The sequence below is a fragment of the Aureivirga marina genome, assembly GCF_015767265.1.
GTDB classification, from domain to species: domain Bacteria; phylum Bacteroidota; class Bacteroidia; order Flavobacteriales; family Flavobacteriaceae; genus Aureivirga; species Aureivirga marina.
Map to the genome: position 1 here is coordinate 247786 of NZ_JADPIB010000002.1, position 57671 is coordinate 305456.

Annotated in this window: 51 protein-coding genes and 3 tRNA genes (1 of these 54 running past the window's edge); 22 read left to right on the forward strand and 32 right to left on the reverse strand. The window is 28.5% G+C overall.

Annotation, left to right across the window (positions count from 1 at the left end; genetic code table 11):
* Positions 1-73: 73 nt before the first annotated feature.
* From I1A51_RS05250 to I1A51_RS05270, 5 genes are all read right to left on the reverse strand, one after another.
* Positions 74-146: transfer RNA gene (locus I1A51_RS05250), tRNA-Lys, on the reverse strand.
* Between the two features lie 10 nt (positions 147-156).
* Positions 157-237 (reverse strand) — tRNA-Tyr (locus tag I1A51_RS05255).
* A 24-nt stretch (positions 238-261) separates the two neighbouring features.
* Positions 262-334, reverse strand: a tRNA-Lys gene (locus I1A51_RS05260).
* Positions 335-567: 233 nt separating this feature from the next.
* Positions 568-1332: an ABC transporter ATP-binding protein gene (locus I1A51_RS05265; RefSeq protein ID WP_196891780.1), complete on the reverse strand. Its 765-nt coding sequence runs from the start codon at positions 1330-1332 to the stop codon at positions 568-570.
* On the reverse strand, positions 1333-2073 hold the full coding sequence (locus I1A51_RS05270; protein ID WP_196891782.1) for an MlaE family ABC transporter permease: 741 nt from the start codon (positions 2071-2073) through the stop codon (positions 1333-1335). It lies immediately after the preceding gene.
* Between the two features lie 117 nt (positions 2074-2190).
* Here I1A51_RS05270 and pafA point away from each other — a divergent pair, with 117 nt between their 5' ends.
* Positions 2191-3852, forward strand: a complete 1662-nt coding sequence (gene pafA / locus I1A51_RS05275) for an alkaline phosphatase PafA (RefSeq protein WP_196891784.1) — start codon at positions 2191-2193, stop codon at positions 3850-3852.
* A 70-nt stretch (positions 3853-3922) separates the two neighbouring features.
* Here the strand turns inward: pafA and I1A51_RS05280 are convergent, their stop codons facing one another.
* The 6 genes from I1A51_RS05280 to I1A51_RS05305 all read right to left on the reverse strand — a co-directional run bounded on the left by I1A51_RS05280 (position 3923) and on the right by I1A51_RS05305 (position 7828).
* Positions 3923-4729, reverse strand: coding sequence for an HAD family hydrolase (locus I1A51_RS05280; RefSeq protein WP_196891786.1), 807 nt, complete (start codon positions 4727-4729; stop codon positions 3923-3925).
* Position 4730: 1 nt separating this feature from the next.
* Positions 4731-4913, reverse strand: coding sequence for an Arc family DNA binding domain-containing protein (locus I1A51_RS05285; RefSeq protein WP_196891787.1), 183 nt, complete (start codon positions 4911-4913; stop codon positions 4731-4733).
* Positions 4914-4974: 61 nt separating this feature from the next.
* Complete coding sequence (locus I1A51_RS05290; protein WP_196891789.1) at positions 4975-5931, reverse strand: alpha/beta hydrolase; 957 nt, start codon at positions 5929-5931, stop codon at positions 4975-4977.
* Position 5932: 1 nt separating this feature from the next.
* Positions 5933-6433 carry a DUF1648 domain-containing protein gene (locus I1A51_RS05295; RefSeq protein WP_196891791.1) on the reverse strand — a complete coding sequence of 167 codons (501 nt, stop codon included), beginning with the start codon at positions 6431-6433 and terminating at the stop codon, positions 5933-5935.
* A 159-nt stretch (positions 6434-6592) separates the two neighbouring features.
* Positions 6593-6760, reverse strand: a complete 168-nt coding sequence (locus I1A51_RS05300) for a DUF4177 domain-containing protein (protein ID WP_196891792.1) — start codon at positions 6758-6760, stop codon at positions 6593-6595.
* 210 nt (positions 6761-6970) lie between these two features.
* On the reverse strand, positions 6971-7828 hold the full coding sequence (locus tag I1A51_RS05305) for an SPFH domain-containing protein (protein ID WP_196891794.1): 858 nt from the start codon (positions 7826-7828) through the stop codon (positions 6971-6973).
* Positions 7829-7945: 117 nt separating this feature from the next.
* On the opposite strand from I1A51_RS05305, the gene I1A51_RS05310 reads away from it, so the two are divergent.
* The 5 genes from I1A51_RS05310 (at position 7946) to I1A51_RS05330 (ending at position 13000) form a co-directional block, all read left to right on the forward strand.
* Positions 7946-8728, forward strand: coding sequence for a S1/P1 nuclease (locus I1A51_RS05310; protein WP_196891796.1), 783 nt, complete (start codon positions 7946-7948; stop codon positions 8726-8728).
* A gap of 84 nt (positions 8729-8812) precedes the next feature.
* Positions 8813-9604 carry a DUF4328 domain-containing protein gene (locus tag I1A51_RS05315; protein WP_196891798.1) on the forward strand — a complete coding sequence of 264 codons (792 nt, stop codon included), beginning with the start codon at positions 8813-8815 and terminating at the stop codon, positions 9602-9604.
* A 142-nt stretch (positions 9605-9746) separates the two neighbouring features.
* On the forward strand, positions 9747-10793 hold the full coding sequence (locus tag I1A51_RS05320) for a DUF2911 domain-containing protein (RefSeq protein ID WP_196891799.1): 1047 nt from the start codon (positions 9747-9749) through the stop codon (positions 10791-10793).
* A gap of 154 nt (positions 10794-10947) precedes the next feature.
* Entirely contained in the window at positions 10948-11280 is a 333-nt protein-coding gene (locus tag I1A51_RS05325) for a hypothetical protein (RefSeq protein WP_196891801.1), read from the forward strand.
* A gap of 79 nt (positions 11281-11359) precedes the next feature.
* Positions 11360-13000 (forward strand): SulP family inorganic anion transporter, encoded by a 1641-nt coding sequence (locus I1A51_RS05330; protein ID WP_196891802.1) that lies wholly within the window; start codon positions 11360-11362, stop codon positions 12998-13000.
* A 103-nt stretch (positions 13001-13103) separates the two neighbouring features.
* Here the strand turns inward: I1A51_RS05330 and I1A51_RS05335 are convergent, their stop codons facing one another.
* Positions 13104-13481, reverse strand: coding sequence for a MotA/TolQ/ExbB proton channel family protein (locus tag I1A51_RS05335; protein ID WP_196891804.1), 378 nt, complete (start codon positions 13479-13481; stop codon positions 13104-13106).
* 209 nt (positions 13482-13690) lie between these two features.
* Here I1A51_RS05335 and I1A51_RS05340 point away from each other — a divergent pair, with 209 nt between their 5' ends.
* The 4 genes from I1A51_RS05340 (at position 13691) to I1A51_RS05355 (ending at position 16829) form a co-directional block, all read left to right on the forward strand.
* On the forward strand, positions 13691-14755 hold the full coding sequence (locus I1A51_RS05340) for a sensor histidine kinase (RefSeq protein WP_231373965.1): 1065 nt from the start codon (positions 13691-13693) through the stop codon (positions 14753-14755).
* Positions 14742-15458: a LytR/AlgR family response regulator transcription factor gene (locus I1A51_RS05345; RefSeq protein ID WP_196891806.1), complete on the forward strand. Its 717-nt coding sequence runs from the start codon at positions 14742-14744 to the stop codon at positions 15456-15458. The genes I1A51_RS05340 and I1A51_RS05345 overlap by 14 nt, the downstream gene beginning before the upstream one ends.
* Positions 15459-15536: 78 nt before the next feature.
* Positions 15537-16262 (forward strand): hypothetical protein, encoded by a 726-nt coding sequence (locus I1A51_RS05350; RefSeq protein ID WP_196891808.1) that lies wholly within the window; start codon positions 15537-15539, stop codon positions 16260-16262.
* Between the two features lie 138 nt (positions 16263-16400).
* The gene (locus I1A51_RS05355; protein WP_394369296.1) at positions 16401-16829 is read left to right on the forward strand and encodes a hypothetical protein; all 429 of its coding nucleotides are present in this window, start codon (positions 16401-16403) and stop codon (positions 16827-16829) included.
* 104 nt (positions 16830-16933) lie between these two features.
* Here the strand turns inward: I1A51_RS05355 and I1A51_RS05360 are convergent, their stop codons facing one another.
* The 5 genes from I1A51_RS05360 to I1A51_RS05380 all read right to left on the reverse strand — a co-directional run bounded on the left by I1A51_RS05360 (position 16934) and on the right by I1A51_RS05380 (position 22230).
* Positions 16934-17803 (reverse strand): universal stress protein, encoded by an 870-nt coding sequence (locus I1A51_RS05360; RefSeq protein WP_196891812.1) that lies wholly within the window; start codon positions 17801-17803, stop codon positions 16934-16936.
* 254 nt (positions 17804-18057) lie between these two features.
* On the reverse strand, positions 18058-19617 hold the full coding sequence (locus I1A51_RS05365; protein ID WP_196891813.1) for a DUF389 domain-containing protein: 1560 nt from the start codon (positions 19615-19617) through the stop codon (positions 18058-18060).
* Between the two features lie 215 nt (positions 19618-19832).
* On the reverse strand, positions 19833-20927 hold the full coding sequence (locus tag I1A51_RS05370) for a mannose-1-phosphate guanylyltransferase (RefSeq protein ID WP_394369292.1): 1095 nt from the start codon (positions 20925-20927) through the stop codon (positions 19833-19835).
* 19 nt (positions 20928-20946) lie between these two features.
* Positions 20947-21546, reverse strand: coding sequence for a SprT-like domain-containing protein (locus I1A51_RS05375; RefSeq protein ID WP_231373966.1), 600 nt, complete (start codon positions 21544-21546; stop codon positions 20947-20949).
* 3 nt (positions 21547-21549) lie between these two features.
* Positions 21550-22230, reverse strand: coding sequence for an SDR family NAD(P)-dependent oxidoreductase (locus I1A51_RS05380; RefSeq protein ID WP_196891815.1), 681 nt, complete (start codon positions 22228-22230; stop codon positions 21550-21552).
* Positions 22231-22395: 165 nt separating this feature from the next.
* On the opposite strand from I1A51_RS05380, the gene I1A51_RS05385 reads away from it, so the two are divergent.
* The 5 genes from I1A51_RS05385 (at position 22396) to I1A51_RS05405 (ending at position 26422) form a co-directional block, all read left to right on the forward strand.
* Entirely contained in the window at positions 22396-23130 is a 735-nt protein-coding gene (locus tag I1A51_RS05385; protein WP_196891817.1) for a tyrosine-protein phosphatase, read from the forward strand.
* A 121-nt stretch (positions 23131-23251) separates the two neighbouring features.
* Positions 23252-24346 carry a Nif3-like dinuclear metal center hexameric protein gene (locus I1A51_RS05390; protein ID WP_196891825.1) on the forward strand — a complete coding sequence of 365 codons (1095 nt, stop codon included), beginning with the start codon at positions 23252-23254 and terminating at the stop codon, positions 24344-24346.
* 2 nt (positions 24347-24348) lie between these two features.
* Entirely contained in the window at positions 24349-25125 is a 777-nt protein-coding gene (locus I1A51_RS05395) for a zinc ribbon domain-containing protein (RefSeq protein WP_196891827.1), read from the forward strand.
* 265 nt (positions 25126-25390) lie between these two features.
* Positions 25391-25906, forward strand: coding sequence for a hypothetical protein (locus tag I1A51_RS05400; protein ID WP_196891829.1), 516 nt, complete (start codon positions 25391-25393; stop codon positions 25904-25906).
* 3 nt (positions 25907-25909) lie between these two features.
* Positions 25910-26422 carry a cache domain-containing protein gene (locus I1A51_RS05405; protein WP_196891831.1) on the forward strand — a complete coding sequence of 171 codons (513 nt, stop codon included), beginning with the start codon at positions 25910-25912 and terminating at the stop codon, positions 26420-26422.
* Positions 26423-26493: 71 nt separating this feature from the next.
* On the opposite strand, the gene I1A51_RS05410 is transcribed toward I1A51_RS05405, so the two are convergent.
* From I1A51_RS05410 to I1A51_RS05420, 3 genes are all read right to left on the reverse strand, one after another.
* Positions 26494-27234 carry a class I SAM-dependent methyltransferase gene (locus tag I1A51_RS05410; protein WP_196891833.1) on the reverse strand — a complete coding sequence of 247 codons (741 nt, stop codon included), beginning with the start codon at positions 27232-27234 and terminating at the stop codon, positions 26494-26496.
* A gap of 208 nt (positions 27235-27442) precedes the next feature.
* Entirely contained in the window at positions 27443-28771 is a 1329-nt protein-coding gene (locus I1A51_RS05415; protein WP_196891835.1) for an ABC1 kinase family protein, read from the reverse strand.
* Entirely contained in the window at positions 28768-29427 is a 660-nt protein-coding gene (locus I1A51_RS05420; protein WP_196891837.1) for a TetR family transcriptional regulator C-terminal domain-containing protein, read from the reverse strand. The genes I1A51_RS05415 and I1A51_RS05420 overlap by 4 nt, the downstream gene beginning before the upstream one ends.
* A 288-nt stretch (positions 29428-29715) precedes the next feature.
* Between I1A51_RS05420 and I1A51_RS05425 the strand changes: the two genes are divergently transcribed.
* Positions 29716-32409 (forward strand): AsmA family protein, encoded by a 2694-nt coding sequence (locus tag I1A51_RS05425; RefSeq protein ID WP_196891839.1) that lies wholly within the window; start codon positions 29716-29718, stop codon positions 32407-32409.
* A gap of 47 nt (positions 32410-32456) precedes the next feature.
* Here I1A51_RS05425 and recR read toward each other — a convergent pair whose 3' ends face one another.
* Complete coding sequence (gene recR / locus I1A51_RS05430) at positions 32457-33068, reverse strand: recombination mediator RecR (RefSeq protein ID WP_196891841.1); 612 nt, start codon at positions 33066-33068, stop codon at positions 32457-32459.
* 204 nt (positions 33069-33272) lie between these two features.
* Here recR and I1A51_RS05435 point away from each other — a divergent pair, with 204 nt between their 5' ends.
* Positions 33273-34913 carry a T9SS type A sorting domain-containing protein gene (locus tag I1A51_RS05435; RefSeq protein ID WP_196891843.1) on the forward strand — a complete coding sequence of 547 codons (1641 nt, stop codon included), beginning with the start codon at positions 33273-33275 and terminating at the stop codon, positions 34911-34913.
* Positions 34914-35031: 118 nt separating this feature from the next.
* Positions 35032-36513 carry a sodium:solute symporter gene (locus I1A51_RS05440; protein WP_196891845.1) on the forward strand — a complete coding sequence of 494 codons (1482 nt, stop codon included), beginning with the start codon at positions 35032-35034 and terminating at the stop codon, positions 36511-36513.
* 80 nt (positions 36514-36593) lie between these two features.
* On the opposite strand, the gene I1A51_RS05445 is transcribed toward I1A51_RS05440, so the two are convergent.
* Positions 36594-37106, reverse strand: coding sequence for a hypothetical protein (locus tag I1A51_RS05445; RefSeq protein WP_196891847.1), 513 nt, complete (start codon positions 37104-37106; stop codon positions 36594-36596).
* 98 nt (positions 37107-37204) lie between these two features.
* On the opposite strand from I1A51_RS05445, the gene I1A51_RS05450 reads away from it, so the two are divergent.
* Positions 37205-38815 carry a mechanosensitive ion channel family protein gene (locus I1A51_RS05450; RefSeq protein WP_196891849.1) on the forward strand — a complete coding sequence of 537 codons (1611 nt, stop codon included), beginning with the start codon at positions 37205-37207 and terminating at the stop codon, positions 38813-38815.
* 133 nt (positions 38816-38948) lie between these two features.
* On the forward strand, positions 38949-40187 hold the full coding sequence (locus I1A51_RS05455; RefSeq protein ID WP_196891851.1) for a DEAD/DEAH box helicase: 1239 nt from the start codon (positions 38949-38951) through the stop codon (positions 40185-40187).
* 43 nt (positions 40188-40230) lie between these two features.
* Here the strand turns inward: I1A51_RS05455 and I1A51_RS05460 are convergent, their stop codons facing one another.
* From I1A51_RS05460 to I1A51_RS05485, 6 genes are all read right to left on the reverse strand, one after another.
* On the reverse strand, positions 40231-41517 hold the full coding sequence (locus I1A51_RS05460; protein WP_196891853.1) for a metal-dependent hydrolase family protein: 1287 nt from the start codon (positions 41515-41517) through the stop codon (positions 40231-40233).
* A 118-nt stretch (positions 41518-41635) separates the two neighbouring features.
* Entirely contained in the window at positions 41636-42544 is a 909-nt protein-coding gene (porN, locus tag I1A51_RS05465; protein ID WP_196891855.1) for a type IX secretion system ring subunit PorN/GldN, read from the reverse strand.
* A 23-nt stretch (positions 42545-42567) separates the two neighbouring features.
* Positions 42568-44097 (reverse strand): type IX secretion system motor protein PorM/GldM, encoded by a 1530-nt coding sequence (porM, locus tag I1A51_RS05470; RefSeq protein ID WP_196891857.1) that lies wholly within the window; start codon positions 44095-44097, stop codon positions 42568-42570.
* 63 nt (positions 44098-44160) lie between these two features.
* Positions 44161-44811, reverse strand: a complete 651-nt coding sequence (porL, locus tag I1A51_RS05475) for a type IX secretion system motor protein PorL/GldL (protein ID WP_196891859.1) — start codon at positions 44809-44811, stop codon at positions 44161-44163.
* Positions 44812-44873: 62 nt separating this feature from the next.
* Entirely contained in the window at positions 44874-46241 is a 1368-nt protein-coding gene (porK, locus tag I1A51_RS05480; RefSeq protein ID WP_196891860.1) for a T9SS ring complex lipoprotein PorK/GldK, read from the reverse strand.
* Positions 46242-46391: 150 nt separating this feature from the next.
* On the reverse strand, positions 46392-47552 hold the full coding sequence (locus I1A51_RS05485; protein WP_196891861.1) for a formimidoylglutamase: 1161 nt from the start codon (positions 47550-47552) through the stop codon (positions 46392-46394).
* A 231-nt stretch (positions 47553-47783) separates the two neighbouring features.
* On the opposite strand from I1A51_RS05485, the gene I1A51_RS05490 reads away from it, so the two are divergent.
* Positions 47784-48413 (forward strand): CatB-related O-acetyltransferase, encoded by a 630-nt coding sequence (locus I1A51_RS05490; protein ID WP_196891862.1) that lies wholly within the window; start codon positions 47784-47786, stop codon positions 48411-48413.
* A 54-nt stretch (positions 48414-48467) separates the two neighbouring features.
* Here I1A51_RS05490 and I1A51_RS05495 read toward each other — a convergent pair whose 3' ends face one another.
* The 4 genes from I1A51_RS05495 to I1A51_RS05510 all read right to left on the reverse strand — a co-directional run bounded on the left by I1A51_RS05495 (position 48468) and on the right by I1A51_RS05510 (position 54911).
* Complete coding sequence (locus tag I1A51_RS05495) at positions 48468-50336, reverse strand: OmpA family protein (RefSeq protein ID WP_196891863.1); 1869 nt, start codon at positions 50334-50336, stop codon at positions 48468-48470.
* 17 nt (positions 50337-50353) lie between these two features.
* Positions 50354-51274, reverse strand: coding sequence for a PorP/SprF family type IX secretion system membrane protein (locus tag I1A51_RS05500; RefSeq protein ID WP_196891864.1), 921 nt, complete (start codon positions 51272-51274; stop codon positions 50354-50356).
* A gap of 32 nt (positions 51275-51306) precedes the next feature.
* Positions 51307-53412 carry a choice-of-anchor L domain-containing protein gene (locus I1A51_RS05505; protein WP_196891865.1) on the reverse strand — a complete coding sequence of 702 codons (2106 nt, stop codon included), beginning with the start codon at positions 53410-53412 and terminating at the stop codon, positions 51307-51309.
* Between the two features lie 242 nt (positions 53413-53654).
* The gene (locus I1A51_RS05510) at positions 53655-54911 is read right to left on the reverse strand and encodes an alginate export family protein (protein ID WP_196891866.1); all 1257 of its coding nucleotides are present in this window, start codon (positions 54909-54911) and stop codon (positions 53655-53657) included.
* Between the two features lie 479 nt (positions 54912-55390).
* Here I1A51_RS05510 and ccsA point away from each other — a divergent pair, with 479 nt between their 5' ends.
* On the forward strand, positions 55391-57671 hold the 5' portion of the coding sequence (ccsA, locus tag I1A51_RS05515; protein WP_231373967.1) for a cytochrome c biogenesis protein. Its footprint extends 833 nt past the window's final position; the window shows 2281 of its 3114 coding nt (coding positions 1-2281); the start codon lies at positions 55391-55393; the stop codon falls past the right edge of the window.

Below are 57671 nucleotides of genomic sequence, written 5' to 3' on the forward strand. Positions count from 1 at the left end.
GCGCAGCAGATTTACAGTCTGCCCTCGTTGGCCACTTGAGTATCTCACCAAGATTTACGTTATAAACCTTAAGTGACCGGACTGGGGCTCGAACCCAGGACCCTCTCCTTAAAAGGGAGATGCTCTACCAACTGAGCTATCCGGTCATTAATTTTGTGGTGAGAGGAGGATTCGAACCTCCGAAGCTTGCGCAGCAGATTTACAGTCTGCCCTCGTTGGCCACTTGAGTATCTCACCTAGATCTATGTTATAAACCTTAAGTGACCGGACTGGGGCTCGAACCCAGGACCCTCTCCTTAAAAGGGAGATGCTCTACCAACTGAGCTATCCGGTCAATCGCTATCATTATTCCTTGTTAGCGGCTGCAAATATATGAGCTATTTTTTAAACTAACAAACCAAATTATGAAATTTCTTTAAACTTTTTTTTACAATCCTATATATCAAATAATTAAATTTTAAGATATTTTTTCTTTTTATTTAGAATAGAATTTTTCCTACAAAAAAATGTGTTTTTGCATTCTAATTTGATAAGAATAATGAGAGTCTTTTCTAGCTTCTTCTTAAATTATTTTTCATTTAAAAGCGCTTTTCTAACTTTTTTGAAAAGATTCGAAGAATATACAAAGTCTGTGATTACTTTATTATCTGTTTTAAAGATATCATTATGCGTCCCCTCCCATGCTTTTAATCCATCTTTAAGAAATATAATCTTTTCTCCTATTTCCATCACAGAATTCATATCATGTGTATTGATAATTGTAATCATTTGATATTCGTCTGTAATCTCTTGAATCAAATTATCAATCAAAATAGAAGTCGTTGGATCTAAACCTGAGTTTGGTTCATCACAAAAAAGATAACGTGGATTCATAACAATTGCTCTAGCAATTGCAACACGTTTTTGCATTCCTCCTGAAAGTTGGGCAGGATATTTTTGATTTACATTTTCAAGATTTACTCTTTTTAAAACAGTATTTACACGATCTCGCATTTCTTCCACTGTTTGATCTGTAAACATTTTTAAAGGAAACATTACATTTGCTTCAATTGTTTCTGAATCGAAAAGAGCACTTCCTTGGAAAACCATTCCCATTTCTTTTCGAATATTTCTTTTTTCTTTAATACTTAATTCAGAGTAAATTCTACCATCATAAGCAATTGTTCCTTTTTCTGGTTCATGTAATCCTAAAAGAGATTTTAAGAAAACTGTTTTCCCAGAACCACTTTGACCAATTATTAAACTTGTTTTTCCTTCTTCAAACGTCGCAGATATACCTTTAAGAACTGGAACGCCATTAAATTCCTTGCATAAATCTTTTACTTCTATCATTTATCCTAAAAGCATTTGCGTTAAAAAATAATTCATTAAAATAATTACAACACTTGTCCAAACTACAGCTCGTGTGCTTGCTCTACCAACTTCAAGAGAACCTCCTTTTACAAAATATCCGTGATATGAAGGAATTGTAGCAATTACAAAAGCAAAACAAGTAGATTTTATCATTGCATACGTAATCAAGAATGGATTAAAATCTTCCTGAATTCCAATGACATAATCTGTACTATAAAATAAATCTGTAACAAGTCCAGCAGCCCATCCTCCGAAAATCCCAAGTGTCATTGAGAATAAAACTAGAATTGGATAGAAAAATAATGCAGCGATAATTTTAGGAAGCACTAAATAATTTAGTGAATTAACTCCCATAACTTCTAATGCATCTATTTGCTCTGTTACACGCATAGTCCCAATACTAGAAGTAATATACGAACCAACTTTCCCTGCAAGAATAACAGAACTAAAAGTCGGAGCGAATTCTAGAATTACGGAACGCTTTGTTGCGAAACCAATTAAATATTTTGGAATAAATGGACTATCAACATTTAAAGCTGTTTGAATGGCAACTACACCTCCTACAAAAAAGGAGATAAACGTAATTATCCCAATAGATTTTAACCCCAAGTCCTCTATTTCCTTGAATAGAGTCTCTCTAAACACAGACCATTTTTGAGGCTTTCTAAAGGTCTGTTTCAACATCAAATAATATTTTCCTATATGCTCGATATAATTCATCTCAGCTATTTTTGGCTAAAATATTAATAAATCTTAAAATACGGCATTTTATCTTAAAAATTAAACTTTAAGAAACAAAAAGTAGTAATTTTGCCATTATAAATTTAAGATTTTATCATGAAAAAGCTTTTAACTTTATTTTTTGCAGGACTTTTTTTTATGTTTGGACAAGTAAATGCACAGTCTACAAAGGGAAATTCTTCTAAAAATAATCAAACAAAACCAAAATTAGTTATTGGAATTGTTGTAGATCAAATGCGTTATGACTATTTGACAAGATTCTACAGTAAATATGGAGAAGGTGGTTTTAAAAGAATCATGAACGATGGTTTCCATATGAAAAATGCACATTATAATTATATTCCAACTTTTACAGCTGTAGGACATACATCCATTTATACGGGAACAACTCCAACAAATCATGGAATTATTTCAAATTCTTGGTATGATAAATATGCTAAAGAATATATTTATTGTGTAGACGATTCTAATTATGAAACTGTTGGTTCGGATTCTAATGAAGGAAAAAAATCTCCACATAGAATGCAAACGACAACAATTACAGATCAAATTCATTTAGGGCAAAATGAAAATGGAAAAGTAATTAGTGTTGCAATTAAAGATCGTTCGGCTATTTTACCTGGAGGACATACAGCAAACGGTGCTTTTTGGTTTGATGGAGGCGATCAAGGAAAATGGGTTACAAGTACTTTTTACATGGACAAACTTCCAAAATGGGTAGAAAATTATAATAAATCAGGAAATGTTGATTATTTATTAAGTAAACCATGGACAACTTATTATCCAATTGATACTTATACTGAAAGTATTGCAGATGATAATCCTTATGAAAGAAAATTTAAAGGAGAAGAAAAACCAACTTTTCCTCATGATGTTCCTAATTTAAGAAAAGATAATAAAAATTATAGCTTGATTAAAGCAATTCCAGCGGGTAACACAATGACCAAAAATTTTGCTGAAGCTGCAATTATAGGAGAAAAATTAGGAAAAAGTGAATTTGTAGATTTCTTAGCAATTAGCTTTTCATCTACGGATTATGTTGGACATCAATTTGGAGTTGATTCAAAAGAAATTGAAGATACTTATATTCGATTAGATAAAGATTTAGAAAATTTCTTCCATTTCTTAGATGAACAAGTTGGAGAAGGAAATTATACATTATTCTTGACAGCTGATCATGCTGCTGTTCAAGTTCCAGCTTATTTAAATTCTTTAAAAATTCCTGGAGGATATTTTGATGATGAAGTTTTCGAGAATTATGTTAATGATATTACAGAATCATACTTTGGAACTAGAGAATTAGTAGAAAATATTTCGAATTATCAAATTTTCTTAAATCCTTTAAAAGTAAAAGAATTAAAATTAAACAGAGCTTATGTACAACAAGTGATTGCAGATGAAATAATTAATTTTAAAGGAGTTTATAAATCTGTTACAGCAAATGCACTTCAAAGTTCTAGTTTTGATTATGGAATTTTAGATTTATTACAAAAAGGATATAATCAAAAATTCTCTGGAGACATTTTATTTGTTCCTAATCCAGCAACAATTAGTTATCCAAAACACGGATCAACACATGGTTCTGGATATAGTTATGATACTCACGTTCCTTTAATTTTCTATGGAGCTGGAATCAAAAAAGGAACTTCTACTAAATACCATCCAATCATTGATATTGCACCTACAATTTCAACAATTATAGAAGTGGAATATCCTAATGGAAATACTGGACAACCAATTTCTGAAATTTTAGAATAAAAAATATATTATTTAAAATAAAAAAGCGATGATTTACCTCATCGCTTTTTTTATGTTTTTAATTAATTTTCTATAAATATTTTTCAATTGCTAAAGCCACTCCATGATTATGATTTGTTTCTGTAATTGCATTGGCAATTTTTAAAACTTCTGGTTTTGCATTTTGCACAGCAACTCCAAAACCAACAGCTTCTAACATTTCCATATCATTATAATTATCTCCAAAAGCAATACTTTCTTTTAAAGAAAAATTAGGAAAACTATTATTTAATAATGTTTCAATTGCAGTCAATTTTGAAATCTGTTTACTTGCAATTTCCAAATAAGTTGGTTTTGAACGATACAAGTGTAAAACATCTGAATGATTTAGTTTTAAATAATTAAAAATCATATCAATTGCTTGCTCTTCTCCCATACACATAATTTTATGCGCACCTTTTTGTAAATGTTTCCATTCTGAAATAACATTTTCAGTTGTTTCTATTTTTGGACTAACTTTCGTATTATTCTCTTCACGTTTTGCCCAAAAATCCATCGATGGAACATACCAATCATCATTATTATATAAACTTATATGAAAAGGATTTTCCTTTGCTACATCTGCAATCACAGAATGAACATCAATAGGAATTTCTGTGCTATGAATTGGTTTATTATCAACTAAAATTAAGCCTCCATTATAACAGATAATTGGTAAACCTTCAATATTTAAATCTCTTTGTAAATGAAACATTGCACTTGGCATTCTAGAAGAAATTAAAATAAAAGGAATTTCTGGAGAGATACGATTTACCTCTCTTCTAGTAATTTCATCTATTTCTCTTTCTTTGTTTAAAAGCGTTCCATCAATATCTGTAAAAGCGATTTTGAATTTCATTTTATTCATTATTTGTTGTGTTGTTGTCTTCTTTTGATTTCAAACGTTTCGCTTCTTTAAGACATTTATGGAGCATCCATTCAATCTGTCCGTTTGTAGAACGAAACTCATCCGCCGCCCATTTTTCTACTGCCTTCAACATCTCTTCATCTATTCGCAGCGCAAATGCTTTCTTCTTTGCCATAATGCGTAATTTTAGAATGCGAATATAATTACTATTAACTATATCTGCTATTAATTAATATTTATTCCTTTTCATGAATAAATTTTGAAATTTCTTTTGCTAATTGTTCTGCGTTTGGTTTAGGATTTTCTTGTTTATAAGATGCCATATTTTCTGTCAAATCTCCCTCAATTATTTTTAAAACATGATTCATATTTTCAATAATCACAATTTTTGAATCAGGAACTGCTTTATGTAATAATTCTGCTTCTGTTTCTGGAACTTGTATATCTTTTGTTCCATTTATAATTAATATTGGAATCTTTAATTTTTTAATTTCTTCAGTTGGTTGGTATTTGATATAACTCAACAAAAACTTTTGAATTGTCGGATTAAAAATAGATTGCAAAGCGGGTGGATAATCTTTTACTTCTCCTTCTTTTTTTAATGTTTTAAAAGAATTTATTAATCCTTCTTTAAAATATGGTGCTTGCTTTGAAACTTGATCAATAATCGCTTGATCTGCGGAATTTCCTAAACCTGCTAAAGAAATAAATCCATCAACATCTTTTTCTGAAGCCAACATTCCAACCAAACTTCCTTGACTATGACCAATAATATAAATCTTCGGAAATTTGTAGTTTTTCTTAAAATAAGCTATCACATTTTTTGCATCCACAATAAATTCATCAAAAATATACGTTGTATAATCTATTTTTTTTTCCGTTAAATCAGCAATTGCACTTTTGTCATATCGATAGGTTGCAATATTTTCTTTTGCCAAATCTTCAGCTAAATACTTAGATGCATTTGTTTTAATATTTGTCACAGAACTATTCGTATTTCTATCCGTTGGCCCTGAACCTTGAATAATAATTGCCAAAGGCATTTTTTCATTCTTTGGATTATATAACAGAGTTCCTTGAACATCTATAGTATTTGATGGAATTTTCACTTCTTTTTCTTCAAAATTCTCTTGTGCAAAAGCTGCTGTTCCAAAAGCTAACATAACTAATATTAATATAATTGACTTCTTCATTTTATTTATTTTTAAAAATTAAATAAGTTGTAACTGAAACATAAATAACAACAGAAATCAGAATAATTGGCAAAAATGCTTTCCCTATATTTCCTTGATTTGCATTTAAACCAATTTGAATAATTCTATAATTAATAAATGAAAGTAAAACGGTTGTTAAAAAAGCAGTTACAAATAACAATCGAATTGCTAAAGTATATTGTCTTTTTGCATTTTCTTCAGTTATTTTTACGATGTAATTAAATTTGTGTGGGAATTTGGCTAAAATTAAAAAGCCAACATTGATAATAAAAATCAATCCAGTTAAGTTCCATAAAGTATTTTTAGAACTAAAACCATTTATTTCTCCTTTTTCATCAAAATGTGTTGGAATTGTATTTGGCAATTCGGAAAACGTATGAAATGTATAAACTACGATTAGAATAAAAATACTCCAAGTTGTAAAAATCGTAATTTTATCAAAAAGAGAAGGTTCTATTTTTATTTTAGGTCTTTGATTCATGATTTTTTAATAATTGTGAAAAATCACATTTTTGAAAATAAAAAACACGTAAAATTGGATGTATGAAAAAGAATTTCAATCGCACAAATCCAATGATAAATCCTCAAAGTTTATGTAGGTTTTAAACCTCCTAACAAAAGAACCTTCTATCAAAAAAGTCTACTCTTCTTTCTTATCTCTTTCTAAAATTGCTTTAACGCTTCCTCGGTGAACAAATGCATTTACAACTCTCCATCCAGTTTTTGCGTAGCTATTTAATAAATCTTCGAAATCTTCGTCTTTCTTGATAGCCGTTCCTTTTTGTTTTATAAACTTGTATTCTTTCATATGTTTCAATGTATTTAATGATTATTACTAATAAAGTTATTTAGAATTTTGTAGAATAATAAAAAGTTTTTGAAAAATTATTCTTAAGAAATATCTAGGTTCGCAAATATACATTTTAGCCTAAGATATCAAAATATCGTCCTAATTTATTTGTAATAATTAACTTTTCTTTTTGAAACATTTTTAAAAATCAGCTTCTTTTTTCTTCTTTTAGTGATTTAAAGTTCCTGCATTAATCACAGGTGAAGTATCCTTGTCCGAACAAAGAACAACCATCAAATTACTAACCATTGCAGCTTTTCTTTCTTCATCTAATTCAACAACATGCTTTTCACTTAAATGATCTAAAGCCATTTCTACCATACTAACTGCTCCTTCTACAATTTTATGTCGAGCTGCAATTACTGCTGTTGCTTGTTGACGTTTCAACATTGCATTGGCAATTTCTTGCGCATATGCTAAATATCCAATTCTCGCTTCTAAAACATGAATTCCTGCCATTGCCAAACGCTCTGAAAGTGCTTTTTCTAAAGTTTCACTTACTTCATTTACACTTGCTCTTAACGTAATTTCTTCTTCCATTCCATCATCTTCAAAATTGTCATAAGGATATAAACTCGCCAATTTTCGAACTGCTGCATCTGTTTGAACTCTTACGAAATTCTCATAATTATCAACATCAAAAGCTGCTTTAAATGTATCTTCTACTTTCCAAACTAGGATTGTACTAATCATTATCGGATTTCCTAATTTATCATTTACTTTTACTCTTTCACTATCAAAATTTCGAGCTCTTAAAGAAATTGGTTTCTTTGAATAAAAAGGATTGGCCCAATAAAAACCATTTTGTTTTACCGTTCCAACATATTTTCCAAAAAGTAATAAAACTTTAGAGTTGTTCGGGTTGATTAATATAAAACCTCCAGAAATAAATAATGCAACGATAATTCCTATCGCAAAAAATGCACTCACTTTAAAAGCTGCCCATGCGCTTCCGATTAAAAGCACAAAGAAGATAAATAACATTAAATATCCATTTGGTGGTTTGATTGTTTTTTCTTGTTCCATAATTCGTTTATTTTAATTTGATATCATTTTGATATCGTAAAGATATAAAATAAAAATGTTAAAAAACAAATAATTTTAAGTAGCTATGTTTATTTTTGCCAAAAACAAAAAAGTATCATGTTTAAAAAGACAATCATCGGACTTGTAGGAATTGTTATCGTTTCTACAATCATGGCATTTTCAAAACCTTATTGGGGACAAACGGGACATAGAACTGTTGGACAAATTGCAGAAGGATATTTGGATAAATCAACAAAAAAACGAATCAGTGAAATTTTAGACGGAGATGGTTTAGCTTTAGTTTCTACATTTAGTGATGAAATTAAATCAGATCCTAAATTTGATAAATACAAACCTTGGCATTACATAAATTTCAGTGATAATGAAACGTATGAAGAAGCTGAAAAAAATCCAAAAGGTGATTTAGTTGTTGGAATTAATACGTGTATTGAAGTTTTAAAAGATAAAAATGCTTCGAAAAAAGACAAAGCTTTTCATTTAAAAATGTTAGTTCATTTAGTTGGAGATTTACACCAACCGTTACATGTTGGACATAAAGAAGATAGAGGTGGAAATGCAGTAAAAGTTGACTTCTTTTGGAAAAAGTCAAATTTACATAGAATCTGGGATTCAGGAATGATTGATCATTATCAAATGAGTTATACGGAATTAGCTTTAAACCAAGAAAAACTTTCTGATGAAGAAATTGAAAAAATTGAGTCTGGAAGATTAATTGACTGGGTTTATGAAAGCAAAGCTTTAGCAAATACTGTTTATAAATCAGCGAAAGAAGGAGAAAATTTAAAATACGAATATATGTATCATTATTTCCCAATCGTAAGATCACAATTACAAAAAGGTGGAATTCGTTTGGCGAAAATTTTAAATGAAACATTATAAAAAATTAATTTTCAAATAAATTAACGAAAAGAGTGATGTATAGTCACTCTTTTTTTATTTTTGCGCTCAATCAACTAAAAAACTATGAATAACAGAGTATTTACCCCAATTGAGCTCAAAAGTAATTCAAAAACTGCAAGACTTCTTATTCTTTCTTTTCTTGTTTTATTGATTACTCAAATTTTACTAATTGTTGTTGCCTTTTTTGAAAGATTTGCAATTTACAGATTAATGGAGGATAAAGAGGTTTCAGACTTCGAACAAATATTTATTGAAGAATCTGACATTTTATTTTCTATCTTCTTTGTTGCAGTGAATGTCTTTATTATTTTCCTTTTTTTCACATGGTTTTATAAAACATATAAAAACTTAAATTATCTACGAACAAAACCTCTGCAATATTCCTTTTCTTGGGCAATTTTAGGTTTTATAATTCCTTTAGTAAATTTATTTTATCCTTATAAAATTGCGATAAAAATTGTAGAAGAATTTGATTTAAAATTAAAACTAATACAAAATAATTTTAAGGAAAATAAAAAATCTATTGAGATTATTGGGCTTTGGTGGCTTTTTTTCTGGATATCAAATATTACATCCAAAATCTCTGAAAGTTATTATGATAAATTAGAGCAATTCAGTGAATTTGAAGATTTTCTAAATTCTAATTCGATAGATTTGATTCATTATTTCCTTACTTTAATTAGTATTATTACAACTATTTTTATGGTTAAAAATATTTCAGAAAAAGAAACTTTATTAATTCAAAAACTACCTGAAATAAATGCTCTTTTAAAAGCAGAACAAGAACCTAAATTGGAAACAGAAATTTTTCAAGAAAATGAAGAAGAAAAAACTCCAGAAATCATAGAATCTTAATTAGATTAAAATATTTTACAAGAGCGATTCAAAAACAATTTGCGAATCGCTTTTTTTTAACAAAACATTAATAATTTCAACTTCAAATCTTTGTAATTTGATTAGCCAAAATCGACTAACATTTAAATATAAAAACCAAATTATGAAGATTAAATTTTTACCCCTTGTTGCAGCATTCATGTTCTTTGGTTCTGCAAAAACTTTCGCACAATTTGAATTCCCAGTAGAAGTTCCACAACAAAGTCAACTGGCATCAATTTCACAAACTGTTGGTGTTACAAATATTGAAGTTGATTATAGTAGACCTTCTGTTCGAGGAAGAGAAATTTTTGGAAAATTAATTCCTTATGGAAAAGTATGGAGAGCTGGAGCAAATGCAAATACAACTATTACTTTTTCTACAGAAGTTTCAATTGATGGACAAACAATTCCTGCTGGAACATATGGATTTCATATCATTCCAAACAAAGGAAATTGGACAATTATTTTAAATAAAGAAAATGAAGCTTGGGGAAGTTATTTCTACAATCAAGAAGAAGACGTTTTACGATTTGAAGTTTCTCCAAAAGAAGTTGCAATGACAGAACAAGTTACTTTTGATTTCTCTGATGTTGAGAAAAATAGTGCTGTTTTAAATCTTTCTTGGGCAACATCTGAAATTTCATTTAAAATCAATGTTGATACAGATAAATTGACAGTTGCTTCTCTTCAAAAACAATTAAATAGCAGACCTTGGTGGGGATGGACTGGTCCTTATAAAGCAGCACAATATTGTTTAGATAATAATGTGAATTTAGATCAAGCTTTAACTTGGGTGAATCGTTCTATTCAAAACCAAGAAAACTTTTCTAATACTTTATTAAAATCACAATTATTAGAAAAATTAGGAAAATCAACAGAAGCAAAATCGGAAAAAGAAAAAGCTTTTTCTTTAGCAACTGTAAATGATTTAACTAGATATGCTTATTATGAGTTTTTAAAGAAAAACAATGACGAAGGAATTCGTGCCTTAAAACTTGGTGTAAAAAATAACCCTAAAAATGCAAATGCATATAGCGCTTTAGCTTGGGGATATACAAAAATTAATGATAACAAAAACGCTTTAAAGAATTATAAAAAAGCATTAAAATATACTTCATCTGAAGAGAAAACTAGAATTCAAAAAGCAATTGATAATTTAAAAAAATAATAGAATCTAAAGATTTCTTTTAAAGCTATTATTTAAAAAAGTATTCTTGATAAATATCATTATTGGGAATACTTTTTTGTTTTAAATTTAATATCTTTAATAAATATATTTATATAGAACGTTATTTCTCTATATAGATAGAATACTTTAGATTATGCTTCGTAAAAAAAGACATATTTTAATCATTATGATTTCTTTGTACCTATCTTTTTCTTTTGTGGTACGTAATGATTTTTTGTCTTTTTATTTCTGCCAAGAAAACTGTAAAAATATTTTAGCTTCTGATTTTGATAATGAAGAAGATCATGAAAAAATTCAAGAACTACTAACCTATAAATTTTCTTTTATACACCAACAAACCTCTAGTGCTTCATTTAAATACCTTTTAAAAAAAGTTTCTATTCAAATTTATTTTGAAAAGAATTTTAAAATAGAAAAAGGATATTTTGAAGTGATTCCAAAACCGCCAGAGATTTTATTGAGCTAAAAACTTTTTGAAATTCAAACTACATTTTCGCATCTAGTTTGAATTAAAAATTATTTAATCATCATAAAATCGAAACACTATGTTTACAAATATAAAAGGAAATTTATTCGGTGGAATAACCGCCGGAATTGTAGCAATGCCACTTGCATTAGCTTTCGGTGAACAATCAGGTTTGGGTGCTCATGCAGGATTAATGGGTGCATTAATGATCGGTTTTTTTGCAGCAGTTTTCGGAGGAACTCCAACGCAAATTAGTGGACCAACTGCACCAATGACTTCTCTAGCAATTGTACTTATCGGACTTTTAAGTGCATATGAAGGTGGATTAATTTTGACTTTATTTACTTTTACCATTGCAGGATTAATTCAGATTGCAATGGGATTTTTAGGAATCGGAAAATATGTAAAATATATTCCTTACCCTGCTCTTTCTGGATTTATGACTGCTATTGGTGTTTTAATTATTTTAGGACAAGTTTATCCAATGGTTGGTTTGGCTTCTCCAGCAGGAGCTGTAAATCAGATTAAAGAAATGTCTACAGTTTTTACAAACATGAATGGTTATGAACTAATTCTAAGTATTGCAACTGTAGCAATTATCTATATTGTTCCAAGAATCACAAAAGCAGTTCCAAGTACTTTAATCGCTTTAATTATTGTTACTGCTGCAAGTGCATTTGTTCCATTTAAAGAACATATTACATTTATTACTTCAATGCAATCTGGAATTCCAACTCCAAAATTGATGGAAATTCCAAGCTTTACAAGTGAAACATTTGGAATTGTTTTAAAATATGGAGCAATGTTAGCGGCTTTAGGTGCAATTGATTCTTTATTAACTTCTGTGATTGCAGATAATATCACAAAAACTAAACATAACAGTAAAAAAGAACTTATCGGACAAGGAATTGGAAATACAATTTCAGGAATTTTTGGAGGTTTACCAGGAGCCGGAGCAACAATTCGAACTGTTGTAAATATTAATTCTGGTGGAACAACAAAACTTTCAGGAATTATTCATGCGATTGTTCTTTTATTGATTCTTTTAATTTTAGGACCTTATGTTTCTTTAATTCCAAAATCTGTTTTAGCAGGAATTTTACTAACTGTAGGAATTGGTGTCATTGATTACAAAGGTTTAAAACATTTATTTCATGTTCCAAGAGCTGAAGCATTTGTTTTAATCATTGTTTTAATTTTAGCAATTTTTATGGGACTTGTAGAAGCAATTGCTGCTGGAGTTGCACTTTCTTCATTGTTATTTATGATTCAATCAGAAGAAATTGGAGTTGCAAAAACAGAAGTTTCAAGCTTAAAAGAATTTCGTCGAGAACAACCTTGGATGGATGAAAAAGATTTATTTAAAAATTTACCTGATGATTCTGTGTATGTCAAACATTTATATGGTTTTTTATTCTTTGGTATTACTTCAGAATTTCAAGAAATGGTTAAAAATCTTCCTGATATTAAAGTAGTTATTTTTAGATTTGAAAGAGTTCCATATATCGATCAATCTGGATTATATGCTTTGGAAGATGCTGTTTTAGATTTAGAAAGAAGAGGAATTGAAGTTTATTTTACAGGTGTAAAAGGACAACCTTATGATATGTTAAAAGCTTTAAAAGTTGTTCCAGATTTAATTGGTGTTGGACACATTTTCGACAATATTGAAGAATGTGCAATTCACGTTTCGAATGTTTTGAATAAAGAAAAAAAATAAAATTCTTATATCAATAATTAATCAAAAAAGGCTGTTTTCACAGCCTTTTTCTATAGCTTACTGAAGTAAACTAAGGTGCATATTAAAACGTAATTTTGGTTCACTATTTTTCATTTGTAGAATCGATATTTTTCTGTGCTTTTAAATCTAAAAAGATAATTCCAAGTCGAGCAATTAAGAAAATAACCAATCCAAAAGTTGGAGCAATTAAAGAAACTTTTAATCCGCCTGCCAAAATAGATGCAGAAACAGAACCTACTTTATCAATCTGATCAAAGGCAGAAATTAATCCTAGTAATTGCCCCAAGAATCCCCAAACAATCACAAATAATCCAAGTGATGCAATTAGACTTCGAAATTTTAAAGTTTGATTTTCGGGAGCCATAAAACTTTTAGCAATTAAAACAATAATTAAAATTAGAATAATTAATGCTGGATACATAAAAATTGGCCCACCTACGTTTAATAAATTTAATATCATGACTTTTCGTTTTTTTGATTAATACTTCAAAGCTAGTTCTTGAAATCACACTTTTTCTTAAAATGCGATAAACAACCTTTTTTCTTAGTAAATTAACTTAAATTGGACTTTAAAACACAAAATCGTCGATTTTCGGTCATTTAACGAAATGAAATTGTATTTCATCGTAAAATTGCCTTTAGAAGCCGAAATTTCCCGAAATTTCCATAATGAAATTACTAACAAATACATATTATTCATCCATTTTAGGACATTTAATATTTTGGATTGCAGTTTATCTTTTTTTTGTCTATTTCTTTAGCTATAATGCTACAGATACAAATTACATTGTTTGGTTTTCTGGCTTTTTATTACCAATAACAATGTTGACAACGTATTTTGTGATTTACTTTTTAATTCCTAAATATTTAATTCTAAAAAAGTATTTCAAATTTGCTCTTTATAGTTTTTATACAATAGTTATTTCTGCATATTTAATTATTTTAAGTATTTATTTTTCGCTTATTTTCCTTTCAAATTTGAATATTGGAACAATGCCTCCTATGAGTAAAAATTATTTTTTTATTCTGATTTTAGTCTATTTGATTGTTTTTATTGCTAGTACTTTAAAATTGTTTCAAATTCAATTTCAGACAACTTCTGCACATGAAAAATTGAAATCAGAAATGTTAGAAAAAAGTTTGTATTTCAAAGAACAAGAAATGAATTACTTAAAAAAGCAAATTCATCCTCATTTTATGTTTAATGCTTTAAATGTGATTTACGGTTTTGCTTTAAAACAAGATGTCAAAACACCTGAAATTATTTTAAAATTCTCTGATTTATTAGATTATATTTTATATCATGTTGAACAAGAAAAAGTTTCGATTCAAAAGGAAATTCAACATATTGAAAATTATATTTATTTGGAGGAAATGCGATTTCAAAACCAATTAGAAGTTCATTTCGATAAGGAAATTCAAAATTTAAATTATGAAATTCCACCAATGTTATTATTACCATTTATTGAAAATAGTTTTAAACATGGAAAGTTTATCAATGGTGTTTTAAATATTGATATTTTTCTTAAATTAAATAAAGACGAATTGTATTTTACAATTAAAAATAATCGAAACTTAGAAGAAGGTAATATTTCTGGAATTGGATTGAAAAATATTAAAAAAAGGTTGGAATTATTGTATCCAAATCAACATGAATTACAAATTGTAAAAGATGAAAAAACTTTTGAAATTTGTTTAATTTTAAATCCAAAATCAATTTATGAAAAAGCTTAATTGTATTATTGTTGACGACGAACCAATTGCAAGAGAAATTATTCAAACATATTTAGAAAAATTTCCTGAAATTCATTTGGTTGCTTCTTGCAATAGCGCGATGGAAGCATTTCCTTTTTTACAAAATAATTCAATTGATTTATTATTTCTTGACATTCAAATGCCAGAAGTTACAGGTTTGTCTTTTGCTAAACTTTTAAAGGGAAACACTAAAATTATTTTCACAACTGCTTATCGAGAATACGCCGTGGATGGTTTTGATTTACAAGCTGTTGATTATCTTTTAAAACCAATTTCATTTGAACGATTTTTACAAGCAATTCAGAAGATTCAAAAGGAATTCTCAGAAAAAAAGACAATTCAAAAACCTACAGAAAACAATCAAAATATTTTAGAAAATTCCATTTTTATTCGAGTGGATAGAAAAATGCAAAAAATACTTTTAGATGATATTTTATTTATTGAAAGTTTAAGTGATTATATAAAAATTCATTGTACAAATCAGGTTTTAATTACAAGAGATACTATAAAAAATATTGAATCAAAACTTCCAAATCATCTTTTTTTAAAAGTACATCGTTCCTTTATTATTGCAATTTCAAAAATTGAATCTTATACAAAAGAATATTTGGAAATAAATAATAAAGCAATTCCAATAAGTAGAAATTACCGAAAAGATGTTTTAGAATTATTAGAAAGATGAATATTATAATTAGCAATTAAAAAACTTTATATGGCTTTATTTTTGATATAATTTTCAAAAATTTAACTTTTAATAAAAATGAAAATTGCAGAAAAAATTTGCTATTTACTATTATTATCAATAATAGCAACATCTTGTTATGCTCCTTTAGCTGTAAGCAAATTAGAACCTTTACCAAATCAAGAAAAAAAATGGCATCATGGGAAAGAAATCATAAAAAATGAACATAGTGATATTTCCGTTCAATGTATGTATTATAAAAGTGTGGAAAAGAATTTAATTTTCGAAGTGGAAATAACAAATAATACAGGAAAGTCAATCTTAATTGATCCAAATAAATTTTACTATACTTCTTATAAAAAAGATACTGTGATTTTAAATCAATTTGTACATGCTAAAGATCCAGAATTAGAAATTTTAAAAATTGATAAAAAACTATCTAAAAATCATGCAAATGAAAAAAATAGAGTAGTAAATGGTATTTTAAACACAACTCTCCAAGCTACAGTTCAAGGAATTGCCAATTCTGCAACTAAGGAAGAAACTGAGAAAAAATTAGACGAAAATGAAGAAGATTTAGAAGATGATAGAAAATATTATATGGAAAGGCATGCAACATTAAGCGATCAAAGATCTTACTGGGAAACTATGTTAATTCGAAAAACAGATTTACCTTCTGGATATACAATGCGAGGATATGTTATATTTACTAGAAATCATTTGGCAAATTTTTATGGATTAAATCTAGCAATTGAAAAACATACTTTTGAATTTGATTACAAACAAATTTTAATTCAACCGTAGTATTTTAACATTTATGTTAAAAAAGTTAATTATAATACTATATTTACCAAAAATATCAATTTCAAATTCAAAATACTAATGAAAAACATTAAACCTATTATTTTAAGTTTTGCTATTCTAATTGTGGGATTCGCTTTAATGAGTAATATTAATAAATCAGAAAATTCAGTAAATAAAATAGAATACAAACAAATTACAGTTGTTGAGTCAATTGTTCCAATGGGATTAGGAAGATCTAGAATTATAGAACACCAACAAGCAACAGATTACTCTCCATTTACAACAAAAAGAACTTCGGATGGAAAACAAAAAAGTGATAAAAAGAGAAAAGATGCAAAAATTGATAATTTAGATGAAACTTTATTATTGAATTTTTATAGTGGAGTTGGAATTAATTTTCAAAATATCGCTTCAAATGATGCTTTAATTTCTTCAAAGATTAATGAAATGGTTAGTCAAGGATGGGAAATTGCTTTTGTAAATAGCGGTGTAGAAAGTGATTCTGGTGATGAAGATGGAAAAGGAATTTTTATTACAAGATATATTTTCAAAAGAACAATAAACTAATTTATAGTTTTAATAAAAATGAAAATCCAAAGATCTAAAATCTTTGGATTTTTTTTGAAATAAATCCATTTTTTGATTTGTCTTTCTATTTAGAATTCTTAAAATTATTCTAGAGCATCTTTTTTGATAAGAGAATCTGGAATAGTAAAAATTGGAATATCTAAATGATTCATCATTTGTTTTGAAATACTTTTAGAAAAGATTTTCTCAATTAAACTTCTTTTGTAAGAAAGCATTGCAATAATATCTACATCTTCATCTTCACAATATTTTTCTAAAGCTTCTTCAATATCATTTGTTTCTATAGTAGAGAAATGAATATTTTCATTTTTTGAGAAATAATTATTTTTCCAATTATTATACATTTCATGTACTTCATAATCTACCTCATCCACATTAAAATGTAAACAATGAATTTCTGCATTAAAAGCATCTGCAAATTGCACAACTTCTTCTAAAGCTAAAGTATCTTCTTCTTTAAAATTTGTTGTAAATACAATTTTTTGAATTTTATCTAACAATCGAGCATCCTCTGGAATCGAAAGAATTGGAATATCAATTACATCCATCACTCCTGTCGTATTTGAACCTAAAAATAATTCTCTAAGTCCTGTTGCACCTTTTGTTCCCATCACAACAAAATCGGCTTTTTCTCCATTTGCAACTCGCTTTATAGTCGGAACAGTTATACCTTCAACTAAAAGTTTTTTAACAGGAATATGTTCTTTTCCATCTTCTTTTGCAATTTTATTAAGTTTTAAAATTGCTTTATCAAATGCTTCTTTTTCTTCTTTTTTTCTTTCTTCAAAGATTTCTTTTACAGTAACTCTCAAACTTGAACCACGCAAATCTGGCTGCTCATAAACATGTAAAAGTATTATTTCTCCATTTATTTTATTTGCTAAACGTAATGCGTAAATAAATGCATTTTCGGCTATTTTTGAAAAATCAGTAGGGAAGAGTATTTTTTTCATAATTTCTAGTTTTTTATTCGATTGATTAAATATAACGAATCAAAATATCTTTTTTTCTGATTAATATCATATGTTTTAAGTTCGTAATTTCACTTATCGATTTTCTTTATAATTTTTAAGAATTTATTAAGAAAAACTAATAATTTAACACTTTCAATTTTTCATTAAAATCAACTTAAAGGATAATTATACTGTTTGTAAAAACAAAAAAAGAGCTGTTTTCACAGCTCCTCAATATATTTTTAATTGTTTTTTTATTCTATCGTAATAACTTTCAATTTTTTATTATTGACTCTCGTTTTTAACCAATCACGAAGTTTAATTTCTTTCGATTCCAAATCTGATACATTTTTATGCCATTTAATAGAAATCACAGGGAAAGTATCTACATGTTGAAAATTCGATTGAATTACATTTGAATAAGAAATTTCATCTAATCCTTCATAATTAATTTTCGCTTCCTTACTTATTTGATCAAAAGGAAACTGATTTTGTCTAAATTTCTTTAATTGTGTTCTTAAATCTTTAATTCTATTCTCTTTTTCACGAATTTCTTCATCTCTAGAAGAAATAATTTTTTGATTTTGAGAATATAATTCTGTTAGATTTTCAACTTGTTTTCGAATATCTGAATCATCTTGTCCTTGCTGAATAATCAAATCAACACCTTTTAAACCTCTCGCTTCCATTTCTTGTTTCCATTTTGAATATTCTTCTTCAGAAACAATTTTACCAAGAATTGCTAAGTTAATTTGCTTTAAATCGTAATTAATATTTTTTTCATCTTCTCCAATAATATTAATTCCTTGCGATTTTAATTCTTTAATAAAAGCAACTGCATTTTGTTTAAATTTATTTTCTACTAAAAGCTGATAAAATAAATAAATACTAAACGAAAAAACCACGATTGCCACAACGGAAGCTGTCTGTGCAATCATTTTTCTTTTAGAAGAATTAAAGTAACGAACAACTGGAAAATTCAAGAATTTAATCGTAACAAATGTTGCTAAAGCGATAAAAATTGTATTAATCATAAACAAAAACATCGCTCCTCCAAAATAGGAAAAATTCCAAGTTGCTAATCCATAACCTGCTGTACAAAGTGGAGGCATTAAGGCTGTAGCAATCGCAATTCCAGCAATTGTATTTGTCAATTCTTTATGTCTTGTTAATGCAATAATCAATGCTAAACCTCCGGCAATTGCAATAAATACATCACGAACATCTGGTTTTGTTCTTGCTAAAATTTCTGGAGTTTCTTCTTGGAAAATTGGAAAACTAAAAAGCAAAAAAGATGTCACCAAACTTAAACCAATCATCACTCCAAGATTGGTCATCGAACGTTTTAATGTATCAATATCATTAATTGCTAATGACAAACCAACTCCAACAATTGGTCCCATTAATGGAGAAACAAGCATGGCTCCAATTACAACTGCTGTAGAACTTACATTTAGACCAATCGAGGCAATCAGGATAGACATAATTAAAATCCATGCAGTATGTCCTTTCATGGAAATATTCGCCTTAATATCTTCAATTGTTCGCTCGCGATTTGTTCCTTCACGGATATCTAAAAGTTCCGAAATAAATTGTTTCGCACTTGCCCAAAATCCTTTGAATTCATTTTTTACATCAGAAGCAGAAACTTTTTCTTTATCATTTCCGTTTCCATTGCCTTGATTTCCATTTTCAGCAGCATCATTAGTTTGATTTGCAGAATTTTCGGATTTATTATTTTGCTTGTCATTTTCTCCAGAATTTCCATTTCCTGAAGAATTATTTGGATTATTTGTATTTTGATTTTCTTCCATATTACTTTTTTAGCCTTTCCTCTAAAGCTTTAAAAATATTATTTTCTTTCGTAGAAAAGAGGAAATTTAGATAAATTTTATAAAAAAATAAGATTTTTTAAGATTATCTTTTCTCTTTCTTAAGTGTTTTAGCAATTTTAATGGAGCTTTAAACTAATTTTAAAAGAATTTCCCTCCTTTGATTTCAAGAAGGGAAAAATCATTTTCATATCATTTTACAGAGGAAATTTTTTATTTACCTCTGCACTTATATTTTTAATTTCTTGTTCTTTATCTTTTGGACAAATTAAAATCGTGTCCTTATCTTCCACAACAATAAAATCTTCCAATCCACAAACTACAATTCTTTTTTCACCAGTAGAACGAATCATGTTATTCTTCGATTCGATACAAACTGTTTTATCTCCAACAATTGCATTTTCTTGTGCATCTTTTGGAAGTTTTGTATAAATAGAACCCCAAGTTCCTAAATCATTCCAACCAAAATCAACTGGTAGAACATACACATTTTTTGCTTTTTCCATAATTCCAAAATCAATGGAAATATTTTCAGCTAAAGGATAATTTTCTTTGATAAATTCTGATTCATTTTCCGAATTCCAAACTGCGTCTCCTTTTCCAAAAAGTGTAAACATTTCTGGTAAATATTTCTCAAAAGAATTTAAAATATGCGCTGCACTCCAAATAAAAATTCCAGCATTCCAAAGATATTCTCCACTAGCTAAAAACTCTTTCGCTTTTTCTAAATTTGGTTTTTCTGTAAATTGTTTTACTTTCTTAATTTCAGATGCTTCTTCTGTAAACTGAATATATCCATAACCTGTATTTGGGAAAGAAGGCTGAATTCCCAAAGTCATTAAAATATTCTGTTTTTCTGTTGCTTTAAAAGAAGTTTCAATTGATTTTATAAACGTATCTTCGTCTTCAATCCAATGATCAGAAGGTGCAACCAACATAACTGCATCTTTATTTTGTGCATAAACTTTTTTTGCAGCATACAAAATACATGGTGCTGTATTTCGCATTGTTGGTTCTAAAATTAATTGTGTTTCGTTTATTTTTGGTAGTTGCTCTAAAACCAACTCTTTGTATTCTTCATTCGTGGAAATCAGTATATTTTCAGCAGGAATTAACTTTTCTAATCTCGAAAAAGTTTTCTGAATCAACGTCTCTCCAGTTCCTAGCATATCATGAAATTGTTTTGGAAATTTTTTGGTACTTACCGGCCAAAATCTCGAACCAATTCCACCTGCCATGATAATAGCGTAATAGTTACTATTCATATTGTCATTATTTATCTTCAATTTCATAAAACAACATCCTATAATGTTACTTTACAAACTCTACTTCTACTAAGGGATTAAATAAAAATCGTTTTTTTGTTTGAATTTCTATACATACTAGTCGCTTTCTTTTCTTGTTTTCTACAATAAAATTACGATTTTGATATTGAAATTCACTTCCAAACGAAAGTTCAAAGATAAAATTCTTTTGGGAGTTTTTTGTTTTATTCTTTAAAGCTAAAGATAAATTAATATCAGAGTCTGTACTTGCTTTTGGATTTTTCAAATAATTTGCGAGCGGAGAAAGTATAGAATCTGGATAAATTTCTGGTTTTAAAAATGGAAGCATTAAGTGTTGAAATGTTTGTTTCCATTCTTTTCCATGAGGTTTTACATTTTTATAATTTAAATAAACAACATAGTGAGCAATCTCATGAATTAAGGTTAATAAAAATTGATGTGGATTTAAAGTTTTATTAATCGTAATCTGTACTTTTCCATCAGAAAATCTTCGAAAATCACCATGTTTTGTCCTTCTTTGTGCTACAACAACAATAGAAATAGGATACTTTTTCAAAAGATTTTCTACTTCGGAAAAAGCATCCAGTGGAATATATTCTTTAATTATTTCAATCTGCGTTTTCAAAAATTATGGTGTTGAAGCTGAAACTTGTAAAACTTTTCCATTGTAAAATTTCCCACTATTTTCAGCGAAATTTTTAATATAAGTTGCCATTTCAATAGCATTCACAGGCGCCTGATATCCTGGAAAAGCTTCTTCTAACATCTCTGTTTGTACAGCTCCTAAAGCTAAAACATTAAATGAAATTCCAGATTCTTTATATTCTTCTGCTAATAATTCTGTCAATGTGATTACCGCTCCTTTTGCTGAACTATAAGCTGCTAATCCAGGGAATTTCATACTTCCTTGAATACCTCCCATACTACTAATATTTACCACATGACTTCCTTTATTCATAAATGGTAAAACTAATTGTGTCATTTTAGCAACACCAAAAACATTTACTTGATAAACTTTTAAAAAATCTTCTTGTGAAATTTCTAAAAATGGTTTGTTTACCAGACTTCCTGCATTATTGATTAAAATATCTACATGTTTCCAAGAATTTTGGATAAAATCTTGTACTTTATGAATATCTTCTTCACTTGTTAAATCAACAGAAATCGTTTTTATATTTTGAATACCTAAATTTTCTATCGGAGTAATATTTCTTGACAATGCCAAAACATTGTTTCCTTCCTTTGCAAATAACTGAATTAGCTCAAAACCAATACCTCTACTCGCTCCAGTTACTATTATATTTTTCATATTTAACTTCTAAAAATTGAGAATGCAATCTAACTTTTTTTCAAAAATCTATCTATTTTTTATCCTAAAATTTTCATTTTCTAAATTTCAATTTAAATTAATACAATTTTTTCAGAAAAAATGCATTTTATTATTTAGTTTCGCCTTGAATTAAATATCGAATATATGTGGTTTTTAAATAAAGAAATTGAGCCAAAAGATTTTTTTCCAAGCGAGTATGTTGATATTCATTCGCATTTACTTCCTGGGATTGATGATGGAGCGAAAGACATGGAAGATTCTATAGTTTTAATTGAAAAACTAGCTTCTTATGGAATTAAGAACATCATCACTACTCCTCACATACTTGGAGACATTTGGCAAAATACCCCTGACATTATTTTAAGAAAATTAAAAGAAGTTCAACAAGAATTAGAAAATAGAAATATAGATATACAGCTTCGAGCTGCTGCTGAATATATGTTGGACGATAAATTTTTAGAATTTTTAAAGAAAAAGGAAATTCTAACGCTAAAAGACAATTATATTCTTGTAGAATTATCTTATATGAATCCACCAATTAATTTAATGGATATTATCTTTGAAATTAAAATGGCTGGATATATTCCTGTTTTAGCACATCCTGAAAGATATGCTTATTATCATGATAATTTTGGAATGTATATTAAATTGAAGCAATTAGGTTGTAAATTTCAATTAAATTTACTTTCTCTTACACCTCAATATGGTTCTAATGTTACTTTTACAGCCAGAAAATTATTAAAACAAGGAATGTATAATTTTGCTGGAACAGACACACATCATAAAGGACATTTAGAATTATTGAAAAAAGTTGCTTCCAAGAAAAATATGAAGCAATTAATTCCTCTTTTGAAAAACAATAAATTCTTTACGGAATAGAAAGCATCCGTTGAATTTAAATAGCTCTTTCTTTTCTCAAAAAAATATCTTTAAATTCAGCACAATTCCTTTCTATTTCTTTTGTATTTTTAAATTACTTTTGATTTTCAAATTACGTTTTATGACTATAAGAGAAATTACAAATATTATTGAAGAAATTGCTCCTCTTCCATATGCTGAAAGTTTTGACAATGTAGGTTTATTAGTAGGTTCTTATGAAACAGAAGTTTCAGGAGTTTTGGTTACATTGGACACTTTAGAAGATGTTGTAGATGAAGCAATTGAAAAAAATTGCAACTTAATCGTTAGTTTTCATCCAATTATTTTTTCAGGGTTAAAAAAATTAAATGGAAAAAATTATGTAGAAAGAGTTGTTATTAAAGCAATTCAACACAATATTGCAATTTATTCGATGCACACAGCTTTAGATAATTCTTTTGTTGGTGTAAGCGCAAAAATGTGTGAAGTTATCGGAATTCAAAATCCAGAAATTTTAATTCCTCAAAAAAATACAATCAAAAAGTTAACTACATATGCTCCAATAGAAAATGCAGAAAAAGTGCGTAATGCAATGTTTACTGCCGGAGCTGGAGCAATCGGAAATTATGATTGTTGTAGTTTTAATATGGATGGTGAAGGGACTTTTAAAGGAAATGAAAATGCAAATCCTCAAATAGGCGAAAGGGGAAAACAGCACACTGAAAAAGAAACTTTAATCTCTGTAACTTTTGAAAAGCATTTGGAAGGGACTATAATTAAAGCTTTAAAAGAAAGTCATGTTTACGAAGAAGTTGCATATGAAATTGCTTCTTTGGATAATTTACACCAACATATAGGAATGGGAATGGTTGGTGAATTAGAATCGGAAATGGACGAAATGGATTTCTTGATTTATTTAAAACAAAAAATGCATACTGCTTGCATTCGTCATACAAAACTTAGAGGAAAGAAAATCAAACGTGTAGCAGTTCTTGGAGGTGCAGGAAGTTTTGCTGTGGACGCTGCAAAAAGAGCAAAAGCAGATGCTTATGTTTCGGCAGATTTCAAATATCATGAGTTTTTTAAGGCTGAAAATGATATATTAATCGCAGATTTAGGGCATTTTGAGAGCGAACAATTCACAAAAAACCTTTTAGTTGAATATCTTACAAAAAAAATTCCTAATTTTGCAGTTATCTTATCAGATATAAATACAAATCCAATTTATTATATATAAACATGGCTAAAACGAAAGAAGTAACGGTTGAGGAAAAATTAAGAGCGCTATATGATTTACAGTTAATTGATTCAAGAATTGATGAGATTAGAAGTATGCGTGGAGAACTTCCTTTAGAAATTGAAGATTTAGAAGACGAAATCGCTGGTTTAGATACTAGAATTTCTAGATTCAAAGATGATATTTCTAATTTTGAGACGGAAATTAGCAATAAAAATATTGCTATCGAGGAATCTAAAGCTCTTGTAAAAAAATACAAAGATCAACAAAAAAATGTTCGTAATAACCGCGAATATGATTCTTTAACTAAAGAAGCTGAGTTTCAAGAATTGGAAATTGAATTAGCTCAAAAAAGAATCAAAGAGTTCAAAGCTAAAATCGAACAAAAGAAAGAAGTTATCAAAAAAACAGAAAATGATCTTTCTAAATTAACAGACCATTTAAACCACAAAAAAGCGGAATTAGATGGAATTATGGCAGAAACTCACAAAGAAGAAGAAATTCTTGGACAAAAATCGGAAGAGTACAGCCAATTAATTGATGAGAAACTATTAAATGCTTATAATAGAATCCGTAATAAAATGAAGAATGGATTAGCTGTAGTTTCTATTGAAAGAGGGGCTTCTAAAGGTTCTTTCTTTAAGATTCCACCACAACGTCAAGCAGAAATTGCTGCTAGAAAATCAATCATCGTTGATGAACACAGTGGTAGAATTTTAGTTGATGCTCATTTAGCAGCTGAAGAAATGGAAAAGATTTCAAGTCTTTTCACAGTGTAATTGAAATTATTTCCAAACAATATTTGAAAGCTTCCTAAATTTAGGAAGCTTTTTTATTTATCTAATTTTCAACACTTTTAACAAATTTTTATCTAGTAGAATCTTTCTTCTTCTTTTTCAAAAAAAGAAATTTCATTAACTTCATTATGATTAATGAAGATGAATGGTGTTGCTAAAAGATAAAATCTATTTTTAATCTTAATTTTTTAATAGTATAAAACCTTCCTTTCATAGATCATCCATTTTATTTTTAAAAAATGATATTATGAAAAAACTTTTATCCCTTATTTTTATTCTCTTTTTATTTTCTTGTATTGACGATGATGATCCTGCTTTTGCAGCTGTTGATTTTTGTCCTAATTATCAAATTTGTTTGACAAATACTCAAATTCAAACATTAGAAGCTGATTTTGAAAAAACAAAATCGCATTTTGAAAGTTTTTCTACACAAGAATTAATTGCATATTTTAATGAAAGTCAAACACAACATCCACACACTTTACTATTAACTCCTGAAGGAAAAATTCTTGTAGATAATCAAACTCCAGAAAATGTAAATCAAAATCTATATGATGAAATTGACAAAATTACTGGAAGTTTTTACATTCAAGATATCATCAATAGTGCAAAAAATGTAAATGAAAAATATTGGATTTCTCATTTTATCAAAAATCCTGAGACAAACAGATATCAACAAGTTTATGGAATTGTAGGATTAATTGAAAAAGATGGAGAATTTATCCTTTTTGGTGCAAAAGATTTTATTAAAACTAAACAATAAAAGATGAAAAAAATTATACTATTATTTTCCGTAATTCTTCTTTTTGCTTGTGATAAAGAAGACGATGATTTCCACTTTTTCTCTATTTGTCCAAACTATCAAAATTGTTTAGACAAAGAAACTGTAACTTTTATTGAAAATTATTTAGATGAATCAATTGTTTATGCAGAAACTCATACAAAAGCAGAAGCAATTGCATATTTTAATAACAATAATTTCAATGAAGAATATTACATTTTCGCTGACGAATTAGATGGAACAACTATCGCAAATGCTGTTCGTCCACAAGATGTTGGAAAGAATTTTTATAATTATGTTGACACAGAAACAGGAAGAAACCCTGTACAAGATATAATTCAAACAGCAACTTTTAGTTATCCAAATAGTGGATGGATTACTTATTTTTATTTTGAACCACTGACAAATAAAATAGAACAAAAATTTGCTTTAGTTCATTTAATTAAAGACGATGATGGCGATTATGTGATTGGAACTGGAGCTTATGTAAAAAAATAAAAAAAGAGATTTTCAATTTTTATCTTGAAAATCTCTTTTAATCTTTCAGTTTATTACTATCTAACATTGTCTCAATTCTTTTCAGCACTAATTCCTATAAAAGGAGCATCTTTGAAAAAATCATCCCAATATGCGTTCTTTTTTTCTTTCGGATCTAATTTTGCTTCTACCCATTTAAAATTTGAAAAACCAACTTCTTTAAAAACTTCTTCATAAGTTTCTGGACTTAAATAATAATTATTAAATGTAAATCCTTCTTCTCCATGATTAAACATTGTGTATTTAATATAAGCTCCTTCTTCTCGATTTTCAGTTGTTTCTTTTATAAAACCATATTTTCTATATGAAGTATAATTTTCTGGTGAATTTTTAGGATTGTCATTAAATCCAATAAACTTTCCTCCTTCATTTAAAAAATCAAAAATCACTTGACACATTCTCTTTAAATCTTCTCTTTTTTGCGCATAATTTAGAAGATAAAAACCTGTAACAATATCAAATTTTTTCGTTGGTTTTAAATCGAAAACATCACTTACTTTATACGTACATCCAATCGGGTTTTCTTTCTCTGATTTTTCTGCAAGTTCAATCATTTCATGTGAAATATCCACTCCTAGAACATTTTTGGCACCTTCATTTTTCATCATTCTAGAATAGATTCCTTCACCACAAGCTAAGTCGATTATTTCTTTTCCTGTTAGATCTTCTAACATTAAATTTATGGAATATTTTTCCACTACTTTTCTAAAGGACAACTCTTTAGACTCTTTGTATTCTTGAGCAATTTCATCGTAACGTTTATCGCCTTTCATATTTAATAAGTTTAGATAGTAATAGTCGTAAAGTTAGAAAGTGTTTTTCCCAAGTTTTTGTTAAAGAGATTATAAGAAGACGTTAAAATTAAAAGAAAAAAGCTGTAAAATTAATTACAGCTTTTCATTCTATTTTAAATAATTTTCAAGAATATTAATTTCGTAAAATTCATGAAAATAAATTTCGATTTTGTTTAATTATTCACATTTATTTGTCTATATATCCTTTATCATAATACGTATGTATTTTAACATTTCTTGCTTTAATATCATGCATTAAATTATACAAGCCAAAAAATGTTCGATTGATATAAATAAAATGTGTAGAACCACGATTTCCATTCATATTTCTGATTTTGGTGTCTTTTGAGTAACGCTCACCTAATTCAGCAATTTTACCAAAAAATTCTTCATTTGAAAAATCAAAAGATTCTTCATGGAATGGTTGCGTAAACAAACTCAACATTTCATGAAACAATTCCATAAAGAAATGAATTTCTTCTTCTGTGTCTTCTGGTTTTAAAATTTCTAATTCGATTAATTTACTCTTGAAAAATTCTTTGTTTTCTAGGTTTTTCTTTTCTGCCAATTCAAAATAAGGAATATAAAAAGAATCCGGAATGTGTTTTACACAACCAAAATCCAAAACAATCAATTCACTATTTTTTGAAACTAAAAAATTTCCAGGATGCGGATCTGCATGTACTTTTTTAATTTGATGAATCTGGAACATGTAAAAATCCCAAAGTGCCTGTCCAATTTTTTCTCTTTGTTCTTGTGAAACATTTTCTTTTTGCAAAAATTCTGAAAGATGTTCTCCTTCCATCCAATCCATTGTCAAAATTCGATCTGAAGAAAATTCTTTATAATAATTAGGAAATAATAAATTCGGAATTTCCTTACAAGCATTTGCCAATTCTACACTTTGCTTTAATTCTAATTCATAATCTGTTTCTTCTTTTAATTTATCTTCTACTTCTTTAAAATATTTATCTGAATCTTTTCCTTGGATATTAAACATTTTAATTGCTATTGGTTTTACCAAAGCTAAATCAGAAGAAATACTTTCAGCAACTCCTGGATATTGGATTTTTACAGCTAATTTTTTTCCATTTTTTTCTGCAACATGAACTTGACCGATACTTGCAGCATTTACAGATTCCAAGTTAAATGTATCAAACACTTCATTTGGATTTTTCTTAAAGTATTTTTGGAAAGTTTTTATAACTAAAGGTGCAGAAAGTGGCGGAACTGAAAACTGAGAAAGCGAAAATTTTTCTACATAAGCTTGTGGTAAAAGATTTTTTTCCATGCTTAACATTTGAGCAACTTTTAAAGCAGAACCTTTCAAGTTTTTTAATCCATCATAGATGTCTGCTGCATTAGATTCGTTCAATTTTTCTTTCGCTTCTTCTTCTGAGGAAGTCAATTTATCTCCAAAATATTTTAGGTAATTGACACCAACTTTTGCTCCTGTTCCAATAAGTTTTGTGGCACGTTGGATTTTTGTTGTAGGGATTTTATCAATTGACTTCATCTTTTTGTTTTCATTTTTTCATTAAATATAAATTTCCCAAAATCTAAAATGCTATTCAACACTTTTGTATCCATAATATCAAAACTTGCCTGAATCGATTTTTCAATAAAAATATCCGTTTTTTCAAATCCTTTTGAAGTATCATCTAACCAAAATTTGATTGTCAACATCAACTGAATCCAAGCTGCTTCTTCCATTCCTTTTTCTTGAAACTCTTTTAACTTTTCTTGTTTTAAATCAATTGTTTCAATATTCAAAGTTCGAATATAAGCTTTGAAAGCTTTTCGTAATTCAGAAAGCATTCCAAGTGTTTCCAATTTTCCTTTATAATCTTTCAACATAAAAAGGACATAACTTCTATTTGCTGTTAAAAGTTCAAAAAAAGTATAGTAAAAAGAAATCAATTGTTCCTTTGCAGGAAATTGAAGATATTGTTCATTTTGATTTAATAAAGCTAATGTGTTGTCTAGGAAAGCTTTGAAAATTTCTTTTTCTAAATGTTCAAAAGAGCTGAAGTAATCATAAAATTCTTGTTCTTCAAAATTGCAATGTTTTGCAAAAGCATATATTGTTTTTGGCGCTTTTTCATTTTCCAAAACATATTCCATGAAGTTTGAGATAATTGTGTCTGCGTTAATTTTCTGTGTAGATTCCATACGAAAATATTTTTCTATAAAATTACAACAAAGTCAATGCTTTACCTATTTATTTATTCATTTTTACTAAAGATTTAATACTTATTTTGAATTTTAAATTATCGTTAATAAAAAATAAAAACGGTTTTCATAATCTTAGCAAAAACAAATATTATATTTTATTTCTCTATAATTAATTCCTAAAAGTTTTCACAAATTTTTAAGGGAATCCTAAATTCAATTTCTTTTTTTGTGTTAAATTAGAGCCTCTTAAATTTTTCTATTTATAACAACTAAAAAAACTACAAAGTGAAAAAATTTTTTAAACGATTTTTTATCTTTTTGTTTGTTCTAATAGGTTTACTATTCATTTTACCTATTGTTTTCAAAAGTCAAATAATTGATAAAGTAAAGGAAGAAATCAACAATTATGTAAATGCAAAAGTTGATTTTAAAGATGTCGATATTAGTTTGATTCGTAAATTTCCGAATGCGGCAATTGGAATTGAAGAATTATCAATTGTAAACTATGCTCCATTTGAAGGAGATACTTTGGCTTCTATAAAGTCAATCGATTTAAAAGTAAATCTAACAGATCTTTTTGGAGGAAGTTATGATGTAAAAAGTATTGAAATTGATGGTGTAAATGTTTTAGTAAAAACAAATAAAGAAGGAAAAAGTAATTATGACATTGCTGTTTCTGAATCTTCAACTGAAGAAAATCCAGCTTCTACAGAAACAAAAACAGAAGATTCTGAACCTTCAAGCTTTTCATTTGGTGTAGATAATTATACCATTTCAAATGTAAATGTAACTTACATTGATGAAGTTGGTAAAATGGAAATGTTTATTGATGATTTTGATCATTCAGGAAACTTTAAATATGCTGGAGATAATGCAAAATTAGACACAAAATCTTCTATTAAAGCATTCACTTTCAAAATGGATGATGTTGCTTATGCAAATAAAATCAAATTTGATTTAGATGCTTTATTAAATATTGATTTAGCAAAATTACGTTTCACTTTTGAAGAAAATCTTGCTCATATTAATGATTTAAATTTATCTTTTGATGGATTTTATCAATTAAATGATACAAATCAAGAAATGGATATTCGTTTTGCTTCAAAACAATCTGCTTTTAAAAGTTTACTTTCTTTAGTTCCTGCCGCTTATACTTCAAGTTTTGATGGTGTAAAAGCAAATGGAAAACTTGATTTATCTGGAAATGCAAAAGGAATTTTAGATGATAATACAATTCCTGCATTTGATTTAATTGTGAAAACAGACAATGCTTCTTTCCAATATCCAGATTTACCAAAAGGAATTTCAAATATTTATGTGAATACTGAAATTGGAAATAAAACAGGAAAAATCGACGATACATTTGTAGATGTAAAGAATTTCCAGTTTAAAATTGATCAAGATGCTTTTAAAGCTAATGCATATTTAACACACTTAACTACAAATCCAACAGTAAAAGCAACTTTAGATGGAACTGTAAACCTTGGAAATTTAAGACAAGCTTATCCTGTTGAATTTGATGGGAAATTAGCTGGAATTTTTAATGCGAATATTTCAACAGATTTTGATATGAATTCTATTGAAAAAAGTCAATATCAAAATATTAAAAATGAAGGTTCAGCAAGTTTATCAAATTTCGAATTTGAAAATGCTTCTGTTCCTCATCCTTATTTTATTGAAACAGCAGATTTAAGTTTTAATACAAAAGAAATTGAGTTAAGACAATTTAAAGCAAAAACAGGAAAAAGTGATATAGAACTTCAAGGAAAAGTGGATAATCTTTATGCTTTCTTATTTAATGATAAAAAACTTATTGGAGATTTTGCTTTAAATTCAAATAAACTTTATGTAAGTGATTTCTTAGTTCCTTCAGAAGAAACAGAAACTACTGAAACAACAACAGAAGAAACAAGTTCAGAAGAAGTTGCAGAAAATACGGAAACAACTCCTCCTCCATCTTCAAGTGAAGACATGAAAATTCCTGCATTTTTAGACGCTACTTTTAAAGCTAAAATTGGAGAAGTTCATTATGATAATATTGAATTAAGACAAGTAGATGGAACTTTTGTAATTGATGATCAAAAAGCAGATTTAAAAGGAATTACAGCAAAATTATTCGGTGGAGATATTAAAATCAGTGGTTTAGTAGATACAAAACCAGATGTTCCTTTCTTTAATTTTGATTTAGGAATTAAGAAATTTAATATTCAAAAAACATTTGCTTCTTTAGAAATGTTCCAAAAAATGATGCCAATTGCAAATGCATTAGATGGAGATTATAGTACGGCTTTTGATTTAAAAGGTAAATTAAATAAAGATTTTTCAGCAAATATCAATTCACTTTCTGGAGATTTATTAGCAAATTTATTTATCAATAAAGTAGATACTGACAAATCGCAAGCTTTAAGTTTATTGGATAATAATTTATCATTTTTCGATGCTTCTAAATTAGATTTAAAAAACTTAAAAGCACATGTTGTTTTTAATGATGGAAAAGTAATCCTAAAACCGATGAATTTAAAATGGAAAGATGTTCCAATGCAACTTTCAGGAGAACATGGTTTTGATCAAAATATGGATTATGATTTACGTTTAGATTTACCTGCTAAATATTTAGGAAAAGACATTAATAAACTTTTAGCAACACTTCCAGCAGCAGAACAAAAAAACATTAAAGTTCCTGTAGATGTTGAATTATCTGGTCCTGTAAATAAGCCTCAAATTAAAGTAGATTTAAAGAAAGCTATTACAGAAGTAACAAAGAAAATTGTTCAAGCTCAAACGGAAAAAGTAAAGAATGATGTAAAAGAAAAAGCCGAAGGAGCCGTTGGAGATTTATTAGATGGATTGTTAAATGGTGGTGATAAAAAGAAAGATGACGCAAAAGATGATGGAAAAAAATCAGATGGAGATAAAGTAAAAGATGCTGCAAATGATTTATTAAATGGTCTTTTCGGAAAAAAGAAGAAAAAAGAATAGTTTTTAAAACTATGAATTCATAAAAAAATCGCTTTAGTTTTATAAAACTAAAGCGATTTTTCAAATGGAATACGGTTGACAATACTTCTTCCTAAAGTTATCTCATCTGCGTATTCTAATTCGTCTCCTACAGCGATTCCTCTTGCAATTGTAGAAGTTTTAATATTGTATTTTTCGATTTGTTTAAAAATATAAAAATTGGTTGTATCTCCTTCCATTGTGGAACTCATTGCGAAAATAATTTCTTCAATTTCTTCATTTTTTACTTTATCTACTAAAGCTTCAATATGTAAATTATTTGGGCCAATTCCTTCCATTGGAGAAATTTTCCCTCCTAAAACATGATAAACACCTTTGAATTGAGCGGTATTTTCAATTGCCATAACATCACGAATATCTTCAACAACACAAATTACTTTTTGATTTCTATTTGGATTTGCACAAATTTCACAAACCGTTGTATCTGAAATATTAAAACACTTTTTACAAAGTTTTATATCTGAAACTAATGTATTTAAAGCATTTGTTAAACGATGCGTTTGTTCTTTCGGCTGTTTCATTAAATGTAAAACCAAGCGTAATGCTGTACGTTTCCCAATCCCTGGTAAAGAAGCAACTTCTGCTACTGCTTTTTCTAAAATTTTTGAAGAATAATTCATAGGACAAAAATACGAATTTACGCTTAAATTCTTATTCTTAAATCTATCTCTTAATTTATAAAAAGGAAGTTCAAATTTATAAAAACAGCCTTTTTCCAATTTTCTTTCCCCTTTGAATAAATTAATTTTGAAATAATCCTAATCATCAGAAATTGATGATAAAAAACAACTTTTAAACACTATTAAACAGAAAAATTTAAGAATATGATTAAAAAAATTACGCTATTTTCTTGCTTATTTACTTCTCTATTTAGTTTTGGACAATCTACTGATGCTTCTCCTTATTGTGCAGGAGATTTTTCAGGAGGAGATTTTCTAGATGTTGAAAAATATATTTCAAAAGTCGAATTAAATGGAATGGTAAATGAATCAGGAACAACTCAATTTGCACTTCCACATTATGTGTATTATAATAATATTGATGCAACTTCTTTAGATGTTGGTGGTAATTATGAATTAATTATTACTCATGATAATGGAATTTCAATTCATGGAATTGCTGCTTGGATTGATTACAATCAAAATAATATTTTCGAAGAATCTGAAAAAATTGAGCAAACTTTATATCCTTCTGGGACAAATCCATTAGCATATAACTTTACAGTTCCAGCAGATGCAACTCCTGGAAATACAAGAATGCGAGTAAGAGTATATGAAGATGATGAATATACTTTTTCATTTGCAGATACAGATAATCTTGAAGTTTTACCATGTGATTATAATTTAGGAACTGGTGAAACACAATTTGATTGGGGAGAAACAGAAGATTATGATATTTTAATTGTTGGTGCAACAGATGATACAATTCCTGAAAAAGAATTTTTAGAATGTTTTGACACAGATTACCCTTTCCAATATGACACAATTACTGAAAATACAGCACTTGAATATGAATTAAATTTAGCTAGTGTAACTATTTATAATTCTTTAGAAAATGCACAAATGGATCAAGCAGCCCTTCCGAATAATTCAGAATTTTTAGTTCCAATTGGAGGAGAACAAATTCTTTATTTAAAAGGAGAAAAAACGGATGCTTCAGAAGAAATTATTGTAAAAATAATTTTAAAAGTTAGTCAAATTCCACTTATTCCTTATCCAGGAATTACTGTTTGTATGGATGATGATGGTGATGAATTTACAGATTATCCACTTACTTTAGAATCAGATTATTTATCACAAAATGGCACATTAGATTATACTTTCCATGTAACATTTGCAGATGCAGAAGCGGATAATAATCCTATTACATTTACTTATTACACAGGAACTTTTCAAACAGAATTATATCTTCGTTTTGAAGACATTGCAACAGGATGCTTTTTTGTTTTGGCAATTCCTTTAAAAACTGTAGACTGTGATGAAGATCAAGATGGTGATGGAATTTCAAATGGAGATGAAGATGTAAATGGAAATACAAATTTACAAACAGATGATACTGATGGAGACAATACTCCAGATTATATGGATACAGATGATGATGGTGATGGACTTCTTACTTTAGAAGAAGATTATAATCAAAATGGTGATCCTTCTGATGATGATACAAATGATAATAACATTCCAGATTACTTAGAAGCAGATATTACTTTATCAGTAGAAAACATTGAATTATTTAAAGCATTGAAATTTTATCCAAATCCTACAGAAGGAAGCATTCAGGTTCAATCAGAAATCGCAAAATTCGACGTTATAACAATAACAGACATACAAGGAAAAATCCTAAAACAATTTAGAAATTTTGAATCCAACACTTTTATAAACATTTCTAGTTTTGATAAGGGAGTTTACTTCATCAAATTAGAAGCAAAACAAACATCTATTACTAAAAAAGTTATTCTAAAATAACATCTATTAACATTATCTATAAAAGTCGTATTCCTAATTAGGAATGCGGCTTTTTATTTTAAAAATGAGTGGGTAAAATCTCTATATTTTTTAGTTTCTTTGTGTAAAATAGATTTACATGAAACCAGAATACATTTTATCATTAATAGGAATTTATTTTCTAGTTCTTCTAACAATTGCTTATTTCACAGGGAAAAAAGATTCCAACAATGCTTTCTTTTCAGGAAATAAAAAATCTCCTTGGTATGTAGTTGCTTTCGGAATGATTGGAGCATCTTTATCTGGAGTTACATTCATTTCCGTTCCAGGTTGGGTTAAAGCTTCTGAATTTAGTTATATGCAAATTGTTTTTGGATATTTGCTTGGATATATTGCAATTGCCTATATCTTACTTCCTATTTATTACAAACTTCAAGTAACTTCTATTTATGAATATCTGGAAACTCGTTTTGGGAAAACTAGTCATAAAACTGGAGCAATTTTCTTCTTTATTTCAAGAGTTTTAGGAGCTTCTTTCCGTTTATATTTAGTTGCAAGTGTTTTACAACAATTCGTTTTTGAACAATGGAATGTTCCTTTTGAAGTGACTGTAATTTTATCTATTGCTTTAATATGGGTATATACATTTCGAGGAGGAATTAAAACAATTGTATGGACAGATACTTTACAAACTTTCTTTATGTTAAGTGCTGTAATTGCAACTATTTTTATCATTTCCAATCATATGAATTGGTCTTTAGTCGATTTATTTCACTCTGAAGAACTAAAACAATACACAAAAATTTTCTTTACTGAAGATATTAATTCTAAAAATCATGCTATAAAATCTATCTTAGGAGGAATGTTTATCGCCATCGCAATGACAGGTTTAGATCAAGATATGATGCAAAAAAATCTTACTTGTAAAAATATTAAAGAAGCACAATGGAATGTACTTTCATTGGGAGCAGTTCTAATTCCTGTAAATTTTATTTTTCTTTTCTTAGGAGCTATGCTTTATACTTATGCAAATCAAATGGGAATTGAAATTCCAATTGTGGATGGTTCTCCAAAAACAGATTTATTATTCCCTGAAATTGCCTTAAATGGTGGTTTAGGACTTTTTGTCGGTGTCGTTTTTATTCTTGGTTTAATTGCTGCTGCTTATTCAAGTGCAGATAGTGCTTTAACTTCTCTTACGACTTCTTTTTGCTTTGATTTTTTAAACTTTGATAAAGTAAAATCAGAAAACCAAAAATCTATTCGTAAAAAAGTACATATCGGTGTTTCTGTTTTATTAATTCTTGTTATTACTATTTTTAAGTATATATTAGAAGATAATGTTATTAGTAATGTTTTAAAAGTTGCTTCTTATACTTATGGACCATTATTAGGAATGTTTGCTTTTGGAATTATTTCTAAGAAACAAATTAAAGATAAATTCGTTTGGGTTGTCGCAATTTTTAGTGTCATCATCACAATGCTTTTAAACAATCATTCTACAACAATTTTAAATGGTTATGTTTTTGGCTTTGAACTTTTAGGAATTAATGGTTTATTAACTTTTATTGGACTTTGGATTATAAGTGATAAAAAAGATATTTTAAAACAAAATATCTAATCTATATAAATTATATAAAACAAAAAACCACAGATATTCTGTGGTTTTTTTTGTAAACTGACTCTAAATTCCAAAACAAATTAACCCTCGTTTGATTTTTCAACTGGAGTCGCAGGTCTCAATTTTTCCGCCTTCATATGATGACGTACTTTCTCCATTTTTTTATGTTTCTTTATTTTTTTAGCCTTATGCTTTCTAGCTTTAGCATATTTATGACTCATTTTTCTCCACTTTTCAAATTGCTCTTTTGATAAAATATCTTTCATTTCATTTTGTACAGCAATTTGTCTATCAAGTTTTGCATTGATTAAATTAAATTTTTCGTCATCCGTAAGTTTTTTTCCTTCGGCTTTATTTTCTTTCCATTGAGCTTTCATAGTAGCTCTCTCTTTCGCAATCTCAGTATTAATTCTTAAAATTTTGTCTTGCTGACTTTTATTTAAATCTAAAGCAAGTGTCATTTTTTTAGTTTTAATAATTGCTTGTTGTTCTGGAGTAAAATCAGCTTTATGGCTTCTTTTTTGTTGTTTTTTCTCCTGTGCACTTACTGTTACTGTAACAAGTAGTACGATTATTGCGATTATTCTTTTCATTTTGTTCTTTTTTAAAGTTTTCTAGTTCTATGACATAGCAAAACAAAAAAGGTTTAAATTTGAAATGATTTTAATATAATTTTAAGAAATGCTTTTTGATGAAGAAATTAGTCTATTTACTGTTTTTTTTATGTTCAACTTTACTCTTTTCACAAGAAAAGAAAACAGATTTAAGTAGTCCTAGAGCTACTATTTACAATCACTTACATTATTTACAGCAAGAAAATTACCACCCAAAACAAGCTGCAAAATCTCTATATTTAAAAGACACAAGTCAGGCAGAAGAAAAAGCTGTAAAACTTCAAAAAATAATTGAAGGAAGAGGATTAAAAGTTGATATTCAAAAAATTCCAAATGACGGAAATCATAAAGATACTATTGGTTATAATATTATAAATTCTTATAAACTTTTTCCAACAAGAATGCCAGAAATTTTTGTTGAAAAAAGAGGAAAAAACTGGTATTATTCAGAAGAAACAGTGAATAGTATTGATAAACTTTATAATGATGTTTATCCATGGTATATCGCTTCTGTACAGAAAATTATTCCTGCTAAATTTGGTAATAAAAAGTTTCTTGGACTTGAGATTTGGCAACATACAATTGGTGCAATTCTAACAATCTTCATCTTTGTTTTTTACTTCTTATTCAAAAAAGTTGTCTATTTATTATTGCGAAAAGGACAATTAATTCTGTCTAAAAGAATTCGAATTCAAGCAAATGATATTTTAAAACAAATTTCGAGAACTTTTGTATTAATCATGATTGTCATGATTTTGAAAAAAGTAATTCCTTCTTTACAACTAGCATTTTCCATCAATTCTGTTCTATTTTTAGTTTTAAACATCAGCGAAACCATTTTTTGGATTTATATTTTCCTTAAAATTGTCAAGTATGGAATGCGAATTTATGAACAAATAACTCTAGATAGTCCAAGTAAATTAGACGATCAGTTGGTTCCAATTTTAAATAAATTTCTAAAAGGAATCGTCATTTTCGTTGGAGGTTTAAATTTACTTACTGTTTTCGGAATAAGTTTTACAACAGTTCTTGGAGCAGCTTCCATTGGAGGTTTGGCAATTGCTTTTGCATCTCAAGATACAGTGAAAAATTTGATTGGAACTTTCATGATTTTCTTGGATAAGCCTTTTCAAATTGGAGATTGGATTGAAACAGATAGCGTTGTTGGAAGAGTGGAAGAAGTTGGGTTTCGATCATCGCGAATTCGTGCTGTAGACTCGGCTATTTTTCAAATTCCGAATAGCCGTCTTTCTGAAATGATTGTTCGAAATAATAAAAGATTAAAAACTCTTCGTCGTTACCAAACAGAATTGGGTGTTCGATATGATACTCCACCAGAAATGTTAGAGTCTTTTATTGAAGGTGTGAAAGAAATTGCAGAAAAACATGGAAATATTAAACGAGATTTAATCAATGTTGAATTTGCTGGTTTTGGTGATTCAGCACTTTTGATTTTGGTAAATGTCTATTTTTATACAACCGATTGGGGAAAAGAACAATCTGATAAACATAAATTACATTTAGGAATTTTAAAATTAGCTAATAACATGGGAATTGAATTTGCATTTAATTCAACAACATTAATGATAGAACAATTTCCTGAAAAAGAAAGTATTTTACCTGATTATAAAACTTCATCTGAGGTTGAATTATCTAAAAGAGAAACCATTGACAAAGAACTTTTTTAAGCAAAAAATAAAATCCTCTACATTACGTCAGAGGATTTTTTCTATCATTTTTTTAAAAAATATGTCATAATATTTTAATAAATAAATTTTTATTCATTTTATTTAGAGTACTTTTGCAGTTTAGTGAAAGAATATGCAGTTTAAAGACTTACAATTAAATAAACCTATTTTAAGAGCAATTGCTGAGAAAAACTACAGCAATCCAACAGAAGTTCAACAAAAAGTTATTCCTAAAATAATTGAAAGAAAAGATGTGATAGTTACAGCACAAACTGGAACTGGAAAAACAGCATCTTTTGCTTTGCCAATTTTGCGTTTGTTATTTGATAAACAAGATGCACCAAAAAAAGGAAAAAAGATTAAAGCTTTAATTGTTACTCCAACAAGAGAATTAGCAATTCAAGTTTTTGAGAACTTTAAAAAATATGGGAAATATACCAATTTAAAAGCTACAGCTATTTTTGGTGGAGTTTCGTCTGTTCCACAACAAGAAATTCTTGAAAAAGGTGTAGATATTTTGATTGCAACTCCAGGAAGGCTTTTAGATTTACATAAGCAAGATATAATTCGTTTAGATAAAGTTGAACAGTTTGTTTTAGATGAAGCAGATTTAATGTTAGATATGGGATTCATAAATGACATTAAAAAAATTGAAAGACTTTGTCCAGAAGAAAGACAAACACTTTTATTTTCTGCTACAATGCCAGAAACAATAGAAGAACTTGCACGAACAATTATGATAGATCCTGTAAGAATTAGTGTTGATAAAAACTCTTCTACAGCAGATACTGTTTCTCAGAAATTACTTTATGTTCCAAAAAAAGAAAAAATCAGTTTATGTGTTCATTTGTTAAGAAATGAAATTAAGGGAAATGTGATTATTTTCCGAAGAACTAAATTTGGAGCAGATAAATTAGAAAAATCATTAGCTAAAAAAGGATATAATACTGTTTGTATTCATGGAGATAAATCACAATCTGCAAGACAAAAAGCTTTAAAAGATTTCAAAAAAGGAAATTCACAAATTCTTATTGCAACAGATGTTGCTGCGAGAGGAATTGATGTTCCTGCTGTTGATGCTGTGATTAATTTTGATTTACCAAATGTTGCGGAAACTTATGTGCATAGAATCGGAAGAACTGGAAGAGCAGGAAGTTTAGGAAATTCGTTTTCTCTTTGTTGTGAAGATGAAAAAGAATATGTAAATACAATTGAAGAATTAATTGGTACTAAAATTTTTGTAGAATCGAATCATCCTTTTCCATTAGATCCAGAATTAAAACCAGAAGTTCATAAAAAGAAGTCAAAAAGCAAATACAGAAAATCTAGAAAATCTGAAGCTTCAAAAAAGAAAAAAAGACGTTGGTATTAAAATATTAAATAAAAAGGAGAGTAATTACTCTCCTTTTTTGTTTTTATTTACTTTCATTTTTATAAATTTCACCATTCTTCATGACAAATATGACATTTTCTAATGTTTTATTATTCAACATTGGATTTTCATCTACAGCAATTATATCTGCAAAAGCTCCTTTTTCAATTCGTCCAATTTTTGGATTTCCTAAAAGATTTGCATTAATAATTGTTGCACATTTAATTGCCTCCATAATTGTCATTCCTCCATCAATCATTAATTGAAATTCTTTTGCATTTTCTCCATGAGGAAAAACTCCTGCATCTGTTCCAAATGCAATATTTAAATTTCTTCGATGTGCAAGTTCAAAAGTTCTCTTAATCTGAGGACCAACATTTAAAGCCTTAGGTACCACAACATCTGGATAAAAACCATCTTGTTTTGCATATTCTGTAACAGCAACTGCAGCAGTTAAAGTTGGTACAAGATAAGTTCCTTTTGCTTTCATTAAAATCATTGTTGTATCACTCATAAAAGTAGCGTGCTCAATTGTTTTAACTCCTGCCAAAACTGCTCTTTGCATTCCTTCATCTCCATGAGCGTGTGCAGCAACCATCATTTTATAATCATCAGCCGTTTTTACAATTGTTTTTAATTCTTCCAAAGTAAATTGAGGATTTGTTCCACTTTTAGCTAAACTTAAAACACCTCCTGTTGCAGTTACTTTAATTAAATCAGCTCCTTCTTTATATCTTTGTCTTACAGCTTTTCTAGCATCTGTAGGTCCATTTACAACACCTTCTTTTGGACCTGGGTCTCCTTGTAAAGATTTTTTAAATCCATTTGTAGGATCTGCATGACCTCCTGTTGAACCTATAGCTTTTCCAGCAGAATAAATTCTTGGACCTTCTACAGTTCCATTATTAATGGCATTTCTTAAAGAAGTATTTACACCTGTTCCACCTAAATCTCTAACAGTTGTAAAACCAGCCAAAAGTGTTTTCTTTCCATTCTTATATGCTCTAAATGCAATATCAGATTCATTCCATGTAAATCTTTCGATATAACTTTTTTTAGAAGGCGAATTTTCCAAGTGCACATGCATATCAATAAAACCAGGTAATATAGTTTTGGTTCTCAAATCAATTATAGTATCATTTTCAGCAACAGGATCAATAAATCCATCTAGAATATCAGCAATACTATCATTAGCAACTACTATTGTTTTTTCTAATAAAAATTTTTCATTTTCGATATCTAAAATCTGTCCACATTGTAAGTATTTTTTTTGTGAATAAACAAATACTGAAATACTTAAAAAGAATAATAATAGTATATTTTTTCTCATGATTTATTTTTTATCAATTTATATAAAGTTAAAAATAAAACGAATTATTTATATTTTAAACACAAAAAAAGCTCTTGAATTAAATCAAGAGCTTTTTTTGAATTGGAAAAGTTTTACATTAATAACTCCACATATCGTGTTCTTTACTACGAATCTCATCTTTAATACGATCAGACTCTAAAACTTGGAATAAAGAGTTACCTCTTACATATTCAGAAACATCTCTGTTTCCGTAAACGTTTTCAGATCTGTAAATAATTCCATTAAATCTACGAGCATTTAACAAATGATCGTAAGAAATTGGATATGCTGAATTCTTTTCATTGAAAGCTTTAGCATGGTGTAATACATTTCTTGCATCAGGATAATATACCCAGAAAAGAGGTAAGTTTTCACTTGCTCCTAATTCGTCTTCTTTTCCAAGAGTCTGAACATCTGGAGTAACTGGTGCAATTGCTAAAAGACGGTATTTTAATTCACCTTGTCTTTTATCAAAATACCATAATCCTTTAATTCTGAAACCTACAACATGTCTTGATTCAAGGTTATAAGTATCAACATAATCTGCAATGTCTGTATTTGGATCTTCATTTAATAAATCAATTGCATAATCTGAAGTATCAATACGAGTTAATTTTTCTTCAACTTCTTTAATTGTCATTGAAGTTGTAAAATAAGAATCGTCATAAATTTTAGAAATCTTTCCTTGACGAATTCCTTTTAATAATGTATCATATAATGATCTTCTATCAGAAGAGATATTATTTGTATCAACTGGATAGTATAATGGTAAATTGATTCTTTCATTTAAATCAATAAATTCCCATGTTACTTTTGACCATAATAAATCTCTATCATCTACATATCCATATTCTAATGGATTATCATTATTATCAGCAGCTATTTGCTGTGGTGTTTTTTTTCCGATTTGTTCTGGAGATTTAGCATTCAGTAAGTTTGCTTGTGCACTAGCAAAAGTTGTAGTGAACAATGCAACTGCAGCTATTGTAAAACTCTTCCAATTCATGATATACTAATTTTATAATTATATTATTGTAATGTTACAACTAATGGTGTAGCTTCTTTAATTTTCACACCTGCCATTGTAGCTTTTACTCCAAAAATAGTTACTGTACTACCTGGTCTAGCTTTCTTTAAAGCTCTTTTCGCTTTGTCATTTAATCTATTTCCGTTTACAACAATTGTATTTTGACCTTCGATTTTAATTTTAAAGCTTTGAGTTTTTAATGAAATATTAAAGTCAAAATCAGGAATAAATGCCTCAATAGTAGATTTCTCTAAACTTGATTTTGGTAATTTGATAGCATCTGTTTGCTTTCTAATAGAAGCGGCTGGTTTAGGAATATTCTTAATTCTGAAAACAGAAGAAGAAGTTACAGTTTTACCACTTGGTAATTTTCCAGAAGCTGTAATTTTAACTTCTCTTCCTTGTCCAGGTTTGATGTTATATTTCCCTGTTCCGATTTTCTTTAATCCAGGAGCATTAACAGTTACTTTGTTATCAGGTAATCCAGGTATAGAAATAGACATTGGGTTATCTAAACCACGGTAAACAACATTCATTTTGTCAGCAGAAATAACTGCACTTCCTGGCTCAGGAATTACTGAATAATTACCTCCAGTAATTGGAATTTCAATTTCCTTTCCATCTTCCATAAAGAAGAAATTTCCTTTTAATTCATGCTCACCAACATTTCCAGCAGAACCACTTAATAATACTTGTCCAGCTTGAATGTTTTCATCATTAACTTCTTGTCCGTTTACAATAACTTTAGAAGCTTTTAATGTTGGATCATTTTTACCTAATACAATCTTACCTGATAATTGCTCACCTGGGTAATAAGCACTTTTATCAAAAACAACCATTGCATCAAAGTTAGTTAAAGAAGCTTGAACTTTTAATTGACCTCCTAATAATGTAGATAATACCTCTGATTCAGTATTTTTTACATCAGATTGCATTTGTTCGATATTTGCTAAAGTAGTAATTAAAGGGAATCCTTCATATCTAGCTTTAATCCATTCTACTTTTAATCCTTCATCATTTATATCATCTGCTGTATCAAAACGCTTATTTACATTTTTAACGATATCAGCATCATCTTTCATGATTTCAGCTACTTTAGTTCTATAATCATTAATTTGCTTTAAGAACTCTTTACCATTTTTATTTGTTTTATCCGCAGTGAAGAAATAGGCATCAACTTTATCAGTTCCGTCCATTGCTTCATAGTTTTTCTTATCCTCTAAATCTGCAGTTAATTTATTTTCTAATTCTTCTAAATAGTTATAGAATTCTTTAGAGTAATCTGCTACTTTTTTAGCTTTATCATAAGGCTTACCAAACTGATCTGGTTGTTCAGTTGCTTTTAATTTTAATGCTTCTAAAGCTTTGTTGTTTTTATCTAAAGCATCGTTATTAAGGTCTACTAATTTTTCTTTCATAAACCCGAATGCCGAAAGTACTTCTTTTGACATATTCATCGCAAGCATTGAGATGAATACTAAGTACATCAGGTTCACCATTTTCTGCCTTGGTGATAATTTACCTCCTGCCATAATTTAATTAGTTAGTTTAAAATTTTAAAATTGTTAATAAATAATAGGTTTTGAAAAAACTAATTAACGATTAGTCATAGCAGATAACATTCCTCCGTATACTCCATTTAAAGAAGAAAGGTTTGTAGCTAATGATTCCATTTGCTCTTTTAATTTTCCAGCGTTATCAGCAACTGAAGCATTGATTTCAGCTTGTCTTGAAGCGCTTTCTAATTGTACTTTATATAAGTTGTTTAAAGATTCCATTTGGTTAGCAGCTAATGATAATTGCTCACTGTATTTAGAAGTAGCAGCAATTGAATCTACAGCTGGTTGGATGTTTTCAGCAGCACCTTTGAAATTACGGATGCTATCACCTAAACTCTTCATTAAATTAGCATCTAATTGAGCATCTTTTAACATATCGTCAAGTTTTTGAGATAACATAGATTGCTCGTTAGTTTGAGCAGCTTGTTTAGCCTCTTTTTCTTTAGCTTGTCCTCCTGCTAACTCAGGATAAACTAATGTCCAATCTAATTCTTCCTCAATTGGCTCGAATGCAGAAATCGCGAAAATTAACGCCTCTGTTACAAGTCCAATTGTTAACATTACTCCTCCGGTGATTGGTCCAAATTTCAAGTGTAAGATTTTAAATAATGCTCCGATAATTACGATTGAGGCTCCTAAACCGTATGCCATATTCATTAATTTCTTACCTGCTTTTGACTTTGCCATAATTTTTAAAATTTAAGTTAGTTAATTATTTGGGTTTTAAGTTATTTATTTTTACGAGTATTTTAGTTTCTTCCTTGTAAGCTAGTTCCTAAGTAATCTTGTACTGTTCTGAATCCGATATAACTACGAGCTGAATCAGCATATTCGAAATCTCTTGTACTTACTTCTAAGAAATAAGCAACATCTTTCCAAGAACCTCCTCTGATTGCTTTACGCTTGTTATCTCTATCTTCTACGTTTGGATTCATTGTTGATTCAAAATAGTATGCTTGGTCAACATAAGCAGAATTAGTCCACTCAGAAACGTTTCCTGCCATGTTATATAAACCATAAGCATTCGGGTGGAATGCATTTGCTTCCATAGTATATAATGCATTATCTACTGCATAATCTCCACGACTTGGTTTAAAGTTCGCTAAGAAACATCCTTGATCACTTGTAGTATATGATGTTCCCCATGGGTAAGTAGCATAAGCAACTCCTCCACGTGCAGCATATTCCCATTCTGCTTCAGTAGGCAATCTGAAATATGGTACTTTACTAGCTTTCTTTTTTCCTTTTAAATAGTCATTTTTCTTTTTAGTTCTCCAGCTACAAAATGCTTTTGCTTGGTTCCAAGTTACTCCAACTACTGGATAATCAGCATATGCTTGGTGGAAGAAATAATCTTGGTGCATTGGATCATTATAAGAATATTTGAAGTCTTTAATCCAAACTGTAGTATCAGGATAAACAGAAACAACTTCTTGAATAATGTGTTCTGATCTTTTTCCTTTTTTTCTAGCAGCAGACTCAACATCTAATGTAGAATATTTATACTTTAATTTAGTAACATCTAACATTCTTCTACCATCAAAACTCTCTTCAATTGGTAAATACATTGAATCCATTACTTCCGTATAGTATTGATCAGGGAATTCAGCAGTATTCCAAATTAATTCTGTGTCCCAATCTAAATACCTTCCTTGAGTTGGTGAGTTGATATCTCCTAAACTTCCGTAGTTCTCCATCATATATTTTTCATATGGAGTTGCATCCGCAGTATCAGCTGCTAAAAACTGATAATCTTCCAAAATAGTTCCTTCTCCTTCTCCTCCATTCATTTCATCAGCTAAGATAGCTAACTTTGTTCTTACGATAGAATCACGTACCCAGAATACAAATTCCTTGTACTCACTGTTTGTAATTTCTGTTTCATCCATATAAAATGGTCTAACAGTAACTGTTCTTGCTGGAGTATTTAAAGCCCCTGCAATGTCCTCATCTTGTTTTCCCATCGTAAACGCTCCTCCAGGAATCAAGGTCATACCAAATGGTTTTTCTTCAATCCATTTAGTTCCGGTTTTAACTCCCACAAGTTCTCCTTTGTCGTTAGAACCACAACTAAAAGCTACTGCAACGAGTAACATGTAAAACGCTATTTTCTTCATAATTATAATTTATCTTTTCTAAAAGTGCGTAAACCTATAAATTTTTTTACTAAAATGCAATTCTTTTTAAATACTTCTTCAAAATCAAATTAATAATTTTTAAACAAAATATTTAACAAACTACATATTAAAACGTTAAGATTCCTACATTTATTTCAATCTTTTATAAGATTTATATAATCTTTCTGGTATCTCATTATTGTTTGCCGTTAAATAATCTTGATACGTACAAGGTATTAACGTATTTTTTTTGTCATTAGTATTTTTTGACAAATTAATTTCCATCCACCAACGTCCGCTTTTATGACTTTTATAAAAGTTAAACTCCTCATTTTCAATTAATACTATAAACTTCTGATAATTTTCCAAGGAAGTAAAAGGAAAATCTTTTGCTCGTAAGTTTACTCCTTCAATAAAATACCATACAATTTGAGAAATCAGTTCAGCCGTTAAATTTCTGATGTCAAAAATACTATTATATTCGAAAATTCCAAAAGAAGTTACCCTATCACTTATTCCTGCATACCTAGAAATTTTACAAATCTCATCTCCATAAAATCCATTTACACCAACATTTCCATTTCCTGAAGCATCTGAAGCTCGAATACTTCCAATATCTAAACTTACAACATCAGAATCTCTGAAAATTAATTCTGCTATTTCAAAATTAGAAGTAATTTCTCCCATTCTATAAGCTTCAAAATTCATTGTTTCTAATAACTCTATTTCATCTTGCGAATTGTAATAGGTTTGATAACCTATATTTACAAAGTTGTATAAATTGTTTGGTTTTTCTGTAATTATTTTTCTCAAATATGAATTTGAGTTTAATTCTGAATTTACTACTCCAAAATCAAATTTAGAATCTATCACAGCTAAATTCAATCCTTTTGTAACCGAATTATATACTTTACACATTGAATAAGTCAAATCATGACCACCACCCAAAACAATCGGAATAATATTTTCTGAAATCAATGTAGAAAGTACAATTTCAAAAGCAAAACAAGTATCTTCATAGTTCTCTCCTTGTTTTATATTTCCTAAATCTACAATTTTTGAATTCCAATTTCCTACATGTAATTTGTATAAACTTTTTCGAATATTATCAATATTTTGTCCTGTCTCTTTGTTTCCTATTGATTTTCTCCCTTCTTCTACTCCTAAAATTGCAATTCTCACTCCTTTTAAATCTGGAATACCTTTTTCTTTTGTGTGTATCTCAATATAATTTGAAAATAACTTCAAAGGCGATTGTAACTTATCTTTAAATAAATCACTATTAACGGGAGCTAAATATTCAAAATTCATAAATATTATATTAACTATTAATTTTATCTTCAATAAATAATCACTAAATATACAAACATTACATAATTAATGTTTATTTTTTACAAATTCCTTTTAAACATCTAATAATCATAACATTTAAGGTTATAATTTTAAATTAAATAATTAAAATAGATTGATTATTTTACTTTTTTAAACTTCTATTTTGCCAATCAAATTAAACTTAATTAATTTTCAACCAAATTTAAACAAATGACAGCTCCTGATAAAGAAAAAATGTATCCAATTGCACATCATAAAAAACTGTGCTTTTTAAAGAATATTATAAAGAACCCAAATATCATTGTTGGTGATTATACTTATTATGATGATTTTGAAAATGTAGAAAACTTTGAAAAGAATGTAAAATACCATTTTGATTTTATTGGCGATAAGTTAATCATTGGTAAATTCTGTATGATTGCCTCTGATGTAAAATTTATAATGAATGGTGGAAATCACTTAACAGAAAGCATTTCTTCCTATCCTTTTGCTATTTTTGGAGAAGATTGGAAAAATGCAATGGACAATAAAAAATATCCTAATAAAGGAAATACAATTATTGAAAATGATGTTTGGATTGGTCACAATGTTACAATTATGCCTGGAATTAAAATTGGAAATGGATCTATTATTGCTTCAAATTCTACAATTACTAAAAATATAGAGCCCTATTCTATTGTTGGTGGAAACCCTGCGAAACTGATTAAAAAAAGGTTTTCTGAAGAAAATATAAAATTACTTAAAGAAATTCAATGGTGGAATTGGGATATTGAAAAAATTACAAAAAATGTTTCACTTTTAACAAGTAATGATTTTGATAAATTAAAAAAGTTAATCTAAAAAAAAGACTGCTTATATAAGCAGTCTTTTTGCAAAATATTCAATTAACAACAATTATTTTATTAATGTAAATTCTGATCTACGGTTTTTAGCGTGTTGCTCATCTGTACATTTCTTACAGTCTTCAACAGGCTTTGTTTCTCCGTAACCAACGGAAACAAGTCTTCCTTCTTCAATTCCTTGTTCCACAAAATATTCTTTTACTGAATTTGCTCTTCTAGCTGATAAACTCATGTTATAAGCATCAGTTCCTCGATTATCTGTATAAGAAGCAACCTCAATTCTAAATGTTGGATGTTCTTTCATAAAGTTGATAATTCTATCCAATTCTGTTTTAGAATCGTCAACTAAGATTGCTTTATCAAACTCGAAATAAATTGGTTTTGTTACTAATACTGGATCTGGAACTACTGGAGTTAATTTAAGAATAACATTTTGCTCAATATTTCCTTTTTTTCCAGTTGAAAACTCTACTGTTGATGGATCATAAGTTAATAATTCACCAGTTAATTTATAATCACTTGTTGGTTGAATTTCAAATGAGAATGCTCCATCTTTTCCAACAATTGTTTTCGTAATCACTTTACCTGTATTATCAAACATCACAACTTCAGCTCCAGGAAGTAATTCTCCAGTTTTACTGTCTTGTGCAACTCCTTCTACGAAGTAAATTTGCTTACGATCAACTCTATAAATATCATCTGATCCTTGTCCTCCATCTCTATTTGATGATAAGAATCCTTTTTCAGTTCCTTCATCATAAATAAATCCAAAATCATCTTTATTTGAATTAATTACATTTCCAAGATTTTGAGCTTTAGAATATGAATTACCTTCTATTTTACTTACAAAAACATCTAAACCTCCTAAAGTCATTCGACCATCTGATGAGAAATATAAATTATTTTCATCACTTACAAATGGGAATTGCTCTCTATTTTCTGTATTTACATTTGGTCCAACATTCTTTGGTTCTCCAAAACTTCCATCTTTATTGATATCAACTACGAAAATATCAAATCCTCCTTCTGTTCCTGGCATATCTGAAGCAAAATATAATTTTGTATTATTCTTGTTCAATGCAGGATGTGCTGTAGAATATCCTTCTTGGTTAAAAGAAACTTCAATTGGCTCTGTCCAAGTTCCACCAACTTTTGTTGATTTAAATATCTTTAAATGAGAAATTTTATCTCCTTTTCTATTTTTTGGCTTTACATTTCTTGTAAAGTAAATTGTATTTCCATCTCCACTAAAAGTAACTCCTCCTTCATGCGCTGAAGAATTTATTTCTTTAGAAAAAGGTGTTGCTCCAGTTGCATCTCCTTCTTCATCTACTTCAGCAATAAATAAATCTAAATAATTCTCATTATTCCATTTATATTTCTTTTTAGAACTATCACCCTCTCTTGAAGAAGCAAAAATGATTTGATTTGCATTAAAAGCCGCTCCCCATTCTGAATCTTTTGTACTAATTGAACTATTTGTTACGATAAATGGACGTCTTTCTTTTTTCTCAAGCTCAGTAAAATAAGCTAGAGTATTTGGAGCAGTTTTCACCCTTCCAACCTTTGCATTATATTTTTGCATTATTTTGTCTGCCTTAGAATAATCTTTATTCCCTTTTAAAGACATTGCATAACGGTGTAAATGTTCTGCATCAACTTGCTCAGGATATAATTCTAAAGCCTGTGCGTAATATTTTGCAGCATTGTTCATTTTTCCATTATAATAATAACAATCTCCTAATTTCTCTAATAAATCTAAAGATTTGTTTTCATTAACTTCTTTCTCATATAATTCTGCTGCTTGAACATAACGAGCTTTTCCAAATAATTTATCAGCTTTCTTTTGTGTGCTACTTTGTGCATTAGCAAGCTGAACTGCTGATGCCAAAATACATATAGATAGTATAATTTTTTTCATGATTATCGTGTTTTGAATTAGAAGAATCTTGGTGATTTATCGTATCCTCTCGTTGAAGTATCAATGTTAAATAACAAGAATAATTCATGTGTAGAACCTACATAATCTTTAAAATCTGATGTTGTATAATCGTAAGCATATCCTAAACGAACGATTTCAGTAATTCTAAAGTTTACTAAACCACTTATTGCATCATCAAAACGATAACCTGCTCCAAACTCAACAAAATTATTATATAAGAAGTTTGCTGTTAAATCAAACGAAACTGGTTCTCCAGAAATATATTTTGCTAAGAAAGCTGGTTTGAAACGCCATTTTGAACTTAAATCAAATACATATCCTCCAGTTAAGAACATATTAGATTCTCTAGCCCATAAATTTTCTGTATCTGTTGAATCTAAATGTGGTTGTGGAATAAATGATGGAACAGATAATCCAACATAAAATTTATCTGAATTAAAATAAACTCCTGCTCCTAAGTTGAAGTAAGTTTTATTGATGTTACTTGCAAAATCAGGATCTGGATCAATAGTTAATAATCCTGCAATATTTGCATCATATAAAGAAACTCCTGCTTTTAAACCAAATGATAAATGTAAATCATTAGCAAAATTTAAGCGATATGCAAAATCTCCTGTAATAACATTTTCTTTTACAATACCTCCTATTTCATCATGTACAAGTGATAGTCCAACTTCAATATTGTCAGATACAGGCATGTGTACAAATCCTGTAAATGTTTCAGGCCCACCTTCTACACCAGTCCATTGTGTACGATACAAAGCTCCAAAACTTAATATATTTTCTGTCCCTGTTGTGTAAGCAGGATTCACGATACTCATATTATACATATACTGCGTATATTGAGGATCTTGTTGCGCAAATGTATTTACGGCAAAAAAAGCTGCAAATACAAATAATAGTATCTTTTGTTTCATGTGTTATCTTTTCTCTCTATTAATTTTTAGAATTATCTATTTAAGAACAGTTTTCGTTGTTCTGGACCTTTTGCTCCATCATTATAATAAAGCACATAGAAATAAACTCCGGCTGGCGCACGTTTTCCATCCCCATCTAATTGTCCATTCCAATAATTCCCTTGTGAATCTGTATAAACTTTATTACCCCAACGATTGAAGAATTCAATTTTATAATTTGGATATTCTTCAATTAATCCTTTGATATAAAAAGTATCATTGATTCCATTTCCATTTGGAGAGAAACCTTCTGGATAAGTAATACTACATTCTGCACTTTCATAAGGTTCAACTTCAAGTTTAAATGAAGTATTTCCTATACAATTTTCATTTAAGTTATTGATTAATCTTACATAAACGATATCTTCTAAAGGAGAATCTACATTTGCATAGCTTGTTGGATCTGCAATTAAATTATTAAAGTCTGCATCTTTTGCATATTGAATTGTATAGTTTTCTGTAGAATATCCACTTAATAAAACTTCTTGACGTTCTGTTAAATCAAAATATGCAATATTATCTTCTAACGTTCCATATGATTCATTGTCACAAATTTTAATCTTTTCAACATCTGAAGCATCAACTAAACTTGGTGTTAAGAAAGCTCTTAAATCAAATGTGAAAATTGGATAATAACATGGAGCAGCTAAATTCGGATTGTCAATTGTATTAATATTAGTAATTCTAACAAAAATAGTTTCAGTAGTATTTCCTTGAACTTCTTTTTCTGTTATTGATAAATCAGTATCAAAATCTTCAGCAGCTTCTAATGAATTAAAAAATTTAACCTCAAAAGTATTAGGATCTTCTCCTTCTAAAATTTCACTAATCTTAGATTCTAAATCAAAAATAGTAACATCATCAACTGTACAATCTTCCATGAATGAAGCAGTTGGATTATCTGGTAAATCATAGAACTCAATAATTACAGGATTACTTTCTTGAGCACATCCACTTGGATATAAAACTTGTAATAAATAAGTACCTGGCTCAAAAACCTCAAAAGTGTAATTATCTCCTGCTTCTTGAACAACAACATAATCTTCACCTTCTACTTTTACAAACTGATATTCAACAATTGAAGGAATTGTCGCAATATCATCTTCATTGTATCCAATTACAACAGAACCACCATTTTCACATAAAGCGTTCCCTCCTGTTTCTGTTAAATCTTGTCCAATTGCTGGAAGCTCTCCTAAATCAAAACTTCCTCCTTCTAAAAATACCGCTGAATCATATGCAGAATCTCCTGCATCACCAATTGCTAATTTAATTGTATATGTTTCACCTGGTGTAACTGGATGTTCAGCTGTAAAAACCACAGTTTGAGCATTGTAGTTAATCGCCCCATTCCCTGAATTTACAGCGTCATAATATTCATACGTTTCTTGTTCAATATCACACAAAACTCCTGAATGTACATTTGTAACCATTACAGGAATTGTAGTTCCAGGAACAACAGCAATATTTTTTCCACCCAAGTCTAAAGAAACAGGTGGAGTATTACCATTTGCATCTCCATCATATTCATTAACATCATTAATACCTGGACCATTTAAAATAAAAGCAAATACATCTGAAAAAGTACACTCAAAACTTCCATATTCTTCAGACGCAAAAATATAATTAAACTCCAAGTTTTCTACTAAAGGAACAAATTCGAACTCAAAAATTGTAACATTTCTTACAGCATTTCTTGGATATGAAGAATTTTGAATAATACTCAATAAATGATCATCTCCCATATTATACCATTCTGTATCACTATCAGATAAAGTCGATGTTATAACCTCATTTCCAGATCTATAAGCTTTTCCAGATGTCATAATAATACCATTTTGAAAAGGAAAGTTCTCTGTCACACGTTTAAAAAAACCATAACTTTTATCTTCTCTATCTTCTGGTCCATATTCTGGATTTGTTACATCATCTATCCAAGTCATATCAACGCATTCTCCTGCTAACAAAACCTCTCTTACTAGAGATTCAGGCTCCATTGTCGAAGCAGAAATTGTCTCTGGATTCACTTGAATAGTTTGTGAAAAAGCAGTTGCACCAGCAAATAATGCTATACAACTGAAGAGTAATTTTTTAACCATAATTTTTTAGTTTTTTGTAAGTATTTTCAAACAAATATATTAAAAGCTAACTTTTAATATTATTTTTTTGTAAAAAAAAAGAAAAAAAATTACATATAAAAGATATTTTTAACAATATTTAAGAATCATCAATCTAATTTCACAGATTTTATTAAAAATAAATCATTATAAGCTTTTACAATAAAAAAGCATTCAAATCATCATAATTTGAATGCTTTTTTTTCTTTTTAGAAAGTGGAAATTTATTTTTTAACAATAGAAAATAAATTCGGTTTAAAAGTAATCATAAACCAAGCCCAGTTATTTGTTGCATTTCTATCTCCACCTTTTAATATCTCCATTTCTTTTGTAGCAAACATTTGAGAATAACCACCTGTCAATAAAATATCTCTATACAATTTATAAGTTAATTGTAAGTCTATTTCTGTTCCAAGTGTTTTACTCGTTGTTCTTCCATTTTGATCTAAAATTGTATTAGCTGCTGCAAAAACATGTGGTTGGATTGTTGCTGCAAATTTTCCTCTAGAATAATTGATTTGACCATTAAAATCGGATAAACCAACTCCCCCATGTGGATTTCCTACATAAAAATAATCCATCCAACCATTAAATTTATGATTTGTTCCAAATAATGGATTAAATGCTTTTACTTTGCTACTTGTATCATCCATATCTTTTCCTGAAAGATATTCATAACCAACTCCAACAGAAAAACTATTAGAAATTCTATACTTTGCAGTTCCTCCAGCATATCCAGCTTCTACAGTATTTCTCATAAATTTTCCTGATTGCCAATAACCTGCTAATGCAAAATCAAATTCCCCTAATTTGTATGTCAATCTCGGTCCCCAAGTTTGCATATATTCAACTTTGGTGTCATTTGTTGGTTGTGTCAATTCAAATCCAGTATTTAAAACTAAAAAACTTAATTCAAAATCTCCAAAATCACCATGATACCAACCATATTGAAAATTTTTATATTGATTTACATCATACACTTCTCTTACTAAATCTTCTTCATCTGCATTTAAAGCATACCCTGCATCAATTTGATGATTTTCTGAAGGTAAATACGTAATCACAATCGCATCATGACTTCTAGCTTGTTGCGCCCAATTTACTTCTCCAAAAATTCTCTCATCATCATAAGAAATTACTTGACGTCCAAATTTAAATCCAAAATCATTTGAAACAGCTACTTCTGCCCAAGCTTCATGTACAGAATTGTTTTTGTCATCTTTCGCTAATGTTGCAACATCTCCCCAAACTCGAATATTTTGAAGAGAAACTTTTAATTTTAAATAACTTTTTTCAAAATCAAAGTTTAATCGAGTTCTTTGTGAAATAAAATCTGCCGCATCTTGACTTTCATCAAATAAAGTTTGAAATCCATGTCTATGCTCAAACCTTGGACGAATTTCTGCGGACAAATCGAACTCTTGTCCATTTACTGAAACACATAATAATGTTACAATAATTGATAATACAACTTTTCTCATATTATTTAATTTGAGTTAAAAATCTCGTTAAGCCTCTTATTAAAAGAACTTCAATAAGTTTTTATGGGGAAGAAATATTTTACACAGTTGATTTTATGATTATTAAAGATAAAAACAAAAACAGAGAGGGTATTGTTTTTTTATATAATTTTTAGATAACTAGCTGTTTTTTAACATAATTTAATAAAAAACTGTTTCAAAAAATTATAAACTAAAAGTAAGATTTAACTTTTCATTATTTTTTTATATAAAGAGTATTTTTATGGCTTTCATATTGAAATGATTGAAAAAAGTGCTTCATTCATTGAAAATCATTTCTTAAAAAAAACTTAAATTTTAATTTTTACACAATAAAATTTTAAAAAACGCAGAAATCAAATGCTCATTCAACTTAATATGGTTAACTTTGCAAAGTTTTTGATTTACACAAGAAATACATAATGAAAAAAATTCTTAATATCCTATATTCTACACGTCTCATGGCGGTACTTTTTCTTGTATTCGCTGTAGCCATGGGAGTTGCAACTTTTATCGAAAATGATTATGGAACCCAAACCGCACAAGCTTTAGTTTACAGTACTTGGTGGTTTGAATTAATCATGGCACTTTTTGTCATCAACTTTTTCGGAAATATTTTCAAATATAAACTTTACAAAAAAGAAAAATGGGTAATCCTTGTTTTTCATCTTGCGTTTATATTTATCATCATTGGTGCTGGAATTACAAGATATATTGGTTTTGAAGGAATGATGCCTATTAAAGAAGGCGAAACTTCTAACTTATTTTTATCTCGTGATAATTATCTTATAACCGTTATAGATGACGGAAAAGACCAAAAAAGACCAATTGAGAAAAAAATACTTCTTTCAGCAAAAGGAAAACCTAATTATTCTTTTAAAGCTGATTTTAAAGGACAAGAAGTTACTTTTGATTTGGTAGAATATATTCCATATGCTGAAGAGATTTTTGAAGAATCAGAAAATGGAACAGAGTTTTTACATTTTGTAGAATCAAGTCATGGTGGTCGTCATGATCACTATATCAAAAAAGGAACTAGCCAAGTTGTTCATGGAGTTTTAGTCGGTTTTGAAAGTGGTGGAGATTCAAATACAATTGAATTTAAACTTTCAGATGATGGAACTTTACAATTGTTAACTAAAGAAGATGGAAATTTCTTCCGAATGGCTGATAGTTTTGAAGGAGCAATCAAAAAAGATTCTCTTCAAAATTTAAATTTATTGACTTTACATAATGTTTCTGGAATGCAATTCGTTGTTCCAAAACCTCCTGTAAAAGGACAATATAAAACTATTTCAAACAAAGAAAATCAAGGAAATTCTGATAAATTAGTATTTAATATTACAACAAAAGGAGAAACGAAACAAATTACTCTTTTTGGTAAACAATATGCTATTGAATCTCCATCAATTCAACAAGTTGGCGGATTAACTTTCCGTATGAATTATGGTGCAAAACAATTAGAACTTCCTTTCAGTATTCGTTTAAATGACTTCCAATTAGAAAATTATCCTGGATCTCAAAGTCCAATGTCATATGCGAGTGAAATAACTGTTTATACTCCTGATCAAACTTTCGATTATAAAATTTTCATGAATAATATTCTTCATTATGATGGATATAAATTCTTCCAATCAAGTTATAATATTACTAATGAATATGAAGAAACACACCTTTCAGTAAACCATGATGATTGGGGAACTTGGGTTACTTATTTCGGATATTTTGTCTTATTTGGTGGAATGATTTTAGCTTTATTTATGAAAAACACAAGAACTGATCATCTTAAAAATCAATTGAAAAAAATTAGAGCTAAAAGAGCAAGCTTGGTTATCGCTTTCTTGTTAAGTTTTTCAACTTTCACTTTTGCTCAAGAACAACATAGAGAACATAAACCAATTACGGAAGCACAAATTGATTCTGTTATCAAAGCAACAACAATCGATAAAAATCATGCTTTTGAATTTAGTAAATTGGTTGTACAAGATTACGGAGGTCGTATGAAACCTCTTCATACTTTTTCTTCACAACTATTAAGAAAAGTTAGTAAAAGTGATACCTATAAAGGTTTAGATGCAAATCAAGCATTTATGTCAATGAATTTAATGCCAATGGTTTGGTTTGAAATTCCAATTATTACAATTGACAAAAATGAAAAGAAATTAAAAAAGATCTTAAAACTTCCAGAAGATGCTGAATTTGCTAGTTTAAAAGATTTCTTTGATCCAACAGGAAATTATATTTTAAGAGATTATCAAGAAGAAGCTTTCAAAAAACAGGTTAAAAATAAGTTTGAAAAAAATGTTATTGAAGTTGATAAACGTGTAAACTTATTATATAGCGCTCTTTATGGTGATATTTTAAAAATTTTCCCCTTAAAAGATGATCCAACTAATAAATGGATTTCTCATGCAGAATTTGACCAACACAACAATTTTAAAGGAATTGATTCTGTTTTTGTTCGTCAGATCATGCCTGTTTATAAAAGTACACTTTATAATGCTGCAAAATCAAATGATTATAAAGAAGCAAATGAAATTTTAGATGGAATTAAAAAATTCCAGACAAAATTTGGTTCTGCTGTACATCCAGGTGAAAAGAAAATTGACTTAGAAATCATGTATAATAATGCGAAGATTTTTAATCAACTTTTTAAATATTATGCATTATTTGGAATCGTAATGTTATTAGTTGTTATATTCCAAATTTTTTATAGCAAATCAAAAGTATTAAAATATACAA

Bases quoted from the DNA above. Each gene is read 5' to 3' on its own strand.
- I1A51_RS05265 (WP_196891780.1), bottom strand. From the start codon at position 1,332: ATGATAGAAGTAAAAGATTTATGCAAGGAATTTAATGGCGTTCCAGTT.
- I1A51_RS05270 (WP_196891782.1), bottom strand. From the start codon at position 2,073: ATGAATTATATCGAGCATATAGGAAAATATTATTTGATGTTGAAACAG.
- pafA (WP_196891784.1), top strand. From the start codon at position 2,191: ATGAAAAAGCTTTTAACTTTATTTTTTGCAGGACTTTTTTTTATGTTT.
- I1A51_RS05280 (WP_196891786.1), bottom strand. From the start codon at position 4,729: ATGAAATTCAAAATCGCTTTTACAGATATTGATGGAACGCTTTTAAAC.
- I1A51_RS05285 (WP_196891787.1), bottom strand. From the start codon at position 4,913: ATGGCAAAGAAGAAAGCATTTGCGCTGCGAATAGATGAAGAGATGTTG.
- I1A51_RS05290 (WP_196891789.1), bottom strand. From the start codon at position 5,931: ATGAAGAAGTCAATTATATTAATATTAGTTATGTTAGCTTTTGGAACA.
- I1A51_RS05295 (WP_196891791.1), bottom strand. From the start codon at position 6,433: ATGAATCAAAGACCTAAAATAAAAATAGAACCTTCTCTTTTTGATAAA.
- I1A51_RS05300 (WP_196891792.1), bottom strand. From the start codon at position 6,760: ATGAAAGAATACAAGTTTATAAAACAAAAAGGAACGGCTATCAAGAAA.
- I1A51_RS05305 (WP_196891794.1), bottom strand. From the start codon at position 7,828: ATGGAACAAGAAAAAACAATCAAACCACCAAATGGATATTTAATGTTA.
- I1A51_RS05310 (WP_196891796.1), top strand. From the start codon at position 7,946: ATGTTTAAAAAGACAATCATCGGACTTGTAGGAATTGTTATCGTTTCT.
- I1A51_RS05315 (WP_196891798.1), top strand. From the start codon at position 8,813: ATGAATAACAGAGTATTTACCCCAATTGAGCTCAAAAGTAATTCAAAA.
- I1A51_RS05320 (WP_196891799.1), top strand. From the start codon at position 9,747: ATGAAGATTAAATTTTTACCCCTTGTTGCAGCATTCATGTTCTTTGGT.
- I1A51_RS05325 (WP_196891801.1), top strand. From the start codon at position 10,948: ATGCTTCGTAAAAAAAGACATATTTTAATCATTATGATTTCTTTGTAC.
- I1A51_RS05330 (WP_196891802.1), top strand. From the start codon at position 11,360: ATGTTTACAAATATAAAAGGAAATTTATTCGGTGGAATAACCGCCGGA.
- I1A51_RS05335 (WP_196891804.1), bottom strand. From the start codon at position 13,481: ATGATATTAAATTTATTAAACGTAGGTGGGCCAATTTTTATGTATCCA.
- I1A51_RS05340 (WP_231373965.1), top strand. From the start codon at position 13,691: ATGAAATTACTAACAAATACATATTATTCATCCATTTTAGGACATTTA.
- I1A51_RS05345 (WP_196891806.1), top strand. From the start codon at position 14,742: ATGAAAAAGCTTAATTGTATTATTGTTGACGACGAACCAATTGCAAGA.
- I1A51_RS05350 (WP_196891808.1), top strand. From the start codon at position 15,537: ATGAAAATTGCAGAAAAAATTTGCTATTTACTATTATTATCAATAATA.
- I1A51_RS05355 (WP_394369296.1), top strand. From the start codon at position 16,401: ATGAGTAATATTAATAAATCAGAAAATTCAGTAAATAAAATAGAATAC.
- I1A51_RS05360 (WP_196891812.1), bottom strand. From the start codon at position 17,803: ATGAAAAAAATACTCTTCCCTACTGATTTTTCAAAAATAGCCGAAAAT.
- I1A51_RS05365 (WP_196891813.1), bottom strand. From the start codon at position 19,617: ATGGAAGAAAATCAAAATACAAATAATCCAAATAATTCTTCAGGAAAT.
- I1A51_RS05370 (WP_394369292.1), bottom strand. From the start codon at position 20,927: ATGAAATTGAAGATAAATAATGACAATATGAATAGTAACTATTACGCT.
- I1A51_RS05380 (WP_196891815.1), bottom strand. From the start codon at position 22,230: ATGAAAAATATAATAGTAACTGGAGCGAGTAGAGGTATTGGTTTTGAG.
- I1A51_RS05385 (WP_196891817.1), top strand. From the start codon at position 22,396: ATGTGGTTTTTAAATAAAGAAATTGAGCCAAAAGATTTTTTTCCAAGC.
- I1A51_RS05390 (WP_196891825.1), top strand. From the start codon at position 23,252: ATGACTATAAGAGAAATTACAAATATTATTGAAGAAATTGCTCCTCTT.
- I1A51_RS05395 (WP_196891827.1), top strand. From the start codon at position 24,349: ATGGCTAAAACGAAAGAAGTAACGGTTGAGGAAAAATTAAGAGCGCTA.
- I1A51_RS05400 (WP_196891829.1), top strand. From the start codon at position 25,391: ATGAAAAAACTTTTATCCCTTATTTTTATTCTCTTTTTATTTTCTTGT.
- I1A51_RS05405 (WP_196891831.1), top strand. From the start codon at position 25,910: ATGAAAAAAATTATACTATTATTTTCCGTAATTCTTCTTTTTGCTTGT.
- I1A51_RS05410 (WP_196891833.1), bottom strand. From the start codon at position 27,234: ATGAAAGGCGATAAACGTTACGATGAAATTGCTCAAGAATACAAAGAG.
- I1A51_RS05415 (WP_196891835.1), bottom strand. From the start codon at position 28,771: ATGAAGTCAATTGATAAAATCCCTACAACAAAAATCCAACGTGCCACA.
- I1A51_RS05420 (WP_196891837.1), bottom strand. From the start codon at position 29,427: ATGGAATCTACACAGAAAATTAACGCAGACACAATTATCTCAAACTTC.
- recR (WP_196891841.1), bottom strand. From the start codon at position 33,068: ATGAATTATTCTTCAAAAATTTTAGAAAAAGCAGTAGCAGAAGTTGCT.
- I1A51_RS05435 (WP_196891843.1), top strand. From the start codon at position 33,273: ATGATTAAAAAAATTACGCTATTTTCTTGCTTATTTACTTCTCTATTT.
- I1A51_RS05440 (WP_196891845.1), top strand. From the start codon at position 35,032: ATGAAACCAGAATACATTTTATCATTAATAGGAATTTATTTTCTAGTT.
- I1A51_RS05445 (WP_196891847.1), bottom strand. From the start codon at position 37,106: ATGAAAAGAATAATCGCAATAATCGTACTACTTGTTACAGTAACAGTA.
- I1A51_RS05450 (WP_196891849.1), top strand. From the start codon at position 37,205: ATGAAGAAATTAGTCTATTTACTGTTTTTTTTATGTTCAACTTTACTC.
- I1A51_RS05455 (WP_196891851.1), top strand. From the start codon at position 38,949: ATGCAGTTTAAAGACTTACAATTAAATAAACCTATTTTAAGAGCAATT.
- I1A51_RS05460 (WP_196891853.1), bottom strand. From the start codon at position 41,517: ATGAGAAAAAATATACTATTATTATTCTTTTTAAGTATTTCAGTATTT.
- porN (WP_196891855.1), bottom strand. From the start codon at position 42,544: ATGAATTGGAAGAGTTTTACAATAGCTGCAGTTGCATTGTTCACTACA.
- porM (WP_196891857.1), bottom strand. From the start codon at position 44,097: ATGGCAGGAGGTAAATTATCACCAAGGCAGAAAATGGTGAACCTGATG.
- porL (WP_196891859.1), bottom strand. From the start codon at position 44,811: ATGGCAAAGTCAAAAGCAGGTAAGAAATTAATGAATATGGCATACGGT.
- porK (WP_196891860.1), bottom strand. From the start codon at position 46,241: ATGAAGAAAATAGCGTTTTACATGTTACTCGTTGCAGTAGCTTTTAGT.
- I1A51_RS05485 (WP_196891861.1), bottom strand. From the start codon at position 47,552: ATGAATTTTGAATATTTAGCTCCCGTTAATAGTGATTTATTTAAAGAT.
- I1A51_RS05490 (WP_196891862.1), top strand. From the start codon at position 47,784: ATGACAGCTCCTGATAAAGAAAAAATGTATCCAATTGCACATCATAAA.
- I1A51_RS05495 (WP_196891863.1), bottom strand. From the start codon at position 50,336: ATGAAAAAAATTATACTATCTATATGTATTTTGGCATCAGCAGTTCAG.
- I1A51_RS05500 (WP_196891864.1), bottom strand. From the start codon at position 51,274: ATGAAACAAAAGATACTATTATTTGTATTTGCAGCTTTTTTTGCCGTA.
- I1A51_RS05505 (WP_196891865.1), bottom strand. From the start codon at position 53,412: ATGGTTAAAAAATTACTCTTCAGTTGTATAGCATTATTTGCTGGTGCA.
- I1A51_RS05510 (WP_196891866.1), bottom strand. From the start codon at position 54,911: ATGAGAAAAGTTGTATTATCAATTATTGTAACATTATTATGTGTTTCA.